At 64.0% G+C, this 57,671-nt stretch carries 49 protein-coding genes and 1 pseudogene (1 of these 50 running past the window's edge); 24 read left to right on the plus strand and 26 right to left on the minus strand.

Translation table 11 applies throughout. From position 1 onward, the window contains the following. Positions 1–331: 331 nt before the first annotated feature. From ABID59_RS08900 to ABID59_RS08915, 4 genes are all read left to right on the plus strand, one after another. Positions 332–1,225 (plus strand): branched-chain amino acid ABC transporter permease, encoded by an 894-nt coding sequence (locus tag ABID59_RS08900; RefSeq protein WP_148751235.1) that lies wholly within the window; start codon positions 332–334, stop codon positions 1,223–1,225. Positions 1,226–1,228: 3 nt separating this feature from the next. Further along, the gene (locus ABID59_RS08905; protein WP_354083129.1) at positions 1,229–2,302 is read left to right on the plus strand and encodes a branched-chain amino acid ABC transporter permease; all 1,074 of its coding nucleotides are present in this window, start codon (positions 1,229–1,231) and stop codon (positions 2,300–2,302) included. Positions 2,303–2,345: 43 nt separating this feature from the next. After that, a complete protein-coding gene (locus ABID59_RS08910) occupies positions 2,346–3,629 on the plus strand; it encodes an ABC transporter substrate-binding protein (RefSeq protein ID WP_354083130.1) in 1,284 nt (427 codons plus the stop codon). Between the two features lie 144 nt (positions 3,630–3,773). Continuing rightward, entirely contained in the window at positions 3,774–4,613 is an 840-nt protein-coding gene (locus ABID59_RS08915; RefSeq protein WP_354083131.1) for an ABC transporter ATP-binding protein, read from the plus strand. 3 nt (positions 4,614–4,616) lie between these two features. On the opposite strand, the gene ABID59_RS08920 is transcribed toward ABID59_RS08915, so the two are convergent. Then, positions 4,617–5,768: an AGE family epimerase/isomerase gene (locus ABID59_RS08920; RefSeq protein WP_354083132.1), complete on the minus strand. Its 1,152-nt coding sequence runs from the start codon at positions 5,766–5,768 to the stop codon at positions 4,617–4,619. Positions 5,769–5,854: 86 nt separating this feature from the next. Between ABID59_RS08920 and ABID59_RS08925 the strand changes: the two genes are divergently transcribed. The 6 genes from ABID59_RS08925 to ABID59_RS08950 all read left to right on the plus strand — a co-directional run bounded on the left by ABID59_RS08925 (position 5,855) and on the right by ABID59_RS08950 (position 12,009). Beyond that, entirely contained in the window at positions 5,855–7,078 is a 1,224-nt protein-coding gene (locus tag ABID59_RS08925; RefSeq protein ID WP_354083133.1) for a phenylacetate--CoA ligase family protein, read from the plus strand. Positions 7,079–7,190: 112 nt separating this feature from the next. Beyond that, a complete protein-coding gene (locus ABID59_RS08930) occupies positions 7,191–8,372 on the plus strand; it encodes a CgeB family protein (RefSeq protein ID WP_354083134.1) in 1,182 nt (393 codons plus the stop codon). Between the two features lie 100 nt (positions 8,373–8,472). Then, positions 8,473–8,919 (plus strand): cupin domain-containing protein, encoded by a 447-nt coding sequence (locus ABID59_RS08935; RefSeq protein WP_354083135.1) that lies wholly within the window; start codon positions 8,473–8,475, stop codon positions 8,917–8,919. Further along, positions 8,916–10,037: a DegT/DnrJ/EryC1/StrS family aminotransferase gene (locus tag ABID59_RS08940; RefSeq protein WP_354083136.1), complete on the plus strand. Its 1,122-nt coding sequence runs from the start codon at positions 8,916–8,918 to the stop codon at positions 10,035–10,037. The genes ABID59_RS08935 and ABID59_RS08940 overlap by 4 nt, the downstream gene beginning before the upstream one ends. Then, positions 10,034–10,801: a class I SAM-dependent DNA methyltransferase gene (locus ABID59_RS08945; protein WP_354083137.1), complete on the plus strand. Its 768-nt coding sequence runs from the start codon at positions 10,034–10,036 to the stop codon at positions 10,799–10,801. Before ABID59_RS08940 ends, ABID59_RS08945 begins: the two co-directional genes overlap by 4 nt. Further along, positions 10,798–12,009, plus strand: coding sequence for a glycosyltransferase (locus ABID59_RS08950; protein WP_354083138.1), 1,212 nt, complete (start codon positions 10,798–10,800; stop codon positions 12,007–12,009). The genes ABID59_RS08945 and ABID59_RS08950 overlap by 4 nt, the downstream gene beginning before the upstream one ends. A 20-nt stretch (positions 12,010–12,029) precedes the next feature. Here ABID59_RS08950 and ABID59_RS08955 read toward each other — a convergent pair whose 3' ends face one another. Then, positions 12,030–13,505 carry an MATE family efflux transporter gene (locus tag ABID59_RS08955; RefSeq protein WP_354083139.1) on the minus strand — a complete coding sequence of 492 codons (1,476 nt, stop codon included), beginning with the start codon at positions 13,503–13,505 and terminating at the stop codon, positions 12,030–12,032. 280 nt (positions 13,506–13,785) lie between these two features. On the opposite strand from ABID59_RS08955, the gene rffA reads away from it, so the two are divergent. Continuing rightward, the gene (rffA, locus tag ABID59_RS08960; RefSeq protein ID WP_354083140.1) at positions 13,786–14,928 is read left to right on the plus strand and encodes a dTDP-4-amino-4,6-dideoxygalactose transaminase; all 1,143 of its coding nucleotides are present in this window, start codon (positions 13,786–13,788) and stop codon (positions 14,926–14,928) included. Positions 14,929–14,931: 3 nt separating this feature from the next. On the opposite strand, the gene ABID59_RS08965 is transcribed toward rffA, so the two are convergent. Continuing rightward, positions 14,932–15,633, minus strand: a complete 702-nt coding sequence (locus ABID59_RS08965) for a hypothetical protein (RefSeq protein ID WP_354083141.1) — start codon at positions 15,631–15,633, stop codon at positions 14,932–14,934. Between the two features lie 355 nt (positions 15,634–15,988). On the opposite strand from ABID59_RS08965, the gene ABID59_RS08970 reads away from it, so the two are divergent. The 3 genes and pseudogenes from ABID59_RS08970 to ABID59_RS08980 all read left to right on the plus strand — a co-directional run bounded on the left by ABID59_RS08970 (position 15,989) and on the right by ABID59_RS08980 (position 20,181). Next, positions 15,989–19,507 (plus strand): autotransporter domain-containing protein, encoded by a 3,519-nt coding sequence (locus ABID59_RS08970; RefSeq protein ID WP_354083142.1) that lies wholly within the window; start codon positions 15,989–15,991, stop codon positions 19,505–19,507. 69 nt (positions 19,508–19,576) lie between these two features. Next, positions 19,577–19,868: pseudogene (locus tag ABID59_RS08975) on the plus strand (type II toxin-antitoxin system RelE/ParE family toxin). Further along, positions 19,840–20,181 carry an addiction module antidote protein gene (locus tag ABID59_RS08980; protein WP_354083143.1) on the plus strand — a complete coding sequence of 114 codons (342 nt, stop codon included), beginning with the start codon at positions 19,840–19,842 and terminating at the stop codon, positions 20,179–20,181. The pseudogene ABID59_RS08975 and the gene ABID59_RS08980 overlap by 29 nt, the downstream one beginning before the upstream one ends. A gap of 11 nt (positions 20,182–20,192) precedes the next feature. On the opposite strand, the gene gspM is transcribed toward ABID59_RS08980, so the two are convergent. From gspM to ABID59_RS09025, 9 genes are all read right to left on the minus strand, one after another. After that, complete coding sequence (gspM, locus tag ABID59_RS08985) at positions 20,193–20,786, minus strand: type II secretion system protein GspM (protein ID WP_502916783.1); 594 nt, start codon at positions 20,784–20,786, stop codon at positions 20,193–20,195. After that, positions 20,783–21,820: a PilN domain-containing protein gene (locus tag ABID59_RS08990; protein ID WP_354083144.1), complete on the minus strand. Its 1,038-nt coding sequence runs from the start codon at positions 21,818–21,820 to the stop codon at positions 20,783–20,785. The genes gspM and ABID59_RS08990 overlap by 4 nt, the downstream gene beginning before the upstream one ends. Position 21,821: 1 nt before the next feature. Beyond that, positions 21,822–22,760 carry a type II secretion system minor pseudopilin gene (locus tag ABID59_RS08995; RefSeq protein ID WP_354083145.1) on the minus strand — a complete coding sequence of 313 codons (939 nt, stop codon included), beginning with the start codon at positions 22,758–22,760 and terminating at the stop codon, positions 21,822–21,824. Between the two features lie 182 nt (positions 22,761–22,942). Then, positions 22,943–23,659, minus strand: a complete 717-nt coding sequence (locus ABID59_RS09000) for a hypothetical protein (RefSeq protein WP_354083146.1) — start codon at positions 23,657–23,659, stop codon at positions 22,943–22,945. A 20-nt stretch (positions 23,660–23,679) separates the two neighbouring features. After that, complete coding sequence (locus ABID59_RS09005; protein ID WP_354083147.1) at positions 23,680–24,078, minus strand: type IV pilus modification PilV family protein; 399 nt, start codon at positions 24,076–24,078, stop codon at positions 23,680–23,682. Further along, on the minus strand, positions 24,056–24,565 hold the full coding sequence (locus tag ABID59_RS09010) for a prepilin-type N-terminal cleavage/methylation domain-containing protein (protein ID WP_354083148.1): 510 nt from the start codon (positions 24,563–24,565) through the stop codon (positions 24,056–24,058). The genes ABID59_RS09005 and ABID59_RS09010 overlap by 23 nt, the downstream gene beginning before the upstream one ends. After that, complete coding sequence (gspG, locus tag ABID59_RS09015; protein ID WP_354083149.1) at positions 24,528–24,983, minus strand: type II secretion system major pseudopilin GspG; 456 nt, start codon at positions 24,981–24,983, stop codon at positions 24,528–24,530. The genes ABID59_RS09010 and gspG overlap by 38 nt, the downstream gene beginning before the upstream one ends. 25 nt (positions 24,984–25,008) lie before the next feature. Beyond that, positions 25,009–26,220, minus strand: a complete 1,212-nt coding sequence (locus tag ABID59_RS09020; protein WP_354083150.1) for a type II secretion system F family protein — start codon at positions 26,218–26,220, stop codon at positions 25,009–25,011. Between the two features lie 219 nt (positions 26,221–26,439). Further along, a complete protein-coding gene (locus ABID59_RS09025) occupies positions 26,440–28,125 on the minus strand; it encodes a GspE/PulE family protein (RefSeq protein ID WP_502916784.1) in 1,686 nt (561 codons plus the stop codon). 138 nt (positions 28,126–28,263) lie between these two features. On the opposite strand from ABID59_RS09025, the gene gspD reads away from it, so the two are divergent. After that, a complete protein-coding gene (gene gspD / locus ABID59_RS09030) occupies positions 28,264–30,648 on the plus strand; it encodes a type II secretion system secretin GspD (protein WP_354083152.1) in 2,385 nt (794 codons plus the stop codon). 4 nt (positions 30,649–30,652) lie between these two features. Continuing rightward, positions 30,653–31,249, plus strand: coding sequence for a prepilin peptidase (locus tag ABID59_RS09035; protein WP_354083153.1), 597 nt, complete (start codon positions 30,653–30,655; stop codon positions 31,247–31,249). Positions 31,250–31,373: 124 nt separating this feature from the next. On the opposite strand, the gene ABID59_RS09040 is transcribed toward ABID59_RS09035, so the two are convergent. Beyond that, the gene (locus tag ABID59_RS09040) at positions 31,374–31,889 is read right to left on the minus strand and encodes a tetratricopeptide repeat protein (RefSeq protein ID WP_502916785.1); all 516 of its coding nucleotides are present in this window, start codon (positions 31,887–31,889) and stop codon (positions 31,374–31,376) included. Positions 31,890–32,111: 222 nt separating this feature from the next. On the opposite strand from ABID59_RS09040, the gene ABID59_RS09045 reads away from it, so the two are divergent. Beyond that, positions 32,112–32,813: a WbqC family protein gene (locus tag ABID59_RS09045; RefSeq protein WP_354083155.1), complete on the plus strand. Its 702-nt coding sequence runs from the start codon at positions 32,112–32,114 to the stop codon at positions 32,811–32,813. Between the two features lie 68 nt (positions 32,814–32,881). Here the strand turns inward: ABID59_RS09045 and ABID59_RS09050 are convergent, their stop codons facing one another. Then, positions 32,882–33,802, minus strand: coding sequence for a right-handed parallel beta-helix repeat-containing protein (locus ABID59_RS09050; RefSeq protein WP_354083156.1), 921 nt, complete (start codon positions 33,800–33,802; stop codon positions 32,882–32,884). A 598-nt stretch (positions 33,803–34,400) separates the two neighbouring features. On the opposite strand from ABID59_RS09050, the gene ABID59_RS09055 reads away from it, so the two are divergent. Both ABID59_RS09055 and ABID59_RS09060 read left to right on the plus strand, forming a co-directional pair. Continuing rightward, a complete protein-coding gene (locus ABID59_RS09055) occupies positions 34,401–35,063 on the plus strand; it encodes an acetyltransferase (RefSeq protein WP_354083157.1) in 663 nt (220 codons plus the stop codon). 14 nt (positions 35,064–35,077) lie between these two features. Beyond that, a complete protein-coding gene (locus tag ABID59_RS09060) occupies positions 35,078–36,001 on the plus strand; it encodes a glycoside hydrolase family protein (protein WP_354083158.1) in 924 nt (307 codons plus the stop codon). A gap of 10 nt (positions 36,002–36,011) precedes the next feature. Here the strand turns inward: ABID59_RS09060 and ABID59_RS09065 are convergent, their stop codons facing one another. The 3 genes from ABID59_RS09065 to ABID59_RS09075 all read right to left on the minus strand — a co-directional run bounded on the left by ABID59_RS09065 (position 36,012) and on the right by ABID59_RS09075 (position 40,173). Further along, positions 36,012–36,650 (minus strand): class I SAM-dependent methyltransferase, encoded by a 639-nt coding sequence (locus tag ABID59_RS09065; RefSeq protein ID WP_354083159.1) that lies wholly within the window; start codon positions 36,648–36,650, stop codon positions 36,012–36,014. Between the two features lie 34 nt (positions 36,651–36,684). After that, positions 36,685–37,659, minus strand: a complete 975-nt coding sequence (locus ABID59_RS09070; RefSeq protein ID WP_354083160.1) for a glycosyltransferase family 2 protein — start codon at positions 37,657–37,659, stop codon at positions 36,685–36,687. Between the two features lie 159 nt (positions 37,660–37,818). Beyond that, positions 37,819–40,173: an FG-GAP-like repeat-containing protein gene (locus tag ABID59_RS09075; protein WP_354083161.1), complete on the minus strand. Its 2,355-nt coding sequence runs from the start codon at positions 40,171–40,173 to the stop codon at positions 37,819–37,821. A 200-nt stretch (positions 40,174–40,373) separates the two neighbouring features. Between ABID59_RS09075 and ABID59_RS09080 the strand changes: the two genes are divergently transcribed. Together ABID59_RS09080 and ABID59_RS09085 are read left to right on the plus strand one after the other, a co-directional pair. Further along, positions 40,374–40,676 (plus strand): hypothetical protein, encoded by a 303-nt coding sequence (locus ABID59_RS09080; protein ID WP_354034923.1) that lies wholly within the window; start codon positions 40,374–40,376, stop codon positions 40,674–40,676. A gap of 128 nt (positions 40,677–40,804) precedes the next feature. After that, positions 40,805–41,998 carry a CaiB/BaiF CoA transferase family protein gene (locus tag ABID59_RS09085; RefSeq protein WP_354083162.1) on the plus strand — a complete coding sequence of 398 codons (1,194 nt, stop codon included), beginning with the start codon at positions 40,805–40,807 and terminating at the stop codon, positions 41,996–41,998. 31 nt (positions 41,999–42,029) lie between these two features. Here the strand turns inward: ABID59_RS09085 and ABID59_RS09090 are convergent, their stop codons facing one another. From ABID59_RS09090 to ABID59_RS09120, 7 genes are all read right to left on the minus strand, one after another. After that, positions 42,030–43,547, minus strand: coding sequence for a tripartite tricarboxylate transporter permease (locus ABID59_RS09090; protein WP_354083163.1), 1,518 nt, complete (start codon positions 43,545–43,547; stop codon positions 42,030–42,032). A gap of 11 nt (positions 43,548–43,558) precedes the next feature. After that, the gene (locus tag ABID59_RS09095) at positions 43,559–44,101 is read right to left on the minus strand and encodes a tripartite tricarboxylate transporter TctB family protein (RefSeq protein WP_354083164.1); all 543 of its coding nucleotides are present in this window, start codon (positions 44,099–44,101) and stop codon (positions 43,559–43,561) included. Positions 44,102–44,235: 134 nt separating this feature from the next. Beyond that, positions 44,236–45,210 (minus strand): Bug family tripartite tricarboxylate transporter substrate binding protein, encoded by a 975-nt coding sequence (locus ABID59_RS09100; protein WP_502916786.1) that lies wholly within the window; start codon positions 45,208–45,210, stop codon positions 44,236–44,238. Positions 45,211–45,364: 154 nt separating this feature from the next. After that, complete coding sequence (locus ABID59_RS09105) at positions 45,365–46,162, minus strand: enoyl-CoA hydratase/isomerase family protein (RefSeq protein ID WP_354083166.1); 798 nt, start codon at positions 46,160–46,162, stop codon at positions 45,365–45,367. A 24-nt stretch (positions 46,163–46,186) separates the two neighbouring features. Then, entirely contained in the window at positions 46,187–47,386 is a 1,200-nt protein-coding gene (locus tag ABID59_RS09110; RefSeq protein WP_354083167.1) for a pyridoxal-phosphate-dependent aminotransferase family protein, read from the minus strand. Between the two features lie 115 nt (positions 47,387–47,501). Next, positions 47,502–48,785 (minus strand): MFS transporter, encoded by a 1,284-nt coding sequence (locus ABID59_RS09115; RefSeq protein ID WP_354083168.1) that lies wholly within the window; start codon positions 48,783–48,785, stop codon positions 47,502–47,504. 52 nt (positions 48,786–48,837) lie between these two features. Beyond that, complete coding sequence (locus ABID59_RS09120; RefSeq protein ID WP_354083169.1) at positions 48,838–50,040, minus strand: pyridoxal-phosphate-dependent aminotransferase family protein; 1,203 nt, start codon at positions 50,038–50,040, stop codon at positions 48,838–48,840. Between the two features lie 134 nt (positions 50,041–50,174). Here ABID59_RS09120 and ABID59_RS09125 point away from each other — a divergent pair, with 134 nt between their 5' ends. The 3 genes from ABID59_RS09125 to ABID59_RS09135 all read left to right on the plus strand — a co-directional run bounded on the left by ABID59_RS09125 (position 50,175) and on the right by ABID59_RS09135 (position 54,423). Beyond that, positions 50,175–50,924 carry a GntR family transcriptional regulator gene (locus tag ABID59_RS09125; protein WP_354083170.1) on the plus strand — a complete coding sequence of 250 codons (750 nt, stop codon included), beginning with the start codon at positions 50,175–50,177 and terminating at the stop codon, positions 50,922–50,924. A 105-nt stretch (positions 50,925–51,029) separates the two neighbouring features. Beyond that, complete coding sequence (locus ABID59_RS09130) at positions 51,030–54,002, plus strand: FAD-binding and (Fe-S)-binding domain-containing protein (RefSeq protein ID WP_354083171.1); 2,973 nt, start codon at positions 51,030–51,032, stop codon at positions 54,000–54,002. Beyond that, entirely contained in the window at positions 53,995–54,423 is a 429-nt protein-coding gene (locus tag ABID59_RS09135; protein ID WP_354083172.1) for a GlcG/HbpS family heme-binding protein, read from the plus strand. The genes ABID59_RS09130 and ABID59_RS09135 overlap by 8 nt, the downstream gene beginning before the upstream one ends. Before the next feature lie 909 nt (positions 54,424–55,332). On the opposite strand, the gene ABID59_RS09140 is transcribed toward ABID59_RS09135, so the two are convergent. Next, positions 55,333–56,817 carry a carboxylesterase/lipase family protein gene (locus tag ABID59_RS09140; protein ID WP_354083173.1) on the minus strand — a complete coding sequence of 495 codons (1,485 nt, stop codon included), beginning with the start codon at positions 56,815–56,817 and terminating at the stop codon, positions 55,333–55,335. Positions 56,818–57,544: 727 nt separating this feature from the next. Beyond that, positions 57,545–57,671, minus strand: partial view of an SDR family NAD(P)-dependent oxidoreductase gene (locus ABID59_RS09145; RefSeq protein ID WP_354083174.1) — the 3' end only. 626 nt of this gene lie beyond the right edge of the window; 127 of the gene's 753 nt are visible here — the last part of the coding sequence; the start codon falls outside the window, past its right edge; its stop codon occupies positions 57,545–57,547.

The raw sequence follows: 57,671 nt of genomic DNA on the forward strand, positions 1-57,671 counted from the left end.
GAGGAAACCGAGGACGGATACTGGCAAGTGCGCTTCTTCGACGTACCGATCGGCATCATCGACCAGAAAACACACAAGCTCCGGCGCTGCGCTAGCGCAGCGCCGGAGCCGACCAAATCATGAACAGTGTCACCCATCCATCCGGTCTGTTCTGTTACCAATCCATCCGCTGGACAGATGCCATCAGCCACGCCCTCACTCGGGTGAGGGGTCCTCTCTCCGCACCGTCACTGCCGAGACAACCCCTCACCCGTCTTCGCTTCGCGAGGCCACCCTCTCCCACAAGGGGAGAGGGGAAGAGCGCGCCGGATTTGTCAGCGAGCACCTCCGCATGAACACCGCCTTCCTCATCCAGCTCCTGGTCAACGGTCTCGTGGTCGGCACGCTTTATGGCGTGGTCGCGATGTCGTTCGTGCTGATCTACAAGGCGACGCAGGTCGTCAATTTCGCGCAAGGTGAATTGCTGCTGGTCGGCGCCTGGGTGTGCTGGACCCTGCTCGCGAAATACCAGGTGCCGTTCTGGATCGGCATGCCGATGACGCTGGTGTTCATGTTCGTGTTCGGCATCGCGATCCAGGTCCTGATCCTGCGGCCGATGATCGGCGAGCCCATCATCTCCGTGATCATGGTGACGATCGGCCTCTCCACCGTGCTGCAGGCGACGCTGAAATGGATGTTCGGCGTCAACCCGCAGCCGTTCCCGCGCGTGTTCGAGAGCCAGTCGGTCGGCCTGTTCGGCCTCCAGATCCAGACCGTCTATGTCATGAGCCTGGTCGTGTCGGTTGCGATGATGATCGGCATGGCCTGGTTCTTCCGCGCCTCGAAGTACGGCCTTGCGATGCGAGCCACCGCCTTCAACCAGCAGGTGGCGCAGTCGCTCGGCATTTCCGTCAAAAGCGTGTTTGCGATGGCCTGGGCCATCTCGGCCACCGTCTCCGCGGTCGCCGGCGTCGTCGTCGCCGTGGTGAACGGCGTGTCCTCGGGTCTTGCCGGCTACGGCATCAAGGTATTCCCGGCGGCGATCCTCGGCGGGCTCGATTCCGTCGGCGGCGCGGTGCTCGGCGGCATCATCATCGGGCTCCTGGAAAACATCGCACAATATGTCGACAGCGAGTATCTGCACTGGGGCAATCTCTACGAGATCGCGCCGTTCTACGTCCTCATCATCGTGCTGATGATCAAGCCTTACGGCCTGTTCGGCACCCACGACATCGAGCGGATCTGATCCATGGCCGGTCCTGCCCTCATCCCTGCTGGTGATTTCCGCACCTCCTATGCGGCCGACACCACCATCTTCCCGACCACGACCAGCCGCAACTTCGCGATCGCCGGCGTGCTGCTGCTCTGCCTCGTACCGCAATTCCTCGGCGGCTACTGGCTCAGCATTCTCATTCAGATCGGCATTTTCTCGATTGCAGCGCTCGGCCTCAACATCCTGGTCGGCTTCACCGGCCAGATCTCGATCGGGCACGCCGCCTTCTTCCTGCTCGGTGCCTTCACCTCTGCCTACATCTCCAACAACGCGCCGATCCCGGTGTTCTTCGCGATTCCGCTCGCAGGTGTCGTCACCGCTTTGGTCGGGCTGATCTTCGGCATTCCGGCGGCGCGGCTGAAGGGTCTTTACCTCGTCATCGCGACGCTGGCGGCCCAATATATCCTGCTCGACTTCTTCTCCCGCGCCGATTGGTTTTCCGGCGGCTCCGTGCCGGCCAGCGCCGAGCCGTTCTCGATCTTCGGCTATACGCTGCGCGGCGACCGGCAATATTTCTACGTCGTGCTGGCCTATGTGCTGGCGAGCTATATCCTCGTCACCAACCTGATGCGCACGCGCGACGGCCGCGCGCTGGTGGCGATCCGCGACCATTATCTCTCCGCGGAGATCATGGGCATCAATCTCACGAAATACCGCACACTATCGTTCGGGCTCGCCGCGTTCTTCGCCGGCATCGCCGGTGCGCTCTACGCGCATTACCAGCTGGTGGTCTCGCAGGAAGGCTTCGGCATCGAGCGCTCGATCCTGTTCCTCGCCATGATCATCATCGGCGGCACCGGCTCGATCATGGGCACGCTGATGGGCACGGCCTTCGTGGTGCTGCTGCCGGAGTCCATGGAGTTCATCAGTCTGTCGCTCAAGGGCGGCGCGATCGACAAGGCGTTGTCGCTCAACAACAACATCACCTTCCTGCGCGAAATCGCGATCGGGGTCATCATCATCGCGTTCCTGATGTTCGAGCCGGACGGGCTCGCGCATCGCTGGCGGCAGATCAAGGCGTATTGGAAGCTCTACCCGTTCTCGCATTGAGCGCGGAAACTGCACTTAAACAATAAACCGGAGGAACCGACCCATGACAATGAAGTCCCTTTTGAGCACCGCATCGCTCGCGCTTGTGATCGCGGCCTTCTCCGCCGGCGCGCAGGCGCAGATCGCGATCGGGCATCTCGCCGATTATTCCGGCGGCACCTCCGACGTCGGCACGCCCTACGGCCAGGCCGTCGCCGACACTTTTGCCTGGGTCAACAAGAACGGCGGCGTCGGCGGCAAGCAGGTCAGCGTCGACACCAACGATTACGGCTACCAGGTGCCGCGCGCGATCGCGCTCTACAAGAAATGGTCGGCACCGGACAGCAAGGTCGCCGCGATCATGGGTTGGGGCACCGCGGACACCGAAGCGCTGACCGGCTTCCTCGCCCAGGACAAGATCCCCGACATGTCGGGCTCTTACGCCGCCGCGCTGACCGATCCCGAAGGCACCAGCGGCAAGGCCAAGCCCGCGCCCTATAATTTCTTCTACGGCCCGAGCTATTCGGACTCGCTGCGCGCGATGCTGATCTGGGCGGCCGAGGACTGGAAGGCCAAGGGCAAGCCCGGCAAGCCGAAATTCGTGCACATGGGTGCCAACCATCCCTACCCGAACGCGCCGAAGGCCGCCGGCGAAGCCATGGCGCAGGAGCTCGGCTTCGAGGTGCTGCCGCCGTTGGTGTTCGCACTGACGCCGGGTGACTACAGCGCGCAGTGCCTGAGCCTGAAATCCTCGGGCGCCAACTATGCCTATCTCGGCAATACCGCCGCCTCCAACATTTCGGTGATGAAGGCCTGCAAGACCGCCGGTGTCGAAATCCAGTTCCTCGGCAATGTCTGGGGCATGGACGAGAACGCCGCCAAGACCGCGGGCGACGCCGCCAATGGCGTGATCTTCCCGCTGCGCACCGCGGTGAGTTGGGGCGGCGACGCGCCCGGCATGAAGACGCTGATAGAGATCTCGAAGATGTCCGACCCCACCGGCAAGGTCTATCGCCCCGTCCACTATGTCGCGGCTGTCTGCTCGGCGCTCTACATGAAGGAGGCGCTCGACTGGGCCGCCAAGAACGGTGGCGCAACCGGCGAGAACGTCGCCAAGGGCTTCTACCAGAAAAAGGATTGGGTGCCGGCCGGCATGGATGGCGTCTGCGCGCCCTCGACCTGGACCGACAAGGATCATCGCGGCACGCTGAAGGTCGAGCTCTATCGCACCAAGATCTCGGGCGCGACCGATGGCGATCTCAACGACCTCATGGCCAAGGGCACGATCAAGCTCGAGAAGGTCAAGACCGTCGAGCTGCCACGCAAGCCGGAACTGCTGGGCTGGTGAGCCTCGCCGTCGCCTCAAATACAACCGTCATCCCCCGCGCAGGCGGGGGATCCAGTACGCCGCGGCTTCTCGGCGAACGTCCGGCGCCCCTGGAATACTGGGTCACCCGCCTGCGCGGGTGACGACAGCGGAGAATGAAGACGCATGTCCCAAACCATTGAAGCAACCCGACCTGCTCCCACGGTTGTCGCGGCCCCGCCCCTCCTCGCCGTGCGCAACATCGAGGTCGTCTATGACGACGTCATCCTGGTGCTGCGTGGCCTCAGCCTCGACGTGCCCAAGGGTGCGATCGTGGCGCTGCTGGGGGCCAACGGTGCCGGCAAGTCGACCACATTGAAGGCGATCTCGGGGCTGCTCAAGACCGAGGACGGCGAGGTCACGCGCGGCGAGATCCTGTTCGAGGGCGAGCCCATTGCCGGCATCGATCCCGACAAGATCGTCCGCCGCGGCATCTTCCAGGTCATGGAGGGCCGACGCATCGTTGCGGACATGACGTCGCTGGAAAACCTCAAGCTCGGCGCCTTCACCCGCAGGGATCGCGAGGTCGATGCCGATCTCGACATGGTCTTCAACTATTTCCCGCGCCTGAAGGAGCGCACGGGGTTGGCCGGCTATCTCTCCGGCGGCGAGCAGCAGATGCTCGCGATCGGCCGCGCGCTGATGGCGCGCCCGAAGATGATCCTGATGGACGAGCCGTCGATGGGCCTGTCGCCGCTGCTGGTGAAAGAGGTGTTCGCGATCATCCAGAAGATCAACCGCGACCTCGGCGTCACCATCCTCCTGGTGGAGCAGAACGCACGCGCCGCGCTGTCGGTGGCGAGCCACGGCTACATCATGGAGCAGGGCAAGGTCGTGCTCGACGGCACCGCCGACGAGCTGCGCGACAACGAGGACGTCAAGGAGTTCTATCTCGGCGGCGCCGGCGACCAGCGCAAGAGTTTTAAAAACCTCAAGAGCTTCAAGCGGCGCAAGCGCTGGCTTTAATTCTCAGCCGAGGACCTGCTCCGCTTCCGTGACCGCGCAGAGAACATGATAGAACGACGACGCAGGAATGGTGTCGATCAGCGATTTGCCGTCGCTGTCGAACTGGTCGTACCAGCCGCCCCGAACGGGATGGCTGAGATAATGCCGTTCGAGCCGCCCCAGCGCCGCGCGCGCCTCATCTGGCGCGCCCGCCTCGCCGGACTCGGCCTGCGCAATCCACGCTTTCGCGATCTCGGTCTGCGGCCACAGCCGCCGCGTCGAGCGACGGATGTTGCCAGTGTCGTCGCCCTCGTCGACGAGGCAGCCGGTGGCCGTGTCGCGATAGCGCAGCGCGGTCGCCAGCAGTTCTGCGCGCCGCTGCCCGGTCGGGCAGCCCGTGATGCGTTCAAATCCCTTCAGCAACCAGACCCATTCCGCCTGGTGGCCGGCCTCGATGCTGACCGGCTCGATCTTCGACCAGTCCTCCTCGAAATATTCGCCGAGCGCACACTTCCGCTTGTCGTAGAGATTGGCGAGGAACAACGCGAAGAATTCACCGGCGCGATTCTGGAACGACAGATCGTGGGTCGCGTCGAAGCACGCGATCATCGCCTCGAACAGATGCATGTGCGGGTTCTGCCGGCGCGGCAACGACACCGGCAGGCCTTCATGCACGCCGCCATGCGGCGAGCGCAGATGGCCGTCGAGGAAGGCGAGCACAGCGTCGATCTCGGCGCGCACTTGCGCGTCCTTGTCGAGCGCATAAACGGCCGCCAGCGCAAACAGGATGAAGGCGTGGTCGTAGGCATCGCGCCGCGCGTCCAGCACAGAACCGTCCGGCGCCAGCCGATGCACATAGCCAGGCCGGCCGTCGGGCGCCTTCGCTTTGCTGAGCAGATGCTCCAGCCCCTTCAGCGCGATGGCGCGCCCTTCGGGGTACCAGCCCATCTGCGCCGCCTTGGCGTAGCACCAGATCTGGCGGGCCTGCACGAACACCCGGCGAGGCGCCGAGGCATCCGCCGTGCCGTCGCGATGCAGCCGGTCGATGAAACCGCCCGCTTGGCGGTCCCAGCCGACCGTCGACCACAGCGGGATCGCGTCCTCGATCATGCGGCGCTTCAGGCGCACGACGACGTCGGCCGCCTCTTCCGCCGGAATGATGCTCTCGTCCGCCATTGCGTCCTCTCCACGCCCCGCCAATGGCCGTCTGATACCCATGCCAGCGGCGGCGTGCAACGGATGCCAACCCGGAAAGACCTGCCATGACCGCCCATTACGACGCCCTCGAGACGCGCGAGCCAGCGGTGCGCGAGGCCGAGCTGCTCGCCCGCCTGCCGGGCGTCCTGCGCAGCGCGATGAGCGCGCCCGCCTATGCCGAGCGGCTGAAGGGCATCGATCCCGCCTCGGTGACCTCCAGGATGGCGCTGGCGGACCTTCCCCTGCTGCGCAAGTCGGAACTGCCCGCCCTGCACAAGGCCTCCCAGCCCTTCGGTGGCTTCGTGGCGGCGACCCCGGGGTCGTTTGCCCGCCTCTTCACCTCCCCGGGCCCCATCTTCGAGCCGGAGGGCACCCAGGCCGACCCCTGGCGCGGAGCGCGGGCGCTGTTTGCGGCGGGGTTTCGACCGGGCGACGTCGTGCTCAACACCTTCAGCTACCACCTCACCCCCGGCGGCTTCATCTTCGACGCCTCGGCTCGCGCGCTGGGCTGTGCGGTGATCCCTGCCGGCCCCGGCAATACCGATCAGCAGTTCGAGCTGATCGAGGCCTACCGTCCTGTCGGTTACAGCGGCACCCCGGATTTCCTCAAGATCCTGCTCGATGCCGCGGCAACGGCGAGCCGCGATGTCTCCTCGATCAAGCGAGCACTGGTTTCGGGCGCCGCCTTCCCGCCCTCGCTCCAGGCCGAGATCAAGGCGCGCGGCATCGACGCCTACCAGGCCTTCGGCACCGCCGATCTCGGCCTCATCGCGTTTGAGACCGAGGCGCGCGAGGGCATGGTCGTGAACGAGGACCTGATCATGGAGATCGTCAAGCCCGGCACCGGCGATCCCGTCTCCCCCGGCGACGTCGGCGAGATCGTGGTGACCTCGCTCGATCCCCACCATCCCTGGATCCGGCTTGCGCTCGGCGACCTCACCGCGGCGTTGCCGGGCTCAAGTAATTGCGGTCGCACCAATATGCGCATCAACGGCTGGATGGGTCGTGCCGACCAGACCACCAAGGTCAAGGGCATGTTCGTCCGCCCCGAGCAGGTCGCCGAGATCGGCAAGCGCCATCCCGCGCTCGGACGGCTGCGCCTTGTCGTCACCCGCCAGGGCGAGGCCGATGCGATGACGCTGAAGGCCGAGGCAGGCACATCGGGCGATGCACTACGCGAGGAGATCGCGGCCAGCCTGCGGGCCGTGACCAAGCTCGGCGGCGCAGTCGAGCTGGTCAGCCCCGGCGCGCTACCGAACGACGGCAAGGTGATCGCGGACGAGCGGTAGAAGATCGCCCACGGACATTGTGTGCGCCCATCGGATGGGCTATTCGACCCCGACATGAGGCACCGTCGGAACATCAGCAATCGCAACACCGCGAGCGGGAAACGCTAGGCCCGTGCGCGTCCTCATCCTCAACGCCGATTATCAGCGCTTTCTCGCCTGGCTGTACCGGCGCCATCCGGGTCTCGAGAATTCGAGCTACGACGCGCAGATGGCAGCGCGCAGCGCCAGCCTGTTCGGCGTGGCCGACTTCTACTCGCGCAATTTCGAAGCCCTCGGGCACACGGCCGCCAACATCCACGTCAACAACGGCTGGATGCAGACCGCATGGGCGCGCGAACATGGCATCAGCGTGACCCCATCGCCGCCGCCGGGCGCCGCCGTGAGCGATGCCATCCCGGGATGGCTGCAACGCGCCGTCGCACCATTCAAGCCGGTGTTGAGGCCGCTCGCCCGCAGAATCGGTTTGAGCCCGCGCCTTGACGCGCAGTCCGAACAGATCCTGCTGGCGCAGATCGAGGACTTCAAGCCGGACCTGATCCTCAACCAGGACCTGTTCCATGTCGACACGCGCCTGGTGCGCCGGATCAAGCAGATCTGCCGCCCCATCATGGTCGGCCAGGTTGGAATCGTGCCCTCGCGCGGCGAGGACTGGTCGGTCTACGATCTGCTGATCTCGCAAATCGCTGCGGTGGTCGATTTCTTTCGTCAACAAGGCGCCCGCTCGGAGGTCATCCATCTGGGATTCGAGCCCGCGATCCTCGACGTTCTTCCGCCTGCACCAGCGCGCAGCATCGACGTCTCATTCGTGGGCGCCGTATCGGCCGATCACCAGCAGCGCGTGGCGCAGCTGGAAGCTGTCGCGCGGCGCTACGATCTGAAACTGTTCGGCAGCGGCCTGCATACGCTGCCCGCCTCGTCACCGCTTCACCGCTGTTACCAGGGCGAGGTGTGGGGCGTGGACATGTATCAGGCGCTGCGAGCCTCGCGGGTGACGCTCAACTCGCATATCGACATGGCCGGACCCGAAGCCGGCAATGCGCGCCTGTTCGAAGCAACCGGTATCGGCGCCTTCCTGCTCACGGACTTCAAGGACAATCTTCACACGCTGTTCGAGCCCGGCCGCGAGGTCGCCGTCTGGCGTTCGGCCGATGACTGTATCGCGCTGATCGATCGCTATCTCAACGATGAGCCCGCGCGTTTGGCGATCGCTGCGGCCGGACAGGCCCGCACGCTTTCGACCCACACGTTCCGCCAACGCGTGAGCACGATCTTGCAGCTCGCCGACCGCAAATAGCAGCCGCCGACGCGCCCTTGACGGTGTGGGCCAAAATGGCCAAAGTGCTCTTGCGTGACGCTATGTCACTACAATTACAGCGTTTTTTGTCGAGGCTCAGATGGAACACGTCGAACATGTTCGATTCGGCGACCAGCTCTATGCGATCATCGTGCGCGCCTCGTTCCGCGAGCCGGGTATCCACTTCTTTTCGTCGCCGGAACTGTCGCAGCAGCTCGCTTATATGAATCATCCGAAGGGCAAGAGCATCGAGCCACACCGCCACAACAAGGTGACGCGGGAGGTGCACTACACCCAGGAAGTCCTCCTGATTCAGAAGGGCAAGGTCCAGGTCGATTTCTATACGGTCGAAGAAAACTATCTGGAAAGCCGCGTGCTCGGTGCCGGCGACATCATCCTGTTGTGCAGCGGCGCCCACGGCTTCCACGTGCTCGAGTCGGTCGAGATGTTCGAGATCAAGCAGGGCCCCTATTCCGGCGAGAACGACAAGACGAGATTCGCCGAAGTTGCCCAGTCGGAAATCCGGGTCAAAGGTCCGGGGCTGTGACCGCGCCGTTCGTTCCCGTCAACACGCCGTTGCTCGACGGCAACGAGGCCGACTATCTCGCCGAATGCATCCGCACCGGCTGGATCTCGTCGGAAGGACCGTTCATCAAGCGCTTCGAGCAGGCGATGGCGGAGGCCGCCGGACGGCGCCACGGCGTCGCGGTGACCAACGGCTCGGTTGCGCTCGACATCGCCGTCCATGCGCTCGGCCTCGAGCAAGGCTCCGAGGTTATCATCCCGACCTTCACGATCATCAGCTGCGCTGCAGCCGTCGTGCGCGCCGGCCTTGTCCCGGTCGGGGTCGACTGCGATGCCGCAACCTGGAACATGACGGTCGAGGGCGTGGAGGCCGCGATCACGCCGCGCACGCGCGCGATCATGCTGGTGCACATCTACGGCCTGCCGGTCGACCTCGAACCGATCATGGCGCTTGCGCGCAAGCATGATCTGAGGGTGATCGAGGACGCTGCCGAGATGCACGGTCAGACCTATCGTGGCGCGCCCTGCGGAAGCTTCGGTGACGTCTCGACCTTCAGCTTCTATCCCAACAAGCATGTCACCACCGGCGAAGGCGGCATGATCCTCGCCGCCGACGACGCGCTCGCCGACCGGCTGCGAGGCTATCGCAATCTCTGCTTCCAGCCGCAGCAGCGTTTCGTCCATGAGGAGTTCGGCTGGAACGCGCGCATGACCAACCTCCAGGCCGCGCTCGGCGTCGCCCAGGTCGAGCGCCTGCCGCGCACGGTCGAGCTCAAACGCCGGATCGGCCGGCTCTATGACGAGCATCTCGCCGGTGTCGACCGCATTCGTCGCCCGGTCGCCCGCACCAACTATGCCGACAATATCTACTGGGTCTACGGCGTCGTGCTGGACGACAGCGTGCCGTTCGACGCCAAGGAGGCGATGCGCCGCCTCGGCGAAAAAGGCATCGGCACGCGGCCGTTCTTCTGGTGCATGCACGAGCAGCCGGTGCTGCGCCGGATGGGCCTGATGCGCGATGAATCCCATCCGAACGCGGAATACATTGCCCGTCGCGGTTTCTACCTGCCGAGCGGACTTGCCTTGACCGACGACGAGATCGCGCGCTCCGCACAGGCGCTCAAGGAGATTTTGGCGTGACGGTGTTCGCCGACTACGCGCCCTGGTATGACCTGCTTTATCAGGACAAGGATTACGCGGCCGAGACATCGTTCGTCGAAGCGCGCCTGCGCGACCACGGCGTCTCTTCCGGAAAGCTGCTCGATCTCGGCTGCGGCACCGGCCTGCACGCGCTGGCCTTCGCGCGCCAGGGCTGGAACGTCGCCGGCATCGATCTCAGCCATGAGATGATCGCGAGCGCCAAGGCGCGCGCCGCGCAAGCCGGGCTCTCGATTCCGTTCCGGCAGGGCGATGTCTGCGCGACCGGCCCGGAACGCGACTACGACGCGGTGGTGTCGCTGTTCCATGTTGCCAGCTATCAGACCAGCCTCGATGCCCTGGCGGCGATGTTTCGCACGGCGCACACCGCGCTGAAGCCGGGCGGCATCTTCTTTTTCGACTATTGGTATGGCGGCGCCGTGCTGGCGCAAGGCGTCGAGACGCGCGTCAAGGTGATCGAGCAGAAGCCGCTGCGCCTGACCCGGATTGCGCAATCCGATCACGACGAACAGGCGGCGACCGTCACGGTGAACTACACCCTGTTCTGCGAGGACACGGATCGCGCCACGATCCGCCGCGTCGATGAAGCGCACCACATGCGCTACTGGTTCCCGTTCGAGATCGAAGCCGCACTCAGGCAATGCGGGTTCGAGCCGGCCGGCAGCCATGCCTGGCTGTCCGACGCTGTGCCGAACACGAAGAACTGGGCCGCCTATTCCATCGCGAGAAAGGCCGCGCAGTCGTGAAGCGCTACCACGTCGGGATTTTTCTCGAGCTACCGCTCGACGTCGGTGGCGGCTTCCAGCAGTCACTCACCGACATCATATGGATGCGCGACTGGGCCAGGACCGCCAATATCGACGTCACCGTGTTCACGACCCTGCCCGAAAATGTTGCGATCCTCGCCGATCTCGGCGTCAACAGCGTGTATCTGAAGCTTGGCTGGCTCGACCGCCTGTTCCTGTTCCTCAAATATTCCGGTGTGTTCGACCTGCTGCAATATACCATGCGGGTCTGCGCGCCATTCGAGAAGAAGCTGATCAGGGCCGGTATCGACATCGTCTATTTCACCACCACGTCGAACTGGAACCTGGTGCTCTACAAGCTTCCGTTCATCATCACGATCTTCGACGGCTGCTTCCGCGACAGCCCTGAATTTGACGAGGTGCGGGAATTCGCCCAGTTCGAGCGCCGCGACATCGTGTGGCGCAGCGCCGCCACCAAAGCCGCAGTGGTCGTCACCAACGCCGACGAACTGATCGACATGCTGTGCCGGCGCTACGCCATGGAGCGCGACCACGCCGTCTGCATCCCGTTCTCACCGTCGTTCTACGTGTCGCGAACAGGCGCGCCCGATCAAGCCGCGGACACCTCAATCCTGATGAAGTACGGCATCGAGCCCGGCTACCTGTTCTATCCGGCGCAATTCTGGTCGCACAAGAACCATGCAACCGTCCTGCTTGCGATGCGCCTGCTCTGGGATCGGGGCGAGAGGCACCGGCTCGTGCTGTGCGGCTCCGATCGCGGCGCGCGCGCCGCGTTCGAAGAGCTGGTGGCACAGCACGGTCTGGGCGATTGCGTGCACATTCTCGGCTTCGTCCCCTCCGCGGAGCTTGGCGCGCTCTATCGCGGCGCAAGTGCGCTGGTGATGGCCACCTATTTCGGCCCCACCAATCTGCCTCCACTCGAGGCGTGGGCGGTTGGCACCCCGGTGATCTATCCGGAAGCCTTCCAGGCGCAAGCCGGCGACGCAGCCATCCTGTTCGACTATGACGATCCGGCCTCGCTCGCGAAAGCCATCGTGAAGGTCGGGTCGGCCGAAGAGCGCACCCGGCTCGCCGTCGCAGGCAAGCAACGGCTTGCCTCCTGCGCGGAACGGATCGACGAAGGGCATCAGCAGCTTGCCCGGCACCTGATGCGGCTGCGATATCGCCGTTACCCTCAAATCTACTGACGGATCAAATTACCCCTGCTTCAAGTCGGCACCGCCGCCAATACGCGCAGGCGCACGCGCCCGATGAGCAACGAGCTCGCCGCGACACTCACGACGACGAGCCAGATCGTGCATTCCACCAGGAAGTGGAGCATCCCCGTTCCCGGCACCACGGCGCGGATCGCCAAGCCTAGCCCCGATCCACCGAGCATGATCGTCACCATGATCGCGATCAGCACCAGCATGTGACGAAGCGGATGGGCGAGCGTCTGGCGCATGATGACGAGCGTCAGGATTCCGAACTGGGTCAGGAGATCACTCGCCACGATCGCGATTGCCGCGCCGAGGGGTCCCAGCCTGGGAATGAGCAACGCCGACAGGATCAGGAATGCGATCAGCTGCAGCCCCTTTGTGCGGACCAGGAGATCGCCGCGATTGCTGTGATTGGCAAAGACGAACGCCATCAGCGAGGGCGCAACGACGGCAGAACCGAGCAGCAGCGTGATGGCGAGCGTAGCGTCGTTCGGAATGCTGCCATGCGTCCACAGGGCGAAGAAATCCGGCCAGAAGGGCAACAGCCCTGCGACGATCAAGCTGGCCATCGCGGTCACGAGCAGCGAGCCCCGTGCGTAGAGCCTGCGCAGCCGCACCTTGTCGCCGATCGCATGGTCGTGACCGAGCTCGGCGCCGATCGGCAGCGTTATCAGGATGCAGAGGCCTCTCAAGAAGCTCGAGATCACGCGGACCAGGCCCCATTGCGCTACGGCCACGCGATCGGTGACCATCGCACTGACCAGCAGCATCGGGACGTTGGCGAGTGCAAGCTCGGTGAGGTTGGCGATGAAGAAAGGAAAACCAAGACCGAACTGCCCGCTGCGCCAGCGCCAGGACAGGGACGCAGTGGAGCGGTCACGGCCACGCCGCAGGAACGGCAACTGGCGTGGCGCGTCATAGGCAATCAGGAACAGCGCAAACAGGATCTGCGTCGAGACATAGGCAATCGCGACCGCGAGCAGGCTGCCGAACCAGGCGACCGCGACGAGCTGCCCGACCTGCCCGAGCGCCAGCGCCACATTTTGCGACCACACGGCCCGGCCGTATTTGCCATGCACGCGATAGAGGCCGGAAACCAGATTGGCCGGCAGCGCGAGCAGCGTGCCGACGGTGATCGCGAGCATTGCCGTGTCGAAGGTCGGCAGCCCCCGAAATCCGAGAACTGCGGCGGGCGGAAACAGCTCGGTGCCGACGATCAGCAGCGCACCGAGCACCACCACGATCCGCAGGTAGATCCGCATCATGCGCGCGTAGAAGTTCGCCGTGCGCCCATCGCAATCGACACAGGATTTGAAGGCGAGAAAGCGGTTAATGGAGCGAAGCTGCAGGCCGCCATCCGCGACGATGACGAGGTTCCCGGCCGCAAAGAGGGCAAGCCAGGCCGCGAGCATGTCGCTGCTCCAGAATTGCAGGAATGCGGGAATGAGAAGCAATTGCTGCGTCAGCGCTAGAAGCATCTGCACTAGGTTTGCCGACCAGCCGTGAATGAGCCGGTGAAGGCGGCCGCTGCCCTCTTTGCTTTTGGGGCCGCCCATCCTGCCTGGCGCATCAACTTGCGTGTCGGTCAAGCCGCATCCTTCCCTGCGAAAACACGCCGCGATCCGTCGCGAGTGCCCGCGATGGGGTTGCGCCGTTCCGCTGGACTGCACACGATCACCCGTTGATTTCCGCAACGGGAAACGCCAATGTGGATTCGAACCAGAGCGTTAGCGTGGTTCTTAAGGTGGTTCAACGGCTTAGGCAATGGCATCCGACTTCATCCCGTTCAATCGGCCCTACGCAACCGGACAAGAGCACGGCTACATCCAGAACGCGCTGGACAGCCTTCACGTGTCGGGCGACGGTCGCTTCACCAAGCTTTGCCATCAATGGATCGAGCAGCGCACCGGATGTGCGCGGGCCTTGCTGACGCACTCCTGCACCTCGGCCCTCGACCTTGCCGCGATGCTGCTCGACCTCAAGAGCGGCGACGAGGTAATCATGCCCTCGTTCACCTTTGTCTCGACCGCGAACGCGTTCGTGCTGCGCGGCGCGGTCCCGGTCTTCGTCGACATCCGCGAAGACACCCTCAACCTCGACGAACGGCAGATCGAGGCCGCGATCACCCCGCGCACGCGCGCGATCGCGCCGGTGCACTATGCCGGCGTCGGCTGCGAGATGGACGCGATCATCGCGATCGCCCGGCGTCACAATCTGCGGATCGTCGAGGACGCCGCGCAGGGAGTCGAGGCGAGCTACAAGGGCTCGCCGCTTGGCGCCATCGGCGATTTGGGCAGCTTCAGCTTCCACGAGACCAAGAACATCATCTCGGGCGAAGGTGGCTGCCTGCTGGTGAACGACCCCGAGTTCGCGCAGCGCGCCGAAATCATGCGCGAGAAGGGCACCGATCGCAACCGGTTCTTCCGCCGCGAGGTCGACAAATACACCTGGCAGGATATCGGCTCCTCCTATCTGCCGAGCGATATCACCGCCGCCTTCCTCTGGGCCCAGCTCGAGGAGGCCGAGCGCATCACGCGCGAGCGGCTGGCGATCTGGAACAGGTATCACGACATGCTGGCGCCGATGGAGCAGCGCGGCCTCCTGCGCCGCCCCATCGTGCCAGGCCATTGCCGCCATAATGGACATATCTACTACGTGCTGCTGCCACCAGAGGTCGACCGGTCTATGGTGCTGGGCAAGCTCCGAGACGAGAACATCTCTGCGGTCTTCCATTACGTCCCGCTGCATTCCTCACCCGCGGGGCAGCGGTTCGGACGGACGCACGGCGATCTGGCGACGACAACCGAACTCTCGGAACGCCTGATCCGGCTGCCGATGTGGATGGGGCTACAGGAGGTCGAGCAGGAGCGGGTCTGCGACACGCTTGGGACGATCCTCGGACGGTAGCGCTCAGAGCCCGTCCGCCTCGCCGTTCTTTGGCGTCGCGCGCGGCACGAAGGGCGCGAACGAAGTGCTGGCCGTCGTCGGCATCGTCAGCTTGCCGCCGCTGTCCGCAGGCGCACCGGCCGTTGCGGGCGGCCCTGCCGGTGCGGACGATCCGTCGGGCCGCTGCAGCGCCAGCACCTCGCTGCGATCGCCCTGCTTGAGCGTCACCTCGCGCGGCTGGACCGAGGCCAGCGACCAGCCGTCCAGCGATTCGCCCTGCCGCAGCCGAACGATCTTCTGGTCAGTGCGGTTGACGAGGATCGCAATCGCATCACCCTCGCCCACCACGGCCCCGACCAGCATCAGCGGTGGCGGGCTCTCGACTGGCTTCGGCGGCGACGGCGTTTGGGCCTCTTCGGCCGGGGCGGCAGCAACCGCGCGCGGCGGCGGCCGCCGCGTCGCCGAGAAAATCGGGCGCTCCTGGGTCCCCGTCAGCGCCGACAGCGGCACCGACCAGAGCGGATTGCCGCGAGGCGCAGGCTTGCTCGTGGCCGGCGCGGGCTGGGCAATCGGTCTGACCGCACCGACATCGACGCTCTCGGCAGGACTGCTGGCGGCATCGTCAGGCAGGATGTCCATGCGCGACGAGGTCACCGCTACGCTTTCGGTGATGCCGAGGACCGCGCACAATGCAGCCAATCCGACCGATCTCAGCCACCCCGACATCGAACTCCCCTGCGATCGGCCAGCGCGCGGCAAGCCAGAGGCAGCAAACTAGGTCCGATAGGCCTCACTATCAACCCGCCGCCATCCCGTTAGAGCTGCCTTTGGACCTGGCTGGAACGGCTGCGCCGTCTGGCATGTTGCGATGCATGAAATTGTTGCCCAATGGCCACGATCACTGAAATTGCAAACGAAACGGCCGGGAACTCGATGCAAATTGATGACCGTTCATTGCGGCCGGTTGCGACGCCATGAGATCATGGCGCCGGGGCACGCTATTAGCGCTGGCTCGATTGCGTTGATTTATTTTGGCGGTTTGTGAAGGCCGATGGCAGGATCGATCATAGCGCGCGGAAGGATGGATCGCCGGCTGCGCGCCATCGTCCGGCACTCGCTGGCGACCCTGCTCGCAACCACGGCGCTTGGCATTGTCGCCGCGCACGCCCTGGACGGCGACTGGGTCGGCTCCTCGTCCAACGAGTGGACGGATGGCACAAATTGGAGCTCGACGCCGGCCGTGCCGGACGTTACGGCGACCTTCACCAACACTGGCCCGAACAGCGTCACCACCAGCGGCCTCGTCAATATCGGCAGCGTGATCTTCTCCGCAACCCCGAACGCCCAGGCCTATACGATCACCACCGGCGACATCTTCGTGGTGAACGGCACGGGCATCGCCAACAATTCGACCAACACGCAGACGTTCAGCGTCGGCTCGACCACGGTGTTCCTGAATTCGAGCAGCGCGAGCAGCGGCAGCAATTTCGTGACGTACAGCGTCAGCGGCGGCGCGATGAGCTTCAACGACACCAGCACCGCCGGCACCGCCAACATTACCAACGGCGCGATCGGTGGCGGCGACATCGAATTCAACAACAACAGCAACGCCGGCACCGCGACCATCGTCAACAATGCGGTGATCAATTACAACGACACCAGTTCGGGGGGCGGGTCCAGCATCACGAACAATGGCCTCGTGACCTTCAACACCTCGTCCACCGCCGGCAGCTCCACCATCACGACCAACAACCTTGCCACCACGAGCTTCACCGGCACGAGCACCGGCGGCAGCGCCCGCTTCATCACCAACGCCGGCGGCACCGTCGATATCTCGGGCCTGACCAGTGGCGGCATGACGTCCGGGTCGATCGAAGGCGCGGGCAATTACGTGCTCGGCGCCAACACGCTTACCACCGGCAGCCTCAACACCTCGACCCAGGTCGACGGCGTGATCTCCGGCAGCGGCGGCGGACTGACCAAGGTCGGCGCCGGCACGCTGACGCTGACCGGCGTCAACACCTACACGGGCGCGACGACGGTCTCGGCCGGAACGCTGGCATTGTCCGGCTCCGCTAGCATCCAGAGCTCCAGCCTCGTGACCGTGAACGCGACGCTCGACATCTCCGCGGTCTCCTTGAGTTTTGCCGCCGTCTCGACGCTGGCCGGCAATTCCAGCGGCGTCGTGAACCTCGGCAGCAAGGCACTCGTCGTCCTCAACGCCTCGACCGAGTTCGCGGGCGTCATTCAAGGCACTGGCGGATTCGACGTCTCCAACGGAATTCAGACGCTGTCGGGCGTGAACACCTATACGAACGCTACCCAGGTCGACGCGGGCGCGACGCTGGCGCTAAAGGGTAGCGGATCGATCGCGAGCTCCGCGTTCGTCGGCTTCGCCAATGTAGGAGCAACGCTCGATATTTCCCAGACCACGTCCGGCACATCGGTTGCAGGGCTCTACTCCCTGGCGCGTGTGGGCATCGTCGCGTTGGGATCGAAGACGCTGACGATCACCAACGGCAGCTTTTTCGGTGGCGTGATCCAGGATGGCGGCATCGCCGGCGGCACCGGCGGCAACCTTGTGATCGCCAACGGCGCCACGCAACAGCTTTACGGCACGAACACCTATACCGGCACCACGACGATCGCGAGCGGCGGCGAGCTGGATCTCATCAATTTCGGCGGCAACGGCAGCATCGCGACCTCGAGCAACGTCATCGCCAACGGCTTCTTCGACATCACGGGCCTGAGCGGCGGCACCTCGATCAAGTCGCTGTCGGGATCCGGCAACGTCAATCTCGGCGCCAACACGCTGACCATCACCAACGGCAACGGCACCTTCGCCGGTGTCATCGGCGATGGCGGTGCCGGTGGCGGCCTCACCATGGCTGGCGGCACGGAGACGCTGTCCGGTGCCAACACCTATACCGGCGCGACCATCGTGAACGGCGGCAAGCTGGAGGTGGACGGCTCGATCGTGAGCGCGAGCACCGTCAAAGCCGGCGGCACGCTTGCAGGCTCCGGAACCGTCGGCAATGTCGCCGTCAGCGGCGGCACGCTGGCGCCGGGCAGCACGGCAAACCCGATCGCTCCGCTGACGGTCAACGGACCCCTCAGCTTCACCGCGGCCTCGACCTATCTGGTGCAGGTCTCCTCCACCACTGCCAGCCTCGCCAACGTCCTTGGCACAGCCACGCTCGGCGGCGCGACGGTCGGTGCGAACTTCATCTCGGGTACGGTCCAGAAGCAGTACAAGATCCTGTCCGCGACCGGCGGCTTCGGCGGCACCAGCTTCAATTCCGCCGTCGTCTCCAACATGCCGACGATCAACGCGACGCTGAGCTACGGCACCAACGACGTGTTCCTCAATATCGGCGTCAACTTCACGCCGAGCGGCGGCGGTCTCACCGTCAACCAGCAGAACGTCGCCAACACGCTGACTAATTTCTTCAACGCGACCGGCGGTATTCCCGCCGCCTTCGCCGCGCTGACGCCCGCGGGGCTGACCACTGCCTCCGGCGAGCTCGGCACCGGCATCATCCAGTCCGCGATCAACGCCGACGGCCAGTTCCTCAATTTGATGCTCGATCCGACGATCGCGGGCCGCAGCGGCGGCTTCGCCAAGGCCGGCAGCGTCGCGCAATACGCCGAGAGCGATGACCCGGCCGCCTACGCGTCGATGCGCCCGGCCACCGCGCGCGAGCGCGAGGCCTTTGCGATGGCGACCAAGGCGCCGCTGCTGTCGTCGCAGCCGATCAATCGCTGGAGCGTCTGGGCGGCCGGCTATGGCGGCTCGGCGCAGGTCGGCGGCAATGCCGCGGTCGGCTCGCAGGACCTCACTGCCCGGGTCTGGGGCGGCGCGGCCGGCGCCGACTATCGGATTTCGCTGGACACGCTCGTCGGCTTCTCGCTCGGCGGCGGCGGGCTGAACTACGCGCTTGCCAACGCGATGGGCGCAGGCTCCGCGGACCTGTTCCAGGCCGGCGTCTATGGCCGGCACAATTTCGGCCCGGCCTATATCGCCGCCGCGCTGGCCTATGGCTGGCACGACGTCACCACCAACCGCACGGTGGCGCTGGCCGGTGCCGACCAGCTCCAGGGCCGGTTCAAGGCCGACACCTTCTCGGCCCGCTTCGAGGGCGGCTATCGCTTCACGACGCCACTGATCGGCATCACGCCCTACGCAGCCGCGCAGGTCACGAATTTCAACCTGCCGAACTATTCCGAAGCCAGCCTCAATGGCGGTGGCCTGTTCGCGCTGAACTATGCCGCGCAGTCGCTGACCGACACCCGCTCCGAGCTCGGCCTGCGCACCGACAAATCCTATGCGATGCAGAACGGCGTGCTGACCCTGCGCGGCCGCGCCGCCTGGGCGCACGACTACAATCCGAGCCGCGCCGTCACCGCGCTGTTCCAGACCCTGCCGGGCGCAAGCTTCGCCGTGAACGGCGCCAGGATCGACGCCGATTCCGCCCTTGTCAGCGCCAGCGCGGAAATGAAATGGCTGAGCGGCTTCTCGATCGCCGGCACCTTCGACGGCGAATTCTCCGGCAACGTCACCAGCTATTCCGGCAAGGGCGTATTCAAGTACAGCTGGTGAGCTGAAGCAGATATTTTCCTCACAAAACTTCGCTCTTGAGTACCCTTGACTGTATCCTATAGGATACGTATGTTTGAAATTCAGAAGACAGCCGAATTCGATCGATGGCTGGCCGGTCTCAGAGACCAGCGCGCTATCGCGAAGATAGCCTCCCGTGTTGAACGGCTTGCAATCGGAAACGCAGGCAACGTGAAAGCAGTGGGCGCGGGAGTGAGCGGAACTACGCGTGGACTACGGGCCAGGCTATCGCGTGTATTACAAACAAGTCGGCAACAGGATCGTATTGATCCTGTGCGGTGGCGACAAATCGACCCAGGATCGGGACATCAGACATGCCAAAGCGATCGCAGCGCAGCTCTGAGCAGAATACCAAGCTGAAGGTAACCAAGTTCGACGCAGCGGATTATTTGAAAACGCCAGAGGCGATTGCTGCCTACCTCACTGAGGCATTCGAGACCAACGACCATGCCTACATCTGCAACGCGCTCGACACTGCTGCTCGCGCGAAGGGAATGACAGACATCTCGAAGGCAACCGGTCTCTCTCGCGAGAGTCTCTACAAAACGTTTAAGGAGACTGCAAAACCTGAATTTGAGACCGTCAGGAAGGTGATGAACTCCCTCGGCGTCAAATTGGTAGCCGAGCCCATCGATGATCGGCAGAAAGTGGCCTGATCGAAACCGCCCTACTTCCCCGCCTGCCACTGGCCGGAAACACCCAAAATCATCCTGACGCGGCCGGTGCTGGCCTCGTTCAGGGCCGTGGCTTGGGGCACCTGGACGTCGAGTTGATCGACGAACAGGAACGGCATGCCGGCCTCGAGATCGTACAGCACCTTCTGCAGCGCGGGCTGCTCCAGCTCACAGCTGACGACGAGGCCGACAAAGCCATCCTTCAGTTGCGCGCCCGAGACGTCGACCTGAGAGGACTGCACCGAGCCGCCGACATTGGCGACCGCGGCCGCAACCCGCTGCAGCAGGTTGGCGCCTGCGACCGTCACCGTCGGTCCCTCCAGGAACGGCGTGCCGGGATGTTCGGCCGAGATCGCCGCGGCATTCTTGGCGGCGCCCTTGCGGCCGCGCAGCTGGTCGAGCAGGTCGGAGGTCTGCGCCAGGGCTTGGCGGTGGGCGATGACGTCGGCGATCGACAGGCCCGCCGTCAGCAACAGCCCGGCCGTCACCGCGACATAGAGCGTGACCGCGATCAGCGGCGAGGCGGCGAGCCACCGCGCGACCGCGTTTCCGCTTGCCATCCCGCCGCTGCTCATGCCGTTTTTCATGGCGCATTCCTCGGCTCGATCTGCGCCTCGATGTGAAAGCGCTCGCCGGGATCGGTGGAGCTGCGCGTGGTCGGGGCGTAGAAGGTCGCGCGGGTGAAATGCTGGGACTGCTCGATCAGCGGGATCAGCGAGGGCGCATCGCGGGTGATACCGGCAATCTGGAGCTTGTTGCCGGCCAGATGCATCTCGGTGACGTAGGTGTGGTCGGGCAGCAGACGGCTCAGCGATTCCAGCACGATCACGCTCGCCGGCGTGTCGTACTTGCGCCGCTCCAGCAGCGCCAGCGGCGATCGCTCGCCGCCGTCGGCACCGCGGATCGCGGCGCGGCGCTGGGTGATCTGTCGCTCGAGCTCGCTCTCCTGCGCGCTCAAACTGTCGGCCAGATAGCCCGCGAAGATCGAACCGAGTACGGCGGCGATCGCGGCGATGACCAGCACCGCCTGCAGCGTCCGGCTCAACCGCACCGGGTCGATCGCGCCGCGCGACTTCTGCTCGAACACCTTGATGCGCCCGCCCTCGGCCGGGTCGGTCAGAACCGCGATCGCGGACGGATGAAATCCGGACACCGCCTCGACATAGCCCATCGCCAGCCGACGCGGTGCGGCCGCGATCATCGTGGTGATGCCCTCGCTGCCCTGCGCCACCGGCGCGCTGCAACCGAACACGGCGTCGCCCGCGCTCCACGGCGTCAGCCGATCGATCTGCGCGCGCACGATGCCGTCGAGGAAATCGGCCGCACGCGCCGGCAGCTCCAGCGGACGGAACAGGAAGCGCGCCGGCCGCAGCACGATCTCGACGCGGCTGCCGCGGACGATCTGCGCCAGATTGGCGGACGCAAACTTGCCGTCCTCGAACGCGATCTCCTTCGCCGCGTTCTCCAGCTTCGCAGCCTCCAGCGCGAAGGTGCCGCTCTCGTCCTCGATCAGCCGCACCAGGCGCGGCGACACCATCCGCTCCAGTCCGGCGACGATGGCACCGGCCACCGTGCCCGTCCAGGCGTCGACAATGGTACGGATAGAACTGAGCGAGCTCATCTCACAGAGGCTTTCCGGCGGAGCCGTCGAAGGCATTGTGCCACGACAATACACGATAAGGCTCATCGCCGCTTTCGAGAAGCAGGATGACGATCTCGGCCGAGCTCTGCCGGTGCGATGGCGCCTCGGCGGCAACCGTCACGCGGTAGGCCTTCGAGCCCTCGATCGTCGCGCTGGCGCTGCCGGCGAGCCCAATCAGGGACCGCGGGTCCAGGTTGGGATCGGCACGGTCGCGCAGCAGGCGTTGCAGGGTCTCCGGCGTCATATTCGGCAGCGCCGCCACCACCTGCGGCGCGGCATCCAGCACATTCACGGTGCGCATGTTGCTGAACACGGTGACGAAGGGCAGCACGCGCTCGATCACCGCTGATGGGATGCCGCGCACCAGCCACAGCTCGTCGCTGTGCGGAAACGGCGCGTGGCGCGGCAGGTAGGGCGCGCCGAGTGTGCGGTAGTAGGAATCCTCCGGATTGTCCTGGCCGGTCTCCGTCGACGACCGCCACGCCAGGATCCGGTCGGCGTAGTCAGGCGCGTCCGACGCAGAGACGCCGAGCCCTGTCATCAGGCCTGCGAGGACGGCTTTCGGCGCCATGTTGAGATCGATGCGCGCGGCCTCCGAGCGGAACGTCACGGCCACCCGGCCCGCCCCGACGCGGGCATTGAAGGTGCCGCTGGTCGGGCGCGTTGCCTCGCCTTGCGCGGTCAGCCGGTAGGCCGCGAGCTCGAGGCCCGCATTCATCAATGCATCGGCCTGCAAGCGGTCGGTGTTAACGGCGACCGTGACCGCGGTGTTGGTGACATAGGTCAGATAGATCAGCGCGAGCGTGGCGAGCGCAGCCAGCATCCAGAGCACCACGATGACGATGAAGCCGCGGTCTTCGCCAAGCGCGTTCCGTTCATGGCAGCGCATTGGCACATGGAGACTACGATGCGGCCGCATCAGCACTGGGCTCCCTCTCCCGCTTGCGGGGGAGGGCTGGGGTGGGGGTGCCTCCGCGTCGGGATTGTTGGGAGTTGCGCAGGAAGTCCCTGCTCGGTGAGAGCCCTCACCCGCCGCGCTCTGCGAGCGCGTCGGCCTCTCCCGCAAGCGGGAGAGGCGAAGAAACCCCGCGGCCGCGCCATTCACAGCTGCTGCTCCTCTTTTTTCTCCGCCTGTTGCGGCCTTGTGCCCGCCACACAGGTCGTCGGATTCTTGGCCCGCGCGCATTCGGCCGGCGCCGTGATATGCGGCAGCACGGCGGCCGAGACCGCCAGCACCTGACCAGTGGCGCCGTCGCGCACCGTGATGCGGATGCGATCCGGCAGTTGCGACTGCCCCTGCCAGGTCGGCTGCCACTGCCTATCGGGCCCGGCATAGGCAAAACTGACGCGGAACGGCGCGCGGATCAGCACCACCTGGTCGACGAAACGGATCCGCCCGTCGGTCGGCATCGGCTGAAACGGCGCGCGCTCACGCACCAATGCCAACCCCCGCGCGTCGGCCTTCTCGATCAGGCGGATGAATTCCAGGCCCGGGCGCGCGCTCGGGCCGAGCGCGGTGCGCATGAAGGTTACCGATAATTCGGCACCGTCGAACAGCGGCACCCTGGCGTCGCCGTTCACGGTCATCTGCTCCGCGACGGAGAGATCGGCGACGATGCGGTCGAGCCCGGTGGCGAGACGCTCCGCGCGCTGCACCCGCGCAATACCGCGATTCCAGTTCGGCAGCCACTGTGCCGTCACCGTCGCGAGCGCGGCCAGGATCACGGTCATCAGCAGCGTCGCCAGCAGCACTTCGAGCAGAGTGAAGCCCGCCTCGGAAGCGCAGGCGCGGCGCAGGCGTTTCCTGACACGTTTCATGACGCGTTTCCTGGCGCGGATCATTGCGTCGACCTCGGCACCAGCTTCACCGTCGTAACCTGGATCGCGCTACCGTCGGCGCGCTGGAGCCGCAAATTGACTGCAAGTGGCACGAAGCGATCGGTGGCGGGATTGCCGCCGGCAACATTCATCGGCGCAATATCGACGCGCCAGCGGCTGCCGGCGAGCTGCCCGCTCTGCCGGCCGGGTTTCAGCAGTCCACGCGCCGGCAAATCCGCAAGCAAGGTCTCGGCCGTGCTGGCCAGCGCCAGGTGCTGGTCGATCGAGCGCGTGCCCTTGGTCGTGACTGATATGACCGAGCCGATGGTTCCGAGCACGATGGCGATGATCGCGAGCGCGACCAGTGCCTCGATCAACGTGAAGCCGGCGGCGCCGTCAGAGCAGCTTCTGCGGGACAATCTCGACGCCTCCGGTCAGCCAGTTGACGCGCACCTCATAACCCATGCCGGGCCGCGCCAGCGCGATCGTCCCCCCGCACGACATGCCCGACGGAAAGAAATCGATCGACCGCCCCGTGGCGCGATCGGCGCAGCGCGAAGCCAGCGTCGCCTCCACGATCACGTCGCGCGGCAGGCGGATAGTCTGCCCGGTAACGCCGGAGCGGATCGCGCGCGCCTCCGCATCGACCTGGGTTGCGACCCTGACCTGACGGCGCAGCGCGCTGTTGCGATCGGATTTCAGCAAAGCCGCGGTCTCGACCGCGTAACTCTCGAGCTTCGCGCGCGTCGTCGAGCGTGGGATCGCCGGCAGAATGATCGCCGCAAGCAGTCCGATGATCGCGAGCACGCACAGGATCTCGATCAGCGCGAAGCCTTGTGCATCGAAGGCTTGCACATCGCGAACTGGCTCAGCGTGCACCGCTGACAATGTCGGCTGCCGTTCCACTGCCGCCTTCCTGACCGTCTGATCCGAGCGAGATGATGTCATAGGGACCGCTGGCGCCCGGCGACCGATAGACATAGACGTGGCCCCAAGGATCGTTAGGCACCACGCCGCCGCGCAAGTAAGGCCCGTTCCAGCCGGTCTGGTTGTTGCTGCGCGTCAGCCCGGTGAGGCCCTCATTCGACGTCGGGTAGCGGCCGAGATCGAGATAGTAGAGGTCGAGCGCGCTGGAGAAGCTCTCGATCTGGATTTTCGCCGCCTTGGCCTTGGACTCGCTGAGATAGTTCAGCACCCGCGGGCCGACCAGCGCCATGATCATGCCGATGATGGTGATGACGACGAGCATCTCGACCAGGGTGAAGCCGGCCTCTCCGCAGGGGGCGCGCCGCAGGCGTCGCCTTGACGATTGATATCTGGTCACTTCATGCCCCTCCCATTACATCCGTCTAACCGACAATCTGGCTCACCGACATCAGCGCCGTCATCACCGATGTGATCAGGCCGCCGACAACGAGCGAGATCGCGATGATCGCCGCAGGCCCCGCAATGCCGACCGCGCGGTCCAGCGTACGCTGCAGCTTCACCTCATAAAACTCGGCGACCCGGCCGGACAGCATCGGCAGCTGCCCCGTCTCGTCGCCGAGCCTCAGCATGCGCACCGCCATCGCCGGCAGCGCGTCCGTTTCGGCGAGCGCGTCGGAGAGCTTTGAGCCATGGCGGACTCGGTCGGCAGCATCGCTCCAGACCGCGGACGGGCCCGTCGTTGCCATCATGTCGATCAGGATGCGCAGCGTGGTGGTGAGGTTGACGCCGCTACCGAGCAGCAAGCCGAGATTGCGGCAGAACAGCGCCGTGCGGTACGAGCGCATCACGTTGCGGATCGCCGGCAGCCGCGTGATCGCATTGGTCATGCCGCTGCGGACGCGCTCCTGACGCAACAGCAACCAAGCGGCGACGATCGTGGCAGCAAGCCCGGCCAGCACCGCCTCTGAATTGCCGCGCAAAAACGTCGATATGTTCAGAAACATGCCGACGATCGGATCGACCTTGGCGCCGAAATCCTGCAAGACGCTGGCAAATTGCGGCAGCACGAAAGTGAGGAAGAACAGCAGCACGCAGCCAGCCGCGCCGAGCACGAAGATGGGATAGCGGATCGCATCCGTCAGGCGCCGCTTCAGCGCCTCGCCGCGCGCGCGTTCGCCGGCCAGTACCTCCAGCACCTGATCCAGCGATCCCGATGCTTCGCCGACCCGCACCAGCGCGATGTACATCGGTGGAAACAGCCCCTCATGTCGCGCCAGCGCCTCGCCAAAGCTCTCGCCGGAGACGACGTGCGCGCGGATGTCGGCGACGACGGACCTCAGCCGTCCGAAATCCGGATCGGCGGCGAGCAGCTCCAGCCCGTCATTGATGCGGGCGCCGGCGCGCAGCAGCAGCGCGAGGTCCCGGGTGAAGATGGTGACGTCCTCGGCCTTCGGCCTGTTGAAGAGGCTGAGCGCGCCGCGCGTCGCGCCGCCCTCTTCCGGAGTGACATTGTCGACCAGCACCAGGCCGAGCCGCTCGATCCGCTGCGCCACGTCGCCAGGCGCGGGCGCGGCGATGGCCCCGGAGACCAGTTCGCCATTGGCATTGAGCGCGCGATAGCGATAGTTCGGCATGATTTCTAAAGCCGGATGAAGATGGATTGAATGAATCGGCGGCGTGCTCGGTGCACCTCTCCCGCTTGCGGGAGAGGTCGCGCCGAAGGCGCGGGTGAGGGTTCTCTCCTCTTGGGGATTCTTGATTGCGGCGACACCCTCTCCTCTACCCTCCCCTGCAGGCGGGGGAGGGAGCGCGCCTCCCTCGTTGCGGCATATGAACCTGATCTCAGCATGGTTCTACCGCACCGTCGTGACGCGGAAGACCTCAGGCACCGTCGTCAACCCGGCCCGGCATTTGGCGACAGCATCCTCGAGCATCGTCGTCATGCCGCTCCGCATCGCGGCGGCGTCGATGGAGTGGGAGTCAGTCTGCGGCCCGATCAGCGTACGAACCTCGTCGGACATTTCCAGGATTTCGAACACGCCGTTACGGCCGCGATAGCCGGTGCCGCCGCAGCGTTCGCAGCCGCCGGCCTCGTGCACGACCTCGCCGCACTTGAAGCCGATCACGGCAAAGCGCGGGTCCTTGGCGAGATCGGCCTCTGTCAGCGCGTGCGGCACCTTGCAACGATCGCACAGCATTCGAACCAGCCGCTGCGCCACCACCGCGCGCAGCGTCGACTTGAGCAGGAAACCCTCGATGCCGAGATCGATCAGGCGCGGCACGGCCGCAGCCGCGGTCTCGGTGTGCAGCGTCGTCAGCACGAGATGGCCGGTGAGCGCGGCATGGATCGCGATATGCGCGGTCTCGGCGTCGCGGACCTCGCCGACCATGATCACGTCGGGGTCCTGGCGCACGAAAGAGCGCATGGCGGAGGCGAAAGTCAGGCCGATCGACGGCTTGACCTGGGATTGGTTGATGCCGGGGATCTCGTACTCGACGGGATCCTCGATGGTGAGGATCTTGCGGGTCGGCTCGTTGAGGATCGACAGCATGGTGGCAAGCGTCGTGGTCTTGCCGCTGCCGGTCGGGCCGGTGATCACGATCATGCCATGCGGCATCGCGAGCAGCCGCGTCATCACGTTCTCGTCGCGCGCGCCGAGCCCGAGCTTGCTCATCTCCAGCAGGCCGCGGTCTCGTGGCAACAGGCGGATCACGGCGCTCTCGCCATGCTGCGTCGGCATGGTGGCGACACGGACGTCGAGCTCGCTGCGTCCGACGCGGACACGCGCCGCGCCGTCCTGCGGCAATCGCCGCTCAGCGATATTGAGGCTGGCGAGAATCTTGATGCGCGAGATCAGCGCCTGCGGCGGGATGCCGTGCGGCGACGGTAGCGCGCGCAACAGGCCGTCGACGCGCATGCGCACTACGAGACCAGCGCGGAACGGCTCGACGTGGATGTCGCTGGCACGCAGATCGACCGCGCGCTCCAGGAGATCGTTGAGCGCGCGCACCACCGGCGCACCGCTGGCGAGATCGCGCAGGCTCTCGATGTCGTCGTCGGACTGCGCCGCGCGGCCGGTGCTTTGGTCTGCATTTGCATCGTCGGCATCGGCTCGTTGGTCCAGGACTGTCGTAATGTCCTCATATGACGCTACCACGACATCGACCGGCGTTCCGAACACGATTTCTGCGGCACGAACGGCCGCCGTGTCGGAGGGATCGGCAACAGCCAGGCGAAATCCTCCATCCGGCGCGCCAAAGGGAAAGATGGTGGATTCCCGCAGGAATCGCCGCGAAAAACCTTCGAGTCGAGGCGTGGTCGTGAGCAGTTGCGGAAGGCTCATCCGCGGCAGAGCAAAATAATCGGACAGCTCGTCGGCGAACTCCGCCGCCGACAGATCAGTAGCCTCCCAAAATTCGCGCAGCGGACGCGTCAGTGCCGGATTGGCCGACCGTTCCACACGGGCATGCGCTCGTGGCGGCAGCGAATATTTTTCCAGGAGGTGCTGCCTGAAGCTATCGGCGGAACGGTCGCGCATCGCATTCACGGCGTTGACCTTGTTACTTGAATACAACAGCTTTGGCGGAGCACGGAAGGTCCTTTGCCCTTGACTTATTTCTTAGCAAAAACATAATCGTGCGGCAAATTATTGCGCGTCCGAGCCAAGGGGGATCGGATGCTTTATTCTCGCAGCGTTGGTAGGCGTATCTTGTTTGAAGTGGTCCAGCCGCTTTTGCGCCTGCGCTCAGCGTTGACTGGTACGCTTGTCCTTTTGTCGTCCGCGTTCCTGCTCACCGCCTGCATCGTCACAGCCGACCAATCCGTCGAAGCGGACCCCAAGGATCCGCGCGCCCAGGATCTTGTCGACAAGATCCGCGCCCTCGATCTCCAGCCGCGGCAACCTGCGGATGCAGGGGCAAGCGGCATCGGTCAGGCGAAATCGTCCAAGCCTGCGATCTATCTCAGCGATGGTGCATCGCCGCAGGGCGGCGGGCTTGTCGAGCGCGACGATGGCGGCGGCAGTGGCTATGACCTCAATTTCGAGAACGCCCCAGTGGCGACCGTCGCAAAGGTCATCCTCGGTGACGTACTCAACGTTGGCTACACCATCGATCCCCGCGTGCAGGGGACCGTGACGCTCGCCTCGGTGCGTCCGGTGCCCAAGGCGGATGCGGTCTATGTGCTGGAGAATGCGCTGCGCATGTCCGGCGTGGCGCTGGTGCGCGACCGCACCGGTTATCGCCTGCTACCGGCGCCGGAGGCCGGGCCCGGCGGCATCGACCGCTCGGCAAGCACCGAAGCCGGCCAGGGCATCACCGTTGTGCCGCTGCGCTACACGTCGGCACAGAACATCTTCAAGCTGCTCGATGCTTTCGGCGTGAAAGCCTCGACCATGCGCCCCGACAATTCCCGCAACACCCTGATCGTCAGCGGCAGCGGAACGGACCGGGCGACTGCGGTCGACACAATTCTGTCATTCGACGCCGACTGGATGCGTGGACAATCGGTCGGCATCTTCCCTGTGCGCAATTCCTCGCCCGAGCCTGTCATCGCCGAGATCGAGAAGATCATGGACTCCGGCGAAGGCGGCATGGGCCAGAACGTCATCAAGCTCCAGCCGATCGCACGGCTCAACTCGATCCTCGTGGTGAGCCAGAAGCCGGAATATCTGAAGCGCGCGCAGACCTGGATTGCGCGGCTCGACCGTTCCGATACCGACGGCGTGAACCTGAAATCCTATCCTTTGCGCTACGGCAATTCCAAGCTGGTCGTGGCGATGCTGAACGACATGCTGTTCAACCAGAGCGCGACGAGCAGCTCGACGCTCGACAGCGGGTCGAGCCAGGTCGCGCCCGGTGCGGGCATCGCGACGTCGACCTCAACTAATCCTGTCGCCTCACTGAGCGCACTGCCGACGGCTGCGTCCGGCGCCGCGACCCCGGTCACCGGAGCTCCGGGATCATCATTCGGCGCCCGCCCCGCGCCTGCCGCGGCCGCAACACCTGCGCTGGACAACAGCGCCGGTGGATTGTCGGGCAACGGCAACGGTGCGAAGTCCGGCATCAACGGCATCCTGCAGAACGTGCGGATCACCGCCGACGTCACCAACAATGCCGTTCTCGTCTATGCCAACCAGGACGCACAGCGCGTCGTCGAGCAGACGATACGCCAGATCGACCGGCCGCAGCGCCAGATCGCGATCGAGGCGACGATCGCCGAGGTGACGCTGAACGACCAGTTGAATTACGGCGTGCAGTTCTTCCTGGCGAGCCAGAAGGGTTCGATCTCCAACACCATCTCCGGCGTCAGCAATGCCGCGACTGTTGGCAGCGGTGCCGTCGAAGCGGCGTCCAACGCCGTCAACGCCGCGTCCGGCGCGCTGCTCGGACGTGTCTTGCCGGGCTTCAACTTCCTGATCGGCTCGGAAAACTCGCCGCGTGTCATTCTCGACGCGCTGCACGGCGTCACCAATGTCAAGGTGTTGTCGAACCCGTCGCTGGTGGTGCTCGACAACCAGCCGGCGACGTTGCAGGTCGGCGACCAGGTGCCGTTCTCGACCGGCACCGCAACGGTGCTGACCGCCAACAACACCGTGGTCAACACCATCGACTACAAGAACACCGGCATCATCCTGCGCGTGCTGCCGCGCGCCAATGCCAACGGCAATGTCGTGCTCGATATTGAGCAGGAAATCTCGAGCGTGGCCGCCGGCAGTGCCAACTCGTTGACGCCGACGATCTCTCAGCGCCGTGTCAAGAGCTCGATCGCGGTGACGAGCGGACAGACCGTGCTGCTCGCCGGCCTGATCAGCGAGACCGAAAACAAGCAACGCCAGGGCCTGCCGATCCTGGATTCCATTCCCGGCATGGGCGATGCCTTCTCGCACCAGACCACTGCGCGCGCCCGCACCGAGCTGATCCTGTTCATCCGTCCGACCGTCATCAAGGACGGCGTCGATGCGCATGTCATCGCCGAGGAGATGCGCAGCAAGATGAACAGCCGCCTGGTCGGGACCAGCAATCCCGTGGTCACCGTCAGCCCGCCCAAGGCCGCGCGCTGACGGCGTGACCGGGGAAGATGGGCATGACGGGATACGCGCTCCGCTCGTCGTCAGCCTCGCGCTGCTCGTCGCCGTGTTCGCAAGCCTCGTCACGGCCCCCGCCGCGGAAGGCCTCTATGGTGCGTTCCTGGCCGCTCTCATGCTGGCCATCGGGGCGAACGACGCCCGCCATTATCTGATCCCGAACGAGCTGACCGGGGCCGCCTTCGCGCTCGCCCTGCTCCGCGCTGCCGCCTTCGTGCCCGATGTTGGTGCCGAGGCGCTGCTCTGGCCGGTCGCGCGCGCCGTGGCCGTGGCGCTTCCGCTGCTGCTTCTGATGCTGGCCTACCGGTACTGGCGCGGCCGCGACGGGCTCGGGCTCGGCGACGTCAAGCTCGCCGCCGTCAGCGGGGCTTGGCTCGACCTTGCGACGGTGGCCGCGGTGATCGAGCTCGCGGCGCTGCTCGCGATCGGGGCCTATGTCGCCAATGCTGCGCTGCAAAGGAAACCGCTGCGCGGGACCGCCTTCCTGCCGTTCGGCCTGTTCCTGGCGCCGTCGATCTGGATCGGCTGGCTGGGCGAGACCTGGTATCTGAACTGGCTTGGCGGCTGGCCCGGCTAAGGCCGGGCGCAATCAAGACAAATCTTCGTCACGGCGCAATTCGCCTACCGCCGTCCCCTACTGTGCATGGGTCGTTTTCGGCTTTTTTGCCGGACGGGTCATGGAATCGTCAGGATGCCCGGCGTCAGTGCTCGCGGCTCGGCGCCCATTGCAGCGCCCGCAGGCGGGCCTGGGCGATCTCCCCGCGCGTCATCTTGGTGGTGACGGCGTCGCGGATCCGGACCCGGGACTCCCGCACCCGCGGCGGCGACGCGGCGGCCGACAGGTTCAGCCATTTGGAGGCTTCGACGATGTCCTGCGGCACACCCTGGCCGCGATCGTAGAGCAGCCCCAGCGAATATTGCGCGCGGCTGTCGCCCTGCTCCGCCGCTCGCCGGTACCACATCGCAGCTTCCGTGTAGTTCTGCGGCACGCCACGGCCGGTCTCGAACAGGAAGCCGAGATAGGACTGCGCCGCCACGTTGCCGCGCTCGGCCAGCGGAATGAAGACCCGCGAGGCCGTCACATAATCCTGCCGCCTGAAAGCCGCGACGCCCTGGCCGAGGGATTGCGCGTAGGCCTGTCCGCATGCGAACAGCAGCAGCGCCGCGAGCACTGCGACGACATAGCCCCGCTTCCTGTAGTCGCCAAACACCAACAAGACCTGCTCCGCACGACCGGCCACTGTCGTACCGACCCATGTTCATCCCCGATGCCCCGCACCGTAGTCGCCGCGTAAGGGAAAATCCATAGCGAGACGAGCCCACACCGCTGGCGAGTTCGGGCGCACACCACGCATTCGACTTGACCGACAATGGGAGTGAATTCATCGCGGAGTCGCTGTAAACACGGTCCAGATGCAACTGCCCCAGAAGTCATAGCTGTGCGAATTTCAATCATCCAATCCTGCTACATTCCCTGGAAAGGCTTCTTCGACCTTATCGGGCAATGCGACGAATACGTGATTTTCGATCGCATGCAATATGTGAAGCGACACTGGCATAACCGCAACCGGATCAAGACCGCCAACGGCGTCGAATGGTTGACGATTCCCGTCGTGACCAAGGGACGGTTCGACCAGCCGATCGACGAGGTCGAGATCGAAAAGCCCTGGGCCGAGAAACACTGGCGAACGCTGGAACTCGCCTATCGCCGCGCGCCATTCTTTGACGCATTCGCACCCACTGTCCGCGCCTGGTACGAGCGTGTCGACAAGGTGGAGCGGCTCACGGACGTCAACGAGCTGTTCACACGCGAGATTGCAGGCCTGCTCGGGCTGAACACGCGGATCGTCAGGGACACGGCTTATCCCGCGGAGGGCGTGAAAACGGCGCGGCTGCTCGCGATCGCACAGGCCGCCGGCGCCGACCGCTATCTCAGCGGCCCTTCGGCGCGAGCCTATTTCGACGAAGCGCTGTTCGACTTGGCCGACATTACAACGGAGTGGATGAGCTACGAAGGCTATCCCGAGTACAATCAACTTTACGGCGCGTTTGAGCACGGCGTGTCGGTGCTCGACCTGCTGTTCAACACCGGCACCGACGCCGCCCGCTATCTCGAGCATTCGGCGTCCCTATCGCCCTGACCGGTCTCAGACACGAAGAGCTCCGGATGACGCGTCACTCGGAGCTCTCGTCGGTGTGAACGTATCGCCTATTTCAGCGGGATTGCCGTCATCGTGCCGTCGCTTCCATTACCATTGAGTTGATTGGTGGAGTAGGACGAAACGGTGCCGGAGACGCCCGTCGTATTGCCGGTGATCGCCGATTGACCGATCCGGACCGTGGTCGTGCCGCCGGAGTTGTTAACGCCCGTGGCGTTGTTGTTGGCCTGCGTCCGCATGATCATGACGTTGGTCGTTCCGGCACTAGCTGTCGCTACGATACCGGAAAGGGTGTTGTTGCTAGCTACGCTGTCCTCGATCGCAACGTTGACGTTGCCGTTGCTTCCGTCTGTAGCAATACCGAACACGTTGCGATCGGCCACGGCTTTGTTGATCGTGCCCGTGGCAGACCCGCCCGAACCCGGGACCACCCGAATTCCCGCACCGGTGGAGCCCGTGCCATTGCTGAACATGGTCGTGCGGTTCACTGAAAAGCCCACGCTCGTGGTCGCCTGAATCAGGATTCCCGACCCAGTGAAGCGTCGGATCACGCAATCCTCGACATGCAGGAAGCCACCCGAATTGAACAAGATGCCGTTGATGCCGGATCCCAGACCTTCGATATCGAGCCCCTTCAGGTAGAGGTAATCAGTTGAAGCGCCAGCGAAGACGATGCCGTTGGTGCCCGAGACCAGAACGCCGGCAGTCCCCGCCTCGCACGAGATCGTCAGCGATTTGGTGACGGTCACCGCACCGAACCCACCTGGATCCAGGCAGTTGATTTCGCCCGCTGGGGCGGTTTTCGAGATCGCGCCCGCGAAGGTCTTGCAGGGCGCCGTGCGGCTACAGGGATTGGCGTCGTCACCGACGCCGGAGACCCAGGTACGGGTCGCCTGGGCGTTGGCCGGTGCCGACGCCAGGAAAGGCAGGAACAGTCCAATGGCCAAGGCCATCAAGGCAATACGACGCATGGAATATCTCCTTAAGAAAAAGTGAGCTTTTCTTGACCAAGACGAGAGCCCCGAGCGATGTGCAAGGCTTGTTAAGCGTAGGACCAATGGGATAGGCGCTCAAACGCCACTCATACTTGTTGTCACACGGTAGGGCGCGCCGCCTCCAGACATCTTCCCAATATTCACAGATTTTCCACCCCTGAGTTTGCGAACCGTGCCAAATCGTCGAACGGTAGGCCGTGCGGTTCCAGTACCACAGTGACACACTCCAAAACCGCCCTGATAGGTCGGTTCGCCCCCCGGTAGAGGTTCAACGATCAAGCACGTTTTCTTTGTGAAAGCCCCCTTTGGCGTCACGACAGACGAGAATGCGCATGACAAGTAGAACACGCCATATGAGAAGCGGACTTCAGCAAAAAACTCTAGCCAAAATCGGAAAAACGTGTCTTGGAGGGCGGCGATGATGGGGACGACCATACGAACGGTTCATCAGCCGCAGCCGGCGAGCCCCGCGCCCTTGCTCCCCAAAATACTTCCCGCGGTCGCACCAATCGTTGACGCGTTCCTCTCAACATCGCAATACTTGTCCAAGGCACTTCCGTAAGGTCCCGTAGCGATGCAGAAGATCGTCATTTTCGGCATAGGCGAAATCGCCGAACTCGCCGATTTCTATTTCACGCATGACTCCGATTTCGAGATTGCGGGCTTCACCGTAGATCAGGCCTACGTCAAGGATTCCATGTTTCGCGGGCGTCCGCTGGTGCCGTTCGAAAACGTGACACAGTCGTTTCCACCATCTGATTTTAGTTTCTTCGTTGCAGTAAGCTACTCGAAGCTCAACGAGTTGCGGGCATCCCGGGTCGCGGCTGCTCGCGCCGCCGGCTATCGGCTGGTCTCCTATGTGAGCAGCAAAGCAACGACCTTTCCTGGCCTGGAGATCAAGGAGAACTGCTTCATTCTCGAGGACAATACCATCCAACCCTTTGCGCAGATCGGGGCCAACGTCACGTTGTGGAGCGGCAATCACATCGGTCATCACTCCGTGATTGAAGACGACGTGTTCATTGCCTCGCATGTGGTCATTTCAGGCGGGGTCAGGATCGGTCAAGGAAGCTTTCTCGGCGTCAACGCCACCGTCCGCGACCACGTTGCGGTCGGCAAGAAATGCGTGATCGGCGCGGGAGCGCTCGTGCTCGAGGATCAACCCGATCTTTCGGTCCTGGCACCGCGCGGCACCGAACGATCACCCGTCCCCAGCAACCGGCTTCGCCGCATTTGAGAGACAGTCGAAAGATGCGCTGGAAGAAACTCGGACGAGTTTTCGTCGCTAACGGCACCTCGGAGTGGGTCCACAGCCACGGCATCGTTCCGATTGCGCGGGCGCTGGATGCGCACCGCTATAGAATCTATTTCAGTCCACGCGACCGGCAGAACCGGTCCAATGTGAGCTGGCTGGATCTTGATATTCGCGATCCGACTAAGGTCCTGCGGCTGTCGGAGCATCCTGTCCTGTTGCCTGGGCCGCTTGGATGCTTCGACGACAGCGGGTCCATGGGGTGCTGGATCGTCGAGCATGACGGTGTCGAGCGGCTTTACTATCAGGGGTGGATGCGCGGGGTGACCGTGAGTTTCTACGTCGCGGTCGGCGTGGCCGAACGTCCGGCCGGCAATCCGGATCGTCCCTTTGAACGGATCAGCGAAGGGCCAATTCTCGACCGTTGCCGCCAAGAGCCGGTTTTCATCGCCGACCCTGCCGTCGTGATTGAGAATGGACATTGGCGAATGTGGTATCAGTCCGGGCGCCGATGGACGCGCCCAGCCGACGTCGCCCTACCGTCGTACGACATCCGCTATGCGCAGTCGGCCGACGGGTTGAACTGGAATCTGGCGGGCATTCAGTCGCTGGCCTTCCAACATCCGGGCGAGATAGCTATCGCTCGCTTCTGTCCCTTAAGGGAAGCCGATGGAAGCTACAAGGCATGGTATTCATACCGGGCCAACGATTGGGGCTACCGCATCGGCTTCGCAACTTCGAGCGACGGCATTTCATGGACGCGCCGCGACGAAGAGGCCGGCATCGAACGCGACGCCGGCTGGGAAGGCTCGATGATATGCTACCCGTTCGTGTTCGATACCGATCTCGGCCGGATGATGCTGTACAATGGCGGACGCTATGGCGACGCCGGATTCGGGATCGCGGTGCTGGAGCAGGACTAGCGCGGAAATGTCAGATGCACCGGACGATCATGGTGAACTCGTATAGTCCGTAGTCGTGCAGCAGCGCCACTGCTCGCCCGTAGTGGCGAAGGCAATGCGAAAGCATTGCGCCGGGATCCGCGTAGTACAAGTTCGGCGATCGGCGCTCAGGGTCGCTTGACAGGCTGAGAACATTGAACGCGAAGCCGCGCCGCCCCACCCTGGCCAGCGTCTCGATGGTCTCGTAGACGTAACGTTCCCAACTCTCCTGGAGCACGTCGCCCTTGACGTTAAAGATGCCGCTGGCCACGGCGAAATCCGCAACAGCGTGCGGTTCTGCGCCGACGTGCCACTGGCGGTCCACTCCTTCGCCGTGTGCCCGTCGCGCCTCCTCAATCATGGCAGGCGCGATATCGTAGCCGATAAACGGGCCGCGATGTCCGGCGTGGCGGAGGAAGCGCAGGAAGTCGCCATATCCGCAGCCCAGATCGAGAATTGAGCTCTCCACGGAGCCATCCAGCAGCCGAAGAAATTGTTGATGCCGCAGTTCGTGAGAGGGCGCGCCGTTCCAATCCACGCCGCGCGGCGTCGCCCCGTGAAGCTGGAGCTTAGAAGTGTAATATGCCGCGACACCGCTCAAAATCGGAGATTCAGAGCCAACCGTCGTCATAGGATTCTCCGACATCTACGCTCTCGGCCCGATGTCATGCCGGGCCTCCCGAGATGGAACACTGACCATGTTGGAGGCTAACCGCTGCGTCACGGGCACGATGGACCGATCGAACCACCGTGTAGGGCCGGCGTTTGACCTCGGCCACCACGTTGGCCATGTAAATTCCCAGAATTCCAAGAATGAGCGTCGTCAGCCCGCCGAAGAACCAGATCGACACGATGATCGACGTGTAACCATCGACGCCAATGCCCGAAAGAAGATAGCGGCTGACATAATATCCGATCGTGAGCGTCGACAGCGCAAAAATGCACAAGCCCAGATATAAAACCCCGTAAAGCAACTTTGTCGACGTGGTTGTCAGAAACTTGACCGCCATCGCGACGCGCATTCTGACGGAATAAGTCGTTGGCGACTCCGAGAGCTTCGTGACCGGGAGCTGAACCTGCCGGAATCCCGTCACTTGCCACAAATGCGCGATCAAAAACTCCCGATCGCGATGGCGGATGAGCGCGCGGACATAGTCGCGCGTCATCAGGCGCGCCACTACGACATTGCGCGGGATGCTATGATCACCGAGGATGTTTACGAGCGAAAAGAACAGCGCCCCAGTGGTACGCTCGAACAAGCCTCCACGTCGCGCCGTCTGCACTCCGAACACGACGTCGCAATCTCCCTCCATGTGCCGCGCGTAGAAACGCGTGAGGAGCTCGGGCGCCTCCTCGAGATCGCTGTCGATAAGAAAGATGAGATCGCCTGTTGCATGCGCGAGGCCCGTCATCAAGGCCTTGTGGTGACCAAAGTTGCGGGACAGGTCGACGACAACGACACGAGGATCCGCTTTGTGGAGCGCTACGGCGCGCGACAGGCTGTCGTCAGGCGAGCCGTCGTTCACCATCACGATTTCGATGTCCTGGGTGATGGGCTCGGCGGCGGCAACCGCGCGGCGATAGAACTCGTCAATCGTCGCCTTCGAACGGTAGAGGGTGGTCACGATGGACAGCTTCACGGTGAAAATCCCTCCAGATCATCGAACGTTCCGGGATTTGCCGCATTCTCCAGGCGCGTGCAAGGGCAATCTATGCAGGCGGGGTGGGCCGGACGAGTATCGAGTCGCGCAGGTCTCAGCGGGCGGCGGCCGTACGGGCGTGCAATCCGCTGCGCCCAGCTAGGTGACGATATGCCATCCGGCACTGGCGTTGACGGTCCCGATCTGCTGGTTGATCGCGACCTGAGTCCCGTTCATCTCCCACACGATGAGGGCATGCGTGGTGGAATTCTCAAACAAGAGATCGGTCTTGTGATCGCCGTTGAAATCGTTCGTGCTGTCGAACGAGAAGCCCGATGCCATCGTTCCGATCTGCGGATTGGCGATGACCTGCGTGCCGTCCAGCTCCCAGATTGCGACGCCCTTCGTGGTGCTGTTGAGCAGCAAGAGGTCGGTCTTGCCGTCGCCGTTGAAGTCGCCGGTGCCGGCGAAGGCCCAGCCGGCCCCCGCATTGATCGTGCCGATCTGAGGATTCGCCAAGACCTGGGTGCCGTCCATTTTCCAGATCGCAACGCCGTTCGTTGTGCTGTTGAGCAGCAGGAGGTCGGTCTTGCCGTCGCCGGTGAAGTCGCCGGTTCCAGCGAACCTCCAGCCCGACGCCGCGTTGATCGTGCCAATCTGGGGGTTCGCAGCGACCTGGGTGCCGTTTATCTCCCATATCGCAACGCCATGCGTCGTGCCGTTCAACATCAGCAGATCGGTCTTGCCATCGCCGTTGAAATCGCCCGTGCCGCCGAAACTCCAGCCAGCCCCTGCATTGATCGTGCCTATTTGTGGACTGGCGGTGACCTGGGTGCCGTTCATGGTCCAGATCGCGACACCATTCGTCGTACTATTGGTCAATAGCAGGTCGGTCTGGCCGTCGCCATCGAAGTCGCCCGTACCGGAATATTGCCAGCCGTCGGCGGCATTGATCGTTCCGATGGTCTGATTGGCCAAAATCTGGGCGCCATCCATCTCCCAGACGACGACATCATGGGAGGTGTCATTGACCATCAACAGATCGGATCTTCCGTCATCGTTGAAGTCGCCATACGCGGCATAGTGAAAGCCGGAGGCCATCGTTCCGACCTGCAGACTCGCTGCGACGGCGACGCCGTTCATCAGCCATTCCGCGACGCCTAGCGTGCCGCTGTTGACAAGGAGCAGGTCCGTGTTCTGGTCGCCATTGAAGTCGAATCCGGTCGCGCCGGCGTGCTTTGCACCACTGGCGGTGGCGCTGGTTGCGAAGGTGCCGTCGCTGAACTGGAAATACTCCGCCCCGCTCACCGTATCGGTCCCGTCCGGCGAGCCGGGACGCTCATCGACGATCGTGTAGGTCTGCGCGTTCTCGTCGTAGGAAATAAGATAATTCGCCTCGCTTCCGGAGTAGACGGCGGTATCGATCCCCGCACCGCCGATGATGGTGTCGTTGCCGCCACCGCCCGCAATGATGTCGTTACCGGCGCCGCCTTTCAGCACGTTGGCGATGGCGTTTCCAATGATCGTGTCGTTACCGGAGCCGCCGGTGGCGTTGTCGATGTAGGAGCGCGCGTCGCCATTGTAGAGATACGCGTTATAGACGTTGCCAGCCGCGTAATGGCCGTTGCCGAGATAGGCCAGCTGCGTGGTGGAGAATACCGACGACGCACCGGGATTGAGATTGATGGTCAGGTTGGTCGTGTAGTTCGACAGGTCGTAGGTATCGACGCCATTGCCGTCCCAGACCGTATCGTAGATGCGGTTGGCCGAGCCGCCGGCGCCGCCACCGGGCGCGAGCTGTCCGACGCCGTTGATGAACTCCTGCCCCGTCGTCGGGCTCCAAGTGTAGACGGTGTTGCCGCTCTGGGTATTGTAGTTCGCGCCATACAGTGTCTGCAGCGCGAGGATATCGTTGGCCATATAGGTCTGCGGATATCCGTAGGCCTCATTGGTGTAGCCGGTCAGCGGCCCGCCGACGTAGCTGCGATAGCTCATGACGGTGTATTCGCTGTCGTCATGCGCACTCGGCACCGCGACATTCGCGGGGCCGCCGGTCTCCTGGCTGTGCTTGAGGCCGAGAGCGTGGCCGAGCTCATGCAGCGCGGTCGTGAAATAGTAATTGCCGAGCTGTGCCTGCATGTAGTCGTACTGCGTGCCGAACCAGACGTCGCCGCCGGCCGCGTAGTTGCCGGGGTAATAGGCGTAGGAGGTCGGATTGGCCGCCGGCGACTGCGCGACCATGATGTCGGCGGAGCCCGTGCCGTTATACGTGATGCTGGCGTTGGTGTAGCTCTGGATCAGCGCAATGGCGTAGTTGATCGCCGCCTGCATCTGGGTCGGCGCCGCCGAAAAACCCGACGTTGTCGGTTCGCCGTCACCGCCGGAATAGGGATTGGCATAGGTGCTGGACGAGGTTGGGAAGCTATAGCTGATCGTGCCGGACCATTTGGTGCCCGCCAGCAGGCCGTCTATGTCCGCGTTGTTGGTTGCACTAACGTTGACAGAGGTAGCCAAGGGAATCTCCGAAACAGCAAGCGCCGGTCGATTTGGGGCGCGGACAGTCGATTCTATCTTGAGAAACATACATTTGGTTTAAATTTGGCGATGCGGCCAGACCTCTTCCATAATACCGTGTTAGGCACCAAATCTCGTACTCATACGGGCAACGATCACAGTGCCGGTTCCAGTGGCCATCGTGATTTGCAAGGAAAATCATGGAACTACGCCTGCTCTCGGCCGGCCTGTTCAGTGCCCTGGTGGCGCTCGCCGGGCTGGATTACCTGCCCCTCCGAGGAATGCCTGTCATGGTCGGAAAAGCCAACGCGGACGACAGCGCAAAGGGGTTGCTCGCGCCCTCGGTTCCGCCAGCCCGTGCGCCTTCGGCAGCGGTCGCCGAGGAATACGAGCTTGCCCGCCAGAAGGGGACGCCGGAGGCGTTTGAGCTCTTCATCGCGCGCCACGGCGACGATCCCCTGGCCGAGAAGGCGCGCGCCGAACTGAAGCGCTTGTCGCGCTGATCTCTCCAAGGGACAAAGGCAACACGAGGCATCGCATTTTGGCAGGCCGCTTCGGCGCCGGGCCGGACTTGCCGCATGATGTTTCGGCACTATGGTAGGCCCGCAATCTGTTCCCGGAGCCGCCAAAAATGCCCTTCCCGCATGCCTCGGAAGCCCTGTCGCGCTTCACTGTGCTCGATCTGACCCGCGTCCGCTCCGGACCCACCTGCGTGCGCCAGCTCGCGGATTGGGGCGCCACGGTGATCAAGATCGACGCACTCATCGAGGATTCCGGCGGTGAACAGCCGGGCGGGCCGCGGCGGGGCTCCGATTTCCAGAATCTGCACCGCAACAAGCGGGCGATGACGCTCAACCTGAAGGACGAGCGCGGGCTTGCCGTGTTCAAGCGTCTTGCGGCCAAGGCCGACGTCGTCGTCGAGAATTTCCGGCCCGACGTGAAGAAGAAACTCGGCATCGACTATGAGAGCCTGCGCGAGATCAACCCGCGCATCGTCTATGGCAGCATCTCCGGCTTCGGCCAGGACGGCCCCTATCACAAGCGGCCGGGCTTCGATCAGATCGCACAGGGCATGGGCGGGCTGATGTCGATCACCGGTGCGCCGGGCGAAGGCCCGATGCGGGTCGGCATTCCCGTTGCCGACCTCACCGCCGGCCTGTTCTGCGCCATGGGTATCCTCACCGCGCTGCTCGAGCGCGAGGTTTCGGGCAAGGGCCAGTGGGTGCAGACCTCGCTGCTCCAGGCCCAGATCTTCATGCTCGACTTCCAGGCCGCGCGCTGGCTGATGGAGAAGGAAGTCGCCAAGCAGGCCGGCAACAACCATCCAACCAGCATCCCGACCGGCGTGTTCAAGACCTCCGACGGCTACATCAACATCGCCACGACGGGCGGACGGATCTGGGAGCGCTGCGCGCAGGCGATCGGCGCGCCCGAACTCTACGGCCATCCCGATTATGCGACGGCCCCTGCCCGTTCCAAAAACCGCGACGCGCTCAACGCCGAGATCGAGAAGCGCACAGTGACGAAGTCGACCGAGACCTGGGTCCGCGAATTCAACGAGGCTGGTGTGCCCTGCGGGCCGATCTACGCCATCGACCAGGTGTTCGAGGACGCCCAGGTCAGGCATCTCGGCATCGCCCAGAACGTGCCGAACGAAGGAGACCGCCAGCTCCGCCTGGTCGGCCAGCCCGTCACGCTGTCGCGCACGCCGAGCAAGATGGCGGCGCGGCCGCCGGAATTCGGCGAGCAGACTGACGAGGTGCTCACCGAGTTCGGCTTCACCGACAGCGAGATCGCCGGACTTCGACAAGCCAAAGTGGTCTAGGCGATTGACCTGAGACCATCGTCCGGCCGCCTCAGCCCGAGGCGGCCTTAGTCCGCCCAGTCAAACCGAGACGTCCGAGCAGCCCGTCGATCGCCGGCCAGAACAGCAGCACGATGGCCAGCGTCGTGATCGAGCCGACCAGCCCGTTCGACCAGAACACCTTGAGGTCGCCACCAGCGCCGATCATGGACAGCCGGAAGGCATCCTCGGCGCGGCTGCCGAGCACGAGTGCCAGCGTGAAGGGCGCCAAGGGAATGCCGATCTTCTTGAAGACGTAGCCGACCACACCGAAGCCGAGCATCAGCCAGATGTCGAACATCGCATTCTGGATCGCATAGGCGCCGATCGCGCAGGACACCACGATCATCGGCGCCACCGCCGCGAACGGCACACGCAGGATCGAGGCGAAGATCGGCACCGTTGTCAGAACCAGCACGAGGCCGACGACATTGCCGAGATACATCGAGGCGATCAGGCCCCAGACGAAATCCTTGTGCTCGATGAACAGCAGCGGTCCGGGATTGAGCCCCCACACCATCAACCCGCCGAGCAGGATCGCAGCCGTGCCGGAGCCGGGAATGCCGAGCGCCAGCATCGGCAGCAGCGCCGAGGTGCCGGAGGCATGCGCGGCCGTCTCAGGCGCGAACACGCCCTCGATGCGGCCCTTGCCAAAGCTCTCGGGATCCTTGGAAAAGCGCTTGGCAAGATTGTAGCCCATGAAGGACGCCGCAATCGCGCCGCCCGGTGTGATACCGAGCCAGCAGCCGATGAAGGAGGAGCGCAGCAGCGTCACCCAGTATTTCGGCAGGTCCTTCCACACGCTCAGCACCACGCGCAGCGAAATGCTCGCCGCGTGGCCACGCAGCGCCAGCCGCTCCTCCATCGTCAGCAGGATCTCGCTGATGCCGAACAGGCCGATGACGGCCACGAGAAAGTTGATGCCGCGCAAGAGCTCGGACGAGCCGAAAGTCATGCGCAGCTGGCCCGACACCGTGTCCATGCCTATGCCTGCGAGCAACAGCCCGAGCGACATCGAGATGAGCGTCTTGTGCTTGGCCTCGCGCCCGAGGCCGACGAAGGAGCAGAAGGTCAGGAGATACACCGCGAAGAACTCGGGCGGGCCGAACTTCAGCGCAAAGGACGAGATCATCGGCGCAAGGAAGGTGATGAGCAGCACCGCGACCAGCGAGCCGATGAAGGACGACGTGAACGCCGCGGTCAGCGCCTCCGCCGCCCTGCCCTGCTGCGCCATTGGATAGCCGTCGAAGGTGGTGGCGACCGACCAGGCTTCGCCGGGGATGTTGAACAGGATCGAGGTGATCGCGCCGCCGAACAGCGCGCCCCAGTAGATGCAGGACAGCATCACGATCGCCGAGGTCGGATCCATCGTGAAGGTGAGCGGCAGCAGGATCGCAACGCCGTTGGGCCCGCCGAGACCCGGCAGCACGCCGACGAAGATGCCGAGCACCAGCCCGACCATCATCAGCACGAGCGTCTTCCACGTGAGCAGGACGGCGAAGCCGTGAAGCAGGAGACCGAAAGCTTCCATCGCGGGTCCGCCTAGTAGCCGAAGGCCGCTTCGAGCGGGCCCTTCGGCATGATGACGTCGAAGGCGATGTCGAAGGTGACGAACATGATCGCCGTGAACAGGAAGGCGGTGAGCAGCGACTTCCACAGCGCGATCTTGCCGATCGCCCGCATGAAGCCCGCGATCAGCAGGAAGCTCGCGACGTAGAGACCGAGGAACTGCGTCACCAGGCAGAACAGCAGCGTCGGCACGAACACCGCCATCACCCGGCGCGCCTGCGCGCGCGTGACGAAGGTTTCGGCGGCCCCGCGGCGCGTGAGGAGCGCGGCGATCATGCCATAGAGGCTGCTGCCGCCGAGGACGAGGCAGAGATAGAACGGGAAATAGCCAGGCTCAGGCCCGGTCGAATCCCAGGATGCCCCGGTCCGCCAATTGTCGTAGCCGAGGATCGCTGCCAGCGCGAGCAGCAGCAGGCAGACGATAATTTCGACCGTGCCCGAGCTCGTGACGGAAGGCGAGTTTTCCTCAGGCGCGGTCGGATCGTCGACGACGATTTCAAGATCGGTTTGGGACATGCTCTGCCAAATCAAAATGCGCTGTCATCATCCGCGAAGGCGGATGATCCAGTATTCCAGCTGCGGCGAGGAGTACGGATAAGCTTCGGCGTACTGGATGCCCCGCCTTCGCGGGGCATGACGTGCAGGTGGGATCACTTCGCGACGAATCCGGCTTCCGTCATCAGCGACTTGTTGGTGGCATCGTCCTCCTCGAGGAATTGCACCATGTCCTTGCCGGTAAGGAAGATCGGCTTCAATGCCTGCTTTTCCATGTAGTCCTTGTATTCGGCGGTCTGCGTCACCTTGTGGAACAGCTCGACATAGAACGCCTGCTGCTCCGGCGTGACCTTGCCGGGCAGGAACATCGCGCGCAGCATCAGATACTGGACGTCGATGCCCTCCTCCTTGCAGGTCGGGATGTCGGCCCAGGACTGCGTGTCGGTCACCTTGCTGGTGTAGGCGATGCGCTCCTTGTCGAACACGCAGAGCGGTCGCACCTGGCCGGCGCGCCAGACTTCGAGATTTTCGCTAGGGTTATTGACGTTGGATTCGGTGTGGTTGCCGACGAGCTGGGTCGCGGCCTCGCCGCCGGACTTGTAGGGCAGGTAGGAGAATTTCGCACCGGTCTTCTGCTCGAGGAAAACGGTCAGCACGTGATCCTCACGCTTAGAGCCGGTGCCGCCCATCTTGAACGGTGCGGCGGCCGCCTTCGCGGCGTCGACGAATTCCTTCACCGTCTTGGGGCCGGCGCTGTTGTCCCACAGCACGAACTGGTCGAGCGCGATCACCGAGACCGGGGTCAGCTCGCGCCAGTTGAACGGGATCTTGGCCGACAGCGGCAGCATGTAGATCAGCGAATAGGCGATCAGCACCTTGTTCGGATCGCCCTCGCTGGACTTCATGTACATCAGCGCTTCCGCACCCGACGCGCCGCCCTTGAGCGAGACCACCATCGGCTGCTTCATCAGATTGTTCTTCTGGATCGCGGCCTGCATCATCCGCGCCATCTGGTCGGAGGCGCCGCCCGCGCCCGCGGCCACGACGATCTCGACCGGCTTGGTGGGCTCCCAGCCGGCAAAGGCTGGCGCGCTCAACAACAAGGCCGTCGCAGCTCCGACGGCTTTCACTGGAATTCGCACGAGTTTCGTCCCCTGGTTCTTATTGGCTTTGTGACGCCGGGAAATCTATCGATGCATTGTGCGGACTAAAGATCGCGAGTTCAAGCAGGCGGACATTCGGCCGCATATGACTTTCGGCTGACGAAGCGCGCGCTACTTGCCTCTACTTGCCCTTCCAGTTCGGCGTGCGCTTGTTGAGGAAGGCGTCCATGCCCTCGCGGAAATCTTCGCTCATATAGGCCTTGAGGATCAGGTCCTCGCCCTGTTCGCGCGACAGCGTGGGGCGGATGCGGCGCACCGCTTCCTTGGTCGTTTCGAGGGTCAGCGGAGCATGGCTCGCGACGAGCTTTGCGGTCTCGTCGGCGCGGCGCTGCAGCGTCTCGACATCAGGGACGATTTCGGTGAGCAGCCCGAGCGACAGCGCTTCCTGCGCCTCGACCAGCCGCGCCCTGAAGATCAGATCCTTGGTGCGGGCCGGCCCCACCAGCGAAACGACGCGGCTGATGTTGGACATCGACAGGCAGTTGCCGAGCGTGCGCGCGATCGGGAAACCCATGCGCGTCGTCTCGGTGCCGATCCGGAGATCGCAGCACGCAGCGATGCCGGCGCCGCCGCCGGTGCAGGCGCCCGCAATGGCCGCGATTACCGGCACGCGGCACTGCTCGAGCGTGCCGAGCACCCGGTCGATCCGCGCCTCGTAGTCGAGTGCATCCTGCGCCGTCTTGAACGCGCGGAATTGCGAGATGTCCGTGCCGGAGGCAAACGCCTTGTCGCCGGTGCCGGTGAGGATCAGCGCCTTGATCGAGCGGTCGGCGTTGATCTCCTGGCAGATCTCCGCCATGCGGTCGTACATGGCGAAGGTCATGGCGTTGCGCGCCTGCGGGCGGTTGAAGGTGATCCGCGCGATGCCGTCCGTGACGGAGTAGAGCAGGTCTTCGTTAGCAGTCGTCGGTGCGTTCATCGCGCGCTCACTTTCCAAGTTAGTTCAGGCCACCTGAGCTTTGGCCATCGGCACCGCGTCGCGTCCCTTCAGGACGTCCATGGCCGCCAGCACGCCGCCGCTCCGGTGCGGAATCTTCGCTAGATCCAGGCCCATCTCGACGCCGGCGAGCGTACCCATCAGCATCAGATCGTTGAAATGGCCGATATGGCCGATGCGGAACACCTTGCCCTTGACCTTGTTCAGGCCGGTGCCGAGCGACATGTCGAAGTTTTCCAGCACCACCTTGCGGAAGGCGTCAGCGTCGTGGCCGTCAGGCACGCGCACGCCGGTCAGCGCCGGCGAATGCGCGGCGGGATCGGCGCACTGCGTCTCGAGACCCCAGACCTTGGCCGCCGCGCGCGTCGCCGCGCTGTGACGCTTGTGGCGGGACCAGACGTTCTCCAGCCCCTCCTCTTCCAGCATCTTGACCGCTTCGCGCAGGCCATAGAGCAGATTGGTCGCAGGCGTGTAGGGGAAGGTGCCGAGCTTATTGAAGGAGATCACTTCCTGCCAGTCCCAATAGGAGCGCATGCCGGGATTGGCTTTGGCGACGTTGAGCGCCTTCTCCGAGACGGCGTTGAAGCCGAGACCGGGCGGCAGCATCAGGCCCTTCTGCGAGCCGGCGACCGAGACGTCGATGCCCCAGGAATCGTGCTCGTATTCCATCGAGCCGAGACCGGAGATGGTGTCGACCATCAGCAGCGCCGGATGTTTTGTGCGGTCGAGCAGCTTGCGCACTTCGAGCGGCGGCGTCACGCAGCCGGTCGAGGTCTCGTTGTGGACGACGCAGACCGCCTTGATCGCGTGCTGCTTGTCGGCGCTAAGGCGCTTCTCGATCTCGGCGAGGTCGGCGCCGCGGCGCCAGTCGCTCGGAATGAAGTCGACGTCGATCTTGAATTTTTCGGCGATGCCGCGCCACAGCACGGCGAACTGGCCGGTCTCGCACATCAAAACCTTGTCGCCGGGCGCGAACACGTTGACCATCGCCGCTTCCCAGGCGCCGGTGCCGGACGACGGGAAGATGATCACAGGCTGCTTGGTGCGGAACACGCGCTGCATCGAGGCCAGGACCGCGAAACCGAGCTCGGCAAACTCCGCACCGCGATGGTCCAACGTCGGCATGTCCATCGCCCGCAGCACGCGGTCGGGCACGTTGGTCGGTCCTGGAATCTGGAGAAAATGCCTTCCAGTATGCACGGTCATAGGCGTCCTTCCCGGTCTAGCCTTGTTTTGATGGCCGCCGAATAGCACCATTTGACCGGCTTGTCCCCTCTCCAAAGGGCGACTCCCATGCGTAACCGGGGACCCTCCGCCGCTCCTACTCAGCGGCCACCACCTTGCCGGACGGCAGGCGCCCCTCGGCCTCCGTAAACGGGCGTTCCGGGTGCATCAGGAAGGCCGAGAGGCCGCCGAGCAGCAACAGCCCCATCGACATCAGGAACGGCAGGTACCAGTTTCCGGTCGCATCGATCACGAAGCCGGCGACCAGCGGGGAGACGATGGCTGCAAAGGCTGAGCCGGTGTTCATGAGTCCCGACGCGGTCCCCGAATATTTTGGGGCAATGTCCATCGGGATCGACCACATCGGGCCGATCACGAGCTCGGCGCAGAAGAAGCCGGCCGACAGGCACAGCGCGACGATCGTGATGTCGTGGACGAACAGGATGGGGAACAGCGAGAGCAGCGCCCCCGCAAATCCCGTGACGGTGACGCTGAGCCGCGCCAGGCGGACATTGCCGGTGCGGTCGAGGATCTTGTCCGAGATCACGCCGCCGACGCTGTCGCCGATCACACCGGCGAAGAAGACGCCGGAGGCGAACAACGCCGAGTTCTTGATGTCGAGATTGTAGTTGTTCTTGAAGAACAGCGGCAGCCAGTTGAGATAGAGCCACAGGCACCAGCCGTAGCAGAAATAGGTCAGCGTCACCGGCCACATCCGCCCCAACAGCGGGCCCCAGGGCACGCGCGGACGCTCGCCGGTCGGGCGCGGCGGCAGTGCAGCGAGCTCTGCTTCCGTGATGGCAGCGTGGTCTTTCGGCTCGTTGCGGAAGTACCAGACCCAGATCACGCCCCAGACGAGGCTGACGAAGCCGAGCACGACGAACGCGCCGCGCCAGGTCAGCCACAGGATCAGGAGCGCCACCACCGGCGGCGTCACGGCATTGCCGAGCCGGGCGAAGGAATGGGTCAGGCCTTGCGCAAATCCACGGCGGTTTGCCGGTGTCCAGTACTGCATCGCGCGCGTCGCGGTCGGGAACGTCGCGCCCTCGCCGAAGCCGAGCGCGAAGCGCGCGACGAACAGTGCGGCAAGTCCGTTGACGAAGCCGGTCGAGATGGTGGCGACCGCCCATATCATGCCGCACCAGAACAGCGTCTTGCGCGGCCCGAAACGGTCACCGACCCAGCCGCCGATCACTTGAAACAAGAGATAAGGATAGGCGAAGGCGGAGAAGACCAGGCCGAGCTGCGTATTGGAGAGAGCGAGCTCCTTCTGGATCTCGCTCGCCGCGGTGCCGATGTTCACCCGGTCGACATAGGTGATGAAATACATCGCGCAGAGCATCGCCAGCACGACGTGCGTGGCCTTGAACCGAATTCCCATCTCCACCCCTCCTGATCGCTTTTTATGATTGGCTTTGCGTGTCCCTGCGCAATTAGGTGCCGACCACTTTCAGATGCGGCGATGCATTGCCCTGCGGGCGCTGCTCCAGGAGCTTCATCGCGACGTCGACGCCGCCGGAGCGGTGCGGCACGCCGGCAACCGACAGGCCCATCTCCACGCCGGTGAGCGCGCCGAGCAGCGTCAGCGCATTGCATTCACCGAGGTGACCGATGCGGAAGACCTTTCCGGCAACCTTCGACAGGCCCGAGCCGAGCGACATGTTGTAACTCTCGAGCACGATCTTGCGGAGCTGGTCGGCGTCATGGCCGGGCGGCATCAGCACCGCGGTCAGCACCGGCGAGAATTCGGCTGGCTCCTGGCACAGCACTTCGAGCCCCCAATGATTGACGGCGGCGCGCGTTGCGGCGGCGAGCCGCTGATGACGCGCGAACACGTTGTCGAGCCCCTCTTCGAGAAGCATCGCGATCGCCTCGCGCAGGCCGTAAAGCAGGTTGGTCGCGGGCGTGTAGGGGAAGAAGCCGTTGGCGTTCGGCTTGAGCATCTCCTCCCAGTCGAAATAGGAGCGCGGCATCTTGTTGGTCTTCGCAGCCGCGCGGGCCTTCTCCGAGATCGCGTTGAAGCCAAGGCCGGGCGGCAGCATGAACCCCTTCTGCGAGCAGCTGACGCTGACATCGACCTTCCACTCGTCGTGGCGGTAGTCGACCGAGCCGAGCGAGGAGATGGTGTCGACCATGAGCAGCGCCGGATGGCCCGTGCGGTCGATCGCGGCACGGATCTCGGCGATGCGGCTGGTCGCACCGGTCGAGGTCTCGTTGTGTACGACCATCACTGCCTTGATCGCGCGCGCCTTGTCCTCGGTGAGTTTGGCTTCGATCACGGCCGGATCGGCGCCGCGGCGCCAGTCGCCGGGCACGAAATCGACCTCGATGCCGAAGCGGCCCGCCATCTGCCGCCACAGCGTGGCGAAATGGCCGGTCTCGACCATCAGCACCTTGTCGCCCGGCGACAGCGTGTTGACGATCGCGGCCTCCCAGGCGCCGGTCCCCGAGGAAGGGAAGATCACGACGGGGCCCGCGGTTTGGAAAATCTTTTGGCTGCCTTCGAGCACGGTGCGGCCGAGCTCGCCGAATTCCGCGCTCCGGTGGTCGATGACAGGCATGTCCATGGCGCGAAGAACGCGCTCGGGGACCGGGCTCGGGCCCGGAATTTGAAGGAAATGGCGTCCCTGATGCATGAAAACCTCCCTGGCGGCGGATTCCGGGCCGGCTCTGTTGGCCATTTTGCATTCATTTTTTGTCAGTTCAATCGAAATTTGGTATTCGATTGCGGCCGTCGACGCGACCCAACGAGCAAACTACTGTGCTGCAAATGAAATCCACGATTCCCGACACCGGGGTTCCGATCACCCCGCCCGCCACAAATGGCGGCGACCGCCAAGAAAGCCGTCACGAGGCCTCGCTCCATGGCGAGATCCTGCTGCGGCTGCGCGACTATGTCGTGGAAGGCAACATTCCCGACGGTGCCCGCGTTCCCGAGCGCCAGCTCTGCGAGATGCTTGGCATCTCCCGCACGCCCCTGCGCGAGGCACTGAAGGTGCTCGCGGCCGAGGGCCTGATCGAGCTTCTGCCCAACCGCGGCGCCCGCATCCGCCAGCTCAGCCAGCGCGACCTGGAAGAGCTGTTCGACGTCATGGCGGGACTGGAGAGCCTCGCCGGGCGCCTCGCCTGCGAGGCCATTACGGACGAAGAGATCAGCGCGGTCGAGCAGCTGCATTACGAGATGTACGGCCACTATCTGCATCGCGACATGCACGGCTATTTCCAGGCCAACCAGCGCATCCATGAGAGCATCGTCGCAGCCGCGCGCAACGAGACGCTGAAGACGGCTTACGCCAACTTTGCCGGACGGATCCGCCGGGTCCGCTACTCCGCCAATTTCGCCCGCAGGCGGCAGCGCTGGGCGGAGGCGATGCGCGAGCACGAGGCGATCCTGGACGCGCTGCGCCGCCGCGCCGCGAGCGAGCTCAGCGACATCCTGTTCCAGCACCTGCGCAACAAGCGGACGGCCGCGATCGAGCACCTGGCCGAATCCGAAGACGACGCACCGGCGGCACCCTAAGGGGTAGCCGGCTTGCTCATTTTGAATTCATAATATAATCGGTCAGAAACAAGAATGAATAATCCGACGGGGCCGGGGCCTTGTAGGATCAATCCGGGACCAGGGATGACCAACGCCTCCTCGCTCGAACGGCGCCTGCGCGCGGACATGACCGGCGACGTCCTGTTCGATCGCTTCAGCCGCGGCCGCTACGCTACTGACGCTTCGTTCTATCAGATCGTGCCGTCCGGCGTCGTGGTCCCCAAGACCATGGACGAGGCGCTGCGGGCCCTGGCGATCGCCCGCGACGAAGGCGTGAAGGTCACCCCGCGCGGCGGCGGCACTTCGCAATGCGGCCAGACCGTCAACGATGGCCTCGTCGTCGATCTCTCAAAACACCTCAACCGCATCCTGTCGCTCGACGTCGAGGGCCGGACCTGCGTGGTCGAGCCCGGCATCGTGCTCGACGACCTCAACCGGCAGCTCAAAAAGCATGGCCTGTGGTTTCCGGTCGACGTCTCGACGGCGTCCCGCGCCACCATCGGCGGCATGGCCGGCAACAATTCCTGCGGCGGCCGCTCGCTTCGCTACGGTACCATGCGCGACAACACGCTGTCGCTGGAGGCCTCGCTCGCCGACGGCACGCTGAGCCGCTTCGGCGAGGTCTCACGCGATCTCTCCGATCTCGACGCCGGCGGCAGCGTGCGCGCCCTGTTCCGCGACATGCTCGATCTCGGCTCGCGCGAGGCCGACGAGATCGCGGCGCGCTTTCCAAAAGTTCAGCGCCGCGTCGGCGGCTACAATCTCGATGCGCTCATCCCGCGCAATGCGCGCAACAACATGGCGCATCTCCTGGTCGGCTCCGAAGGCACGCTCGCCTTCACCACCAAGGTCGAGTTGAAGCTGTGGCCTGTCATCCGCAACAAGGCGCTGGGCATCTGCCATTTCGGCAGTTTTTACGAGGCGATGGACGCGGCCCAGCACCTGGTCAAGCTGAAGCCGATCGCGGTTGAGCTGGTCGACCGCACCATGATCGCGCTCGGCCGCGACATCGCGATGTTCAAGCCGATCATCAATGCGGTGATCAAGGGCGATCCGGACGCCGTACTGGTGGTCGAGTTCGCCGAGGAGGATCAGGCCGACAATCTATTGCGCCTCAAGCAGCTCGGCGAGCTGATGGGCGATCTCGGTTTCGGCTGGAATAACGACCCGCGCAAATGGGGCGGCGTGGTCGAGATCACCGAACCCGCCCTGCAGAGCGGCATCGCCGATTTCCGCGCCGCCGGCCTCAACGTCATGATGTCGATGAAGCAGGAGGGCAAGCCGGTCTCCTTCGTCGAGGACTGCGCCGTGCCGCTGCCGCATCTTGCCGACTACACGGCGCGGCTGAACGAGGTGTTTGCCAGGCACGGCACCAGCGGCACGATGTATGCGCACGCCTCCGAAGGCTGCCTGCATGTGCGGCCCGTGCTCAATTTGAAGCTGGAGAAGGACGTCAAGGCGATGCGTGCCATCGCCGAAGAGGCGTTTGCATTGGTGCGCGAATACAAGGGCTCGCATTCCGGCGAGCATGGCGACGGCCTGGTCCGCTCCGAATTCCACGAGACCATGTTCGGCGAGCGCCTCGTCGCCGACTTCAGGGAGGTCAAGCACCGCTTCGATCCCGATTGCGTGCTCAATCCCGGCAAGATCGTCGATGCGCCCAGGATGGACGACCGCTCGCTGTTCCGCTTCAAGCCGGACTATCGCGTCGCCGACCTCAAGACCAAGCTCGACTGGTCGGCCTATCCCGGCGCCGGCGGCGGCTTCCAGGGCGCGGTCGAGATGTGCAACAACAACGGGGCCTGCCGCAAGCTCGAGGGCGGCGTGATGTGCCCGTCCTATCGCGCCACGCGCAACGAGAAGGATGTCACCCGCGGCCGCGCCAACACGCTGCGGCTCGCGATCTCCGGGCAGCTCGGCCCCGACGCGCTGTCCTCCGACGAAATGATGGAGACCCTGAAACTTTGCGTCTCCTGCAAGGCCTGCCGCCACGAATGCCCGACCGGGGTCGACATGGCCAAGATGAAGATCGAGATGCTGGCCGCGCGCACGGCCTCGCACGGCCTGACGCTGCGCGACCGCCTGGTCGGCTACCTCCCGCGTTACGCCGGCCTCGCGTCGCGCTTTGCGCCGCTAGCGAACTTGCGCAACCGAAGCCCGCTGCTGCGAAAGCTGTTCGAGCGCTTCGCCGGCATCAGCGCGCGCCGCGCCCTGCCCGCCTTCCGCAGCGATGTGTTCGTGGCGCCTGCCGACAGCGTCGGTCCGGAGGCCGGCCGCGAAGTCGTTCTCTTCGCCGACACTTTTAATCGCATCTACGAGCGCGAAAATCTCGAGGCCGCGTTGCGTGTGCTCGCCGCTGGCGGCTATCGCGTGCATATGCCGAAGCCCCCCAGCGGCAACCGCCCGCTCTGCTGCGGTCGCACCTTCCTGTCCGCCGGGCTGGTCGATGAAGCCAGGTCCGAGCTCGATCGTCTCGTCGCCGCCTTCGCGCCCTTTGCCACGCGCGGGATGCCGATCATAGGCCTCGAGCCGAGCTGCCTGCTGACGCTCCGCGACGAGCTCGCCTCGCTGCGCAAGGACGATGACGCCAAGGCTGTCGGCGCCCACGCGCTGACCTTCGAGGAGTTTCTGGTGCGCGAGGCCGAGGCCGGCCGGCTGCAACTGCCGCTCGGCACCGTCGCTGAGAAGGCCCTCGTCCACGGCCATTGCCATCAAAAATCCTTTGGCGCCTTCAAGCCGGTCGAGCAGGTGCTGCGGCTCGTCCCCGGCCTTGAGGTCAAGACCATCGAGTCGAGCTGCTGCGGCATGGCGGGTGCTTTTGGTTACGGCGCGGACACCTATGATGCCTCGATCGAGATGGCCGAGCTGTCGCTGCTGCCGGCGGTGCGCCGCGCAGACCAGAGCACGCTCGTCGTCGCCGACGGCACCTCCTGCCGCCACCAGATCCACGACGGCGCGCAGCGCGAGGCGCTTCACGTCGCCCGCGTGCTGGCGATGAGCCTCGATAGCGCCGAGACCAATTCCACTCCTATTGCAAAGGAACCCAGTTATGGCTGACCTCACGCTCGACACCGCCCGCAAGATACTCGACGCCGCATTGGCGAAGGCGACTGAGCTGAAGCTCAAGCCGCTCGTCGTCACCGTCCTCGACGCCCGCGGCGTGCTCAAGCTCGCAGCCGCGCAGGACGGCACCAGCCTGATGCGCGCCGAGATCGCCCACGGCAAAGCCTTTGGCGCGCTCGCCATGGGCATGGGTTCGCGCGCTTTGTACCAGCGGGCACAGGAGCAGGCCTATTTCATCGACGCCGTGAACACGATTGCAAAAGGCGCGTTGGTGCCGGTCCCCGGCGGCGTGCTGATCATGGACGGCACGACCCTTCTCGGCGCCGTCGGCGTCTCCGGCGACACGTCGGACAATGACGAGGCGTGTGCCGTGGCGGGCATCCAGGCGGCGGGGTTGAAGGCGAACGCGGGGTAGCCTTGTCCATGCTACTGGAGCGTTGCGCATTCTAAGATGCCAAGAGATAGTGTGCCGCTGGATCGTCGGGGTTCGAATCCCTGGAGCGCTAACCGCCTTTCCCATACCAGCCCAAGCTACGATACCTCATCCAATCTTATCCATAGGGCGGTGCGTGAGCCTCAGGACGACCGCAGCTCTACGCTTAGACGAATATCGAAGCCCTGGGCTGCCGGTCAGGTGAAAGCGACCTCCGCCGCCCAAAATCGAAGACGCGCATTTTCGATGCCCGCTTTCGCCGGCACTGTACCCAGGCTATTCCCCACGATCCGACGGTTGGCAGCATAAGCGGCGAGCGGGTAAGCAAAAGCACCGCAGTTGGCACGATCGCGTTCCAAGAATGGGACGATATTTCTATTTCGCGCGCTGATGGACAACATTCGGGGCGCAGACGAGCGGGACAGCCTTTCAGCCGCAAGCCGAACGACGAGAGAAATCAAGATTGAGCCGCCGGATTGGCGAGTTCAAGCATCGGCTCGGCGTCCACATTTGCAACGTGGACCATCCAACTGCGCGGCGACTGAAACGGGCTCATGATCTACGAACGTGGAAGATCAGCGATGAGCTGGAAACGATCAAAGCTCTATCCCAGGAACGCTCCAGACGTACAACTGGTACGCTCAAGCAATCCAATCACCATTCAACAGCCAGCTTAAAAAGCGACTTGGGGCTTGGCGCGACTTCCGACGACGACGTGCAAACCGACCTGCTGGAGCGCAGGCTAGCTCTGCCCACTTGGCACCGCCTCCGGCGAGAATTAAGTAGTTTGTCCTTCGTCAGGCTCCAACACTCGCCGCTACGCTCTGCGTCCCCACAAGCGGCGCGCGCGACAGCCTTCTTCGGTCGCGGGACCCGACGGGCTGGAGAGTGTCAGGGGACCGAGCCGAAGGCCTGAATGCGCCTGTCAAAGTGGAGCACCGCACGGTTGTGCGTGTACGCGGGCCAATGCGACAGATCGGTCCCGTTGGGTTCGCCGCTCTTCGCAAATGCCGCAATCGCACCTCTAAATCGTCGGCTTAGCTCTTCCACCTCTCGCCGGTCTGCTCCCTTGAGCATCGGAACGTTCCGCCAGACGTCGATATTTCCGAAAAGAAAAGGAAGATCGATACAGTGGCAGGCGCCTAGTCCTGGGACTGGCGACTGCCAATCGAAACGATAGGAAAACACATTCCGACCAGCCTTGGCTTGGGCAGTTGCGACAGCCAGGTTCGCGTCCGTGAAGAGCTTGTCGGTGTAGAGATCTCCCACTATTGTCCGGGGAATCGCGGGAACGCGCGCTGATCGGATCTTCAGGATCGCATCCGCCGCGCCGCTTCCTAGTTGTAACTTGAATATCTCATTCACTTCGTTTTCAGACAGGTCGTTCAGGGTCGGATTGGATAACGAAAACGCAGCGTATTCTTCGCGCGTTACACCAATCATGATGTCGCACCACTGTGCGCTACCGTTTTGAATGGATGCGACGGGATCTCTCGGGATAAGGCTGCTATCCAGAACGGGCATGAACGGCGGGCTGATGTCCCCCGGTATCGCCGGAGGTCTGCTTTGCAACCCACGTAGCAATCCAAGGATTTGATCAACGGACATCGTCCGCAGTCTATCGACATCTTGGTCGGCCAATCCAAGAACGTCTAGAAGTGTCTTGGCGAGCGGCCTCGCCGTTTCGACCGTGCGAAGCTCTACGCCGACAGGCGCGCTCATGATGATCGCTCGGCTGAAGAGATCGCGCCCAAGATCAGTTCCGAGAAATGCAGCGATGCTGAAGGCGCCAGCCGACTGCCCAATAACTGTGATGCGCGCGGGATCGCCTCCAAAGCAACTGATCGCCTCCCTGATCCAACGCAGAGCTGCAGCTTGATCGTGGAGGCCCAGATTCAATTCGCCGAAATCAGGTCCGGGCCAAAAGCCAAGAAGACCGAGGCGAGAGGTAATGTTCACGACTACAAGGCCATTTTCCCTCGCAAGAACGCTTCCATCATAGCAGGGGAGCGACCCCCCACCGGTCATGAAGGCGCCTCCGTGGAGGAAGACCAAAACCGGCGCATTGTCGCCGGCCCGGTGCGTCGTCCATATATCGAGATGAAGACAGTCTTCACTTTGCTCGACCTCGTAGGTACCCATAACGCTGTCCAGCCGCGAGGGTAACTGTGGGGGAACTGGGCCAGGTACGGTCGCGTCGCGAGTATCTCGCCATCGGGGAGCCGGTCCCGCCAACTCGAAACGCCGCGGCCCGATCGGAGCCTCTGCGTATGGCACTCGATGAAACGCGGTAACACCGTCCACCGTGATGCCCCGCAGGCAGCCGAAAGGTGTTTCCAACTCGAGATGCTCCACGCTGCGCTCAACTCCAACCATTTCTCGTCTCCAACAATTCAACGCCGAAGCTAGCCCCGGATCAGACTCATACAACCACCAGAACGGCTTTTGAATCTCTGCACCCCAAGCGTGTCTTGGGGTGCCACGTCTGCGTCGCCCGTCATTGCCAACCTTGCTTCCGGCGCCGGAGGTCGCTTGCGGCCTACTCAACAGCGTTTCGATATTGCTCGTCCAGTTCCGCAACTGGAATGCCCCGTTCCGTAATTGAGACGTATCGATCGGCTAACCTCATCTAAATTCCAACTTACTTTGCCCTAAATGAATTTGTCGGAGACTTGGTCTTTCCCCACGAGTGCTCGGCCAGTGTGTTGGATATCTTTGTGGTATCCGCGCCATTATGCCACTCATCCACTGAACCAACCGGGACATCGTATTGTCCCACAGGATCAGGAAAAGACGCATGTATGGGTAATGGAAATTATGGGAAAAGTGGGCGGGCAACGGCCAAACACCTGTTGGCGCACGGCAAGCATGTAACGCGCTGGTCCGCAGTCGCGAGAGGGACACCGCGGCGACCGCGACCATGCCGGACACCGCCCGGCCGGTTCTCGACATGGTGACGCGGTGACACCTTTTTGAATCCGCATAGATGGGCGCCAGAACGTCCGCGACGGCGCCCGCCGCGAAGCCAGCGACGATCTTGGTCTGCTGGGCGTCCCGGGCCGACACACTGGCCAACGCGAACGAGATTGCAATCGGGCGGCGATCACAGGTGACGCCCTCCATCGACGACGATGCGCGTGCCGGTGCTGGCCTTGAGATGGGTGATGCAGGCAACGATGGCGGCGGCCACGTCATCCGGTTCGATGACGCGCTTGAGCGGCGTCGCCTTG

This window comes from Bradyrhizobium sp. S3.3.6, from assembly GCF_040546905.1.
GTDB lineage: Bacteria > Pseudomonadota > Alphaproteobacteria > Rhizobiales > Xanthobacteraceae > Bradyrhizobium > Bradyrhizobium cytisi.

Excerpts from the sequence above, each read along its gene's own strand:
- ABID59_RS08925 (WP_354083133.1), top strand. The coding sequence starts at position 5,855 with ATGACCGCCCATTACGACGCCCTCGAGACGCGCGAGCCAGCGGTGCGC.
- ABID59_RS08990 (WP_354083144.1), bottom strand. The coding sequence starts at position 21,820 with ATGAGCTCGCTCAGTTCTATCCGTACCATTGTCGACGCCTGGACGGGC.
- ABID59_RS09065 (WP_354083159.1), bottom strand. The coding sequence starts at position 36,650 with ATGACGACGGTTGGCTCTGAATCTCCGATTTTGAGCGGTGTCGCGGCA.
- ABID59_RS09120 (WP_354083169.1), bottom strand. The coding sequence starts at position 50,040 with ATGCATCAGGGACGCCATTTCCTTCAAATTCCGGGCCCGAGCCCGGTC.
- ABID59_RS09080 (WP_354034923.1), top strand. The coding sequence starts at position 40,374 with ATGGAACTACGCCTGCTCTCGGCCGGCCTGTTCAGTGCCCTGGTGGCG.
- ABID59_RS09055 (WP_354083157.1), top strand. The coding sequence starts at position 34,401 with ATGCAGAAGATCGTCATTTTCGGCATAGGCGAAATCGCCGAACTCGCC.
- ABID59_RS09140 (WP_354083173.1), bottom strand. The coding sequence starts at position 56,817 with ATGGTTGGAGTTGAGCGCAGCGTGGAGCATCTCGAGTTGGAAACACCT.
- ABID59_RS09110 (WP_354083167.1), bottom strand. The coding sequence starts at position 47,386 with ATGACCGTGCATACTGGAAGGCATTTTCTCCAGATTCCAGGACCGACC.
- gspM (WP_502916783.1), bottom strand. The coding sequence starts at position 20,786 with ATGAAAAACGGCATGAGCAGCGGCGGGATGGCAAGCGGAAACGCGGTC.
- ABID59_RS09050 (WP_354083156.1), bottom strand. The coding sequence starts at position 33,802 with ATGCGTCGTATTGCCTTGATGGCCTTGGCCATTGGACTGTTCCTGCCT.
- ABID59_RS09000 (WP_354083146.1), bottom strand. The coding sequence starts at position 23,659 with ATGAAACGTGTCAGGAAACGCCTGCGCCGCGCCTGCGCTTCCGAGGCG.
- ABID59_RS09095 (WP_354083164.1), bottom strand. The coding sequence starts at position 44,101 with ATGTCCCAAACCGATCTTGAAATCGTCGTCGACGATCCGACCGCGCCT.
- ABID59_RS08900 (WP_148751235.1), top strand. The coding sequence starts at position 332 with ATGAACACCGCCTTCCTCATCCAGCTCCTGGTCAACGGTCTCGTGGTC.
- ABID59_RS09115 (WP_354083168.1), bottom strand. The coding sequence starts at position 48,785 with ATGGGAATTCGGTTCAAGGCCACGCACGTCGTGCTGGCGATGCTCTGC.
- ABID59_RS08965 (WP_354083141.1), bottom strand. The coding sequence starts at position 15,633 with ATGTCGGGGTGGCTGAGATCGGTCGGATTGGCTGCATTGTGCGCGGTC.
- ABID59_RS09090 (WP_354083163.1), bottom strand. The coding sequence starts at position 43,547 with ATGGAAGCTTTCGGTCTCCTGCTTCACGGCTTCGCCGTCCTGCTCACG.
- ABID59_RS08935 (WP_354083135.1), top strand. The coding sequence starts at position 8,473 with ATGGAACACGTCGAACATGTTCGATTCGGCGACCAGCTCTATGCGATC.
- ABID59_RS08915 (WP_354083131.1), top strand. The coding sequence starts at position 3,774 with ATGTCCCAAACCATTGAAGCAACCCGACCTGCTCCCACGGTTGTCGCG.
- ABID59_RS08910 (WP_354083130.1), top strand. The coding sequence starts at position 2,346 with ATGACAATGAAGTCCCTTTTGAGCACCGCATCGCTCGCGCTTGTGATC.
- ABID59_RS09105 (WP_354083166.1), bottom strand. The coding sequence starts at position 46,162 with ATGAACGCACCGACGACTGCTAACGAAGACCTGCTCTACTCCGTCACG.
- rffA (WP_354083140.1), top strand. The coding sequence starts at position 13,786 with ATGGCATCCGACTTCATCCCGTTCAATCGGCCCTACGCAACCGGACAA.
- ABID59_RS09020 (WP_354083150.1), bottom strand. The coding sequence starts at position 26,220 with ATGCCGAACTATCGCTATCGCGCGCTCAATGCCAATGGCGAACTGGTC.
- ABID59_RS08905 (WP_354083129.1), top strand. The coding sequence starts at position 1,229 with ATGGCCGGTCCTGCCCTCATCCCTGCTGGTGATTTCCGCACCTCCTAT.
- ABID59_RS09025 (WP_502916784.1), bottom strand. The coding sequence starts at position 28,125 with ATGCGCGACCGTTCCGCCGATAGCTTCAGGCAGCACCTCCTGGAAAAA.
- ABID59_RS09135 (WP_354083172.1), top strand. The coding sequence starts at position 53,995 with ATGGCTGACCTCACGCTCGACACCGCCCGCAAGATACTCGACGCCGCA.
- ABID59_RS08970 (WP_354083142.1), top strand. The coding sequence starts at position 15,989 with ATGGATCGCCGGCTGCGCGCCATCGTCCGGCACTCGCTGGCGACCCTG.
- ABID59_RS08995 (WP_354083145.1), bottom strand. The coding sequence starts at position 22,760 with ATGCGGCCGCATCGTAGTCTCCATGTGCCAATGCGCTGCCATGAACGG.
- ABID59_RS09125 (WP_354083170.1), top strand. The coding sequence starts at position 50,175 with ATGAAATCCACGATTCCCGACACCGGGGTTCCGATCACCCCGCCCGCC.
- ABID59_RS08980 (WP_354083143.1), top strand. The coding sequence starts at position 19,840 with ATGCCAAAGCGATCGCAGCGCAGCTCTGAGCAGAATACCAAGCTGAAG.
- gspD (WP_354083152.1), top strand. The coding sequence starts at position 28,264 with ATGCTTTATTCTCGCAGCGTTGGTAGGCGTATCTTGTTTGAAGTGGTC.
- ABID59_RS09130 (WP_354083171.1), top strand. The coding sequence starts at position 51,030 with ATGACCAACGCCTCCTCGCTCGAACGGCGCCTGCGCGCGGACATGACC.
- ABID59_RS09085 (WP_354083162.1), top strand. The coding sequence starts at position 40,805 with ATGCCCTTCCCGCATGCCTCGGAAGCCCTGTCGCGCTTCACTGTGCTC.
- ABID59_RS08920 (WP_354083132.1), bottom strand. The coding sequence starts at position 5,768 with ATGGCGGACGAGAGCATCATTCCGGCGGAAGAGGCGGCCGACGTCGTC.
- ABID59_RS09060 (WP_354083158.1), top strand. The coding sequence starts at position 35,078 with ATGCGCTGGAAGAAACTCGGACGAGTTTTCGTCGCTAACGGCACCTCG.